Here is a 55,666-nt window from a genome sequence, read left to right as displayed (position 1 = left end):
GTGCACGACCCGATGAACCACGTCACCTGGCAGGCCGGCAAGAACCACCTGAACGGCGAGCGGGCGCTGCTGTTCGTCCGGCAGCGCTACAACCTGCCCAACGGCGACTTCGACCGGATCAAGCGGCAGCAGGCGTTCCTGCGGGCCATCACCCAGAAGGCCGCCACCGCCGGGACCGTCACCAACCCGCTCAAGCTGGACCGGTTCCTGTCGGCGGTGACCAAGTCGATCAGCGTGGACGAGGGCGTGTCGGCGGGGGACCTGCGGTCGCTGGCGCTGAGCATGCGCAGCGTGCGCGGCTCGGACATCACGTTCCTGACCGTGCCCAACAAGGGGCCCGCCCAGCGCGGCAACCAGAGCGTGGTGCTGCTGGACGACGCCAGGGCCCGCCTGCTGTACGACGCCGTGCGCACCGCCGAGGTCGCCGACTACGTGAAGCGGTACGGCGGCGCCAACAGCGTGGGCAAGGTCTCCTAGACGCCCCTTCGCCCCCTCGGAGGACCCCTCCTTAATCTGGGTCGTGGTGGGACAACGTGGTCCCGTCGTAGAAGGGGTTGCGCAGTGCTTCGTCAGGTTCTGTTGGCGGCGTCCCGCAGTGGCGGGGTCCGTCATGCGGTGGAGTCCGCCCCGTTCTCGCGGGGGATGGTGCGCCGGTTCATCGCGGGCGAGACGGTGGACGACGCCCTGCAGGTCACCCGCAGGCTCGTCGGCGAGGGCCTGAACGTCACGATCGACCACCTCGGGGAGGACACCACCGACGCCGCGCAGGCCGAGGCCGTGGTCGAGGGCTACCTGACGCTGCTGGACCGCCTCGCCGCCGCCGGGCACGGGCCGCGCGCCGAGGTGTCGGTGAAGCTGTCGGCGGTGGGCCAGGCGCTCGACGAGGACATGGCGGTGGACAACGCCCGCCGGATCTGCGCCGCCGCCAAGGCCGCCGGGACCACCGTGACGCTCGACATGGAGGACCACACCACGGTCGAGTCCACGCTGCGGATCCTGGCCGAGCTGCGCCGCGACCACCCCGAGACGGGCGCGGTCATCCAGTCGTACCTGCGCAGGGCCGAGGAGTACTGCGCCGGCCTGGCGTACGAGGGCTCCCGGGTGCGGCTGTGCAAGGGCGCGTACGCCGCCCCCGACGACGTGGCGTACACCTCCAAGGCGGAGATCGACAGATCGTACGTGCGGTGCATGAAGGTGCTGTTCGCCGGCGAGGGCTACCCGATGCTCGCCACCCACGACCCGCGCCTCATCGAGATCGCCGGAGCGCTGGCGGTCTTCCACGACCGGGCCCCGTCGAGCTTCGAGTACCAGATGCTGTACGGGATCCGGCCCGCCGAGCAGCGCCGCCTGACCGGGCTCGGCGCGCAGGTGCGGGTGTACGTCCCCTACGGCCGCGAGTGGTACGGGTACGCGATGCGGCGGATGGCCGAGCGGCCCGCCAACCTGGCGTTCGTGCTCCGCTCGCTCGCGACCAGGTCCTGAGGCGCACGCCTCGCCCGAGGGGTTCGGGGGGCTCTCGCTACGCTGGGGTCCGTGGGTGAACTCATCGCGATTCTCGGTGCCGGCAAGATGGGCGAGGCGCTGCTGTCCGGCGTGCTGCGGGCCGGGCGGCGCCCCTCCGAGCTGGTCGTGACGGCCCGCCGTGAGGAACGCGGCGCCCTGCTGCGCGAACGCTACGGCGTCGAGGTCGTCACCAACGCCGAGGCCGCCAGGACCGCCCGCACGCTGATCCTGGCCGTCAAGCCGCAGGACATGGGGGTGCTGCTGGACGAGCTGCGCCCGCACGTGACGCCGGACCGGCTGGTGATCTCGATGGCCGCCGGGATCACCTGCGCGTTCATCGAGGACCGGCTGCCGGACGGGGTGCCGGTGATCCGGGTGATGTCCAACACCCCGGTGCTGGTGGACGAGGCGATGAGCGTGGTGTCGGCGGGCTCGCACGCCGGCGAGGAGCACCTGAAGATCGCCGAGGAGCTGCTGTCCCCGGTCGGCAAGGTGCTGCGGATCCCCGAGGCCCTGCAGGACGGGGCCACCGCGCTGTCCGGCAGCGGCCCGGCGTACTTCTACTACCTGGTCGAGGCGATGGTGGACGCGGGCATCCTGCTGGGCATGCCGCGCGCCGCCGCGCTGGAGATGGTGATCCAGTCCGCGGTCGGGGCGGCGGTCATGCTGCGGGACTCCGGCGAGCACCCGGTGATGCTGCGCGAGGCGGTCACCTCCCCGGGCGGCACCACCATCGCGGCGATCCGCGAGCTGGAGCGGCACGGCGTCCGCGCCGCCGTCATCGAGGCCATCGAGGCCGCCCGCAACCGGGGCCGGGAGCTCGCCGAGGGCTGACCGCTCGAATCGGACGTTTTTCCACATCCTCGACCACCCATTGAGCCGATCATTGCTTTCTGCTCGTGTAGTGGGCATGGGGATTCTGCTTCGAGTGCTCGTGGTGGCGGGCCTGCTGGTCGACGCGGTCGTGCACTGGCGCTTCGCGCCGGACATGGCGTTCGTCGAGGGCGGCAGCATCGGGGGCGACACGCTGTTCCGCATCCAGGCCGTCGCGGCGGCCCTGGCGGCCGTCCTGGTCGCCGTGTGGCCGCGCCGCTGGAGCTACGCGATCGCCTTCGCGGTCGCCGCCAGCGCCGTGGGCGCCCTGCTGCTGTACCTGTGGGTCGACGTGGGAGCGCTCGGTCCGCTCCCGAACATGCACGACCCGGTCTGGTACGCCGAGAAGACCTGGAGCCTGGTCGGCGAGGGCGTCGCCGCCCTGGCCGCCCTGGCCGGCATGGTCCTTCCCGAACGCACCCCCGCCCCCGAACGAGCCGAACGCACCCCCGCCTAGACGGAATCGGAAATTCGGTCTTTTGGGGGAGTCGCCCGGTTGAGGGCGTTCCTACGATGGCCGCGTGGCTGTGCGACGGTACCTCCCGCTCGTCCTGCCGTGCGCACTGGTCGCGGTGCTGCTCGGCTCCTGTGACGGGGGCGGTGAGCAGCCGGACCGGGTGCGGGTCGGGACGGTCGCCCGGGGCGACGTGGCCGAGGTCGTGGAGGCGCCGGGCACGGTGACGCCGCGGGCCGCCGCGACGTTGCGGGCCCCCGCCGCGGGGACGATCGAGCGGCTGCACGTCACCGACGGCGACCGGGTGCGCGAGGGGCAGGTGCTCGCCGTCATCGACTCGCCGGCGGCGCGGGAGCGGCTTCGGCAGGCCCGGGAGGCCGACGCGGACGTCACGGCCGGTGCGCCGCCCGCCGGGGTTGACCTGGCCGGGTTCCAGCGCGACGCCGAGGAGATCGCGCGGCGGGGGTTCGGCACGGCGCGGCGGGCGGCCCGGCAGATCCCCGACCCCGAGGTCCGCGCCCGCGTCCTCGCCGACATCGCCGAGGCGGAGGCCCGGTACGCGACCGCGGCCGCCGCCGCCCGCGCCGCCGTGGCCAGGCTGAACGCGGGCCTGGGCTCGGTCTCCTCGGCGATGACCTCCATCACCGCCGCCCAGCGCGTCCAGACCGGGGCCGCCGTGCGGGCCGCCGAACGCACCGTGCGGGGACTCACCCTCAGGGCGCCGTTCGACGGCGTCGCCGGCCTGGGCGGGCCCGCCGCCGGGGCGGGCGACCTGGCCGACCGGCTTCCGCAGCAGCTCCAGGGGCAGGCCGGGCTGGGCGGCTTCGGGGGCGGCGGCCCGACCGACGCCGCCTCGGTCGCCGTGGGCGCGCCGATAGGGGCCGACGCCGCCGTCGTCACCGTCACCGACGTGTCCCGGCTGACGCTGACCGCCGAGGTCGACGAGACCGACATCCTCCAGATCAGGCCGGGCGTCACCGCCGAGGCCGAACTGGACGCGCTGCCCGGCGCCACCTACCCGGCCGAGGTCACCGGCGTCGGCGTCACGCCCCGGGAGTCGGCCTCCGGCGGCGTCACGTACAAGGTCACCCTGCGGCTCGACCGCGGCGCCGACACCGCCGGACGGCCCGCGCCCTGGCCCAAGCCCGGCATGAGCGCCGTCATAGACCTGAGGATCCGCGAGGTCGCCGACGCGGTCGCGGTGCCCTCCTCGGCCGTTCTCACCAGCGGACGCGACAGCACCGTGTGGGTGGTGACCGGCGGGAGGGCGCAGCGGCGGGTCGTACGGCTGGGCGCGCAGGGCGACGCGGTGGTCGAGGTGACCTCCGGGCTGCGGGTGGGGGAGCGGATCGTGGTGCGCGGCGCGGGATCCGTCCGGCAGGGCCAGGAGATCCCGGACCCATGACACCGGCGCTGGAGGCCGTCGACGTGACCCGCACGTACCGGTCGGACGGGGTCTCGGTCACCGCGCTGCACGGGGTCGGCCTGCGGATCGAGGAGGGCGAGTTCGCCGCGATCGTCGGCCCGTCCGGCTCGGGCAAGTCCACCCTGATGCACCTGCTGGGCTGCCTGGACCGGCCCACCGGCGGGACGCTGCGGGTGGCGGGCCGGGACGTGGCCGCCCTGTCGGACGCCGAGCTGGCCGACCTGCGCAACCGGCGGGTCGGGTTCGTGTTCCAGTCGTTCCAGCTGCTCCCCAGGACCAGCGCCCGCGACAACGTGGCGCTGCCGCTGGTCTACCGGGGCGTGCCGCGGGCCGAGCGCCGCCGCCGCGCCGTCGAGGCGCTGAGCATGGTCGGCCTGGGACACCGCCTGGACCACCGGCCGAGCCAGCTGTCGGGCGGCGAGCAGCAGCGGGTCGCCATCGCCCGCGCGCTCGTCGGAGAGCCCCGGGTCGTGCTGGCCGACGAGCCCACCGGCAACCTCGACACCAGGACCGGACACGAGGTGATGGACCTGCTGGAACACCTCAACGCCGAACACGGCGTCGCCGTCGTGCTGGTCACCCACGAGCCCGACATCGCCGGCCGCGCCCGCCGCCGCATCCACATCAGGGACGGCCGGATCGAACGGGACGAACGCGCGTGAGGGCCGCCGAGTCGTTCCGGGTCGCCTGGGAGGCGCTGCGGGTCAACCGGCTGCGCAGCGCGCTGACGATGTTCGGCGTGGTGGTCGGGGTGGCGGCGGTGGTGGTGCTGGTCGCCATCGGCAGCGGCGCCCGCGACCTGGTGGAGCGCGAGATCGAGGGGCTCGGCTCCAACCTGGTGTTCGTCGCCCCCGGCGACCTCGCCTCGGGCACGGCCTCGACCGTGAGCCGGCTGACCCTGGAGGACGTGGAGTACCTGCACCGCACCCTCGGCGAGCACACCGACATCGCCGTGTCGCTCAGCTCGGGGGAGACGGTGCGGGCCGGGCGCAACGAGGCGTTCGCGACCGTGGTGGGGACCAACGAGGCGCTGCCGCGGGTGTTCGACCGGCCGCTGCGGCCCGGCGGGCGCCACCTCACCGAGACCGACGTGCAGACCCGCCGCCGGGTGGTGGTGCTCGGCGCGCGGACCGCCGAGCAGATCTTCGGGGACGTCGACCCGGTCGGCCGGCAGGTGGCGATCGCGGGCGGCGCGCGGTTCCGGGTGGTGGGGGTGTTCGAGGAGCTCGGCGAGACGTTCGGGCAGACCCGCGACACCGAACTGCACATGCCGGTGACCACCGCGCAGCGGCTGCTGGGCGTGGACACGGTCGACTACCTGGCGTTGCGCGCCGCGTCCGCCGACGACATCCCCGCCCTGCAGCGGGAGGTGGTGGACGCGCTGGAACGCCGCCATCCGGGGGAGCGGTTCTCGGCGATCAGCCAGACCCAGCTGCTGGGCACCGTCGGGACCGTGCTGAACGCGCTCACCGGGGTGCTGGCCGCCATCGCCGCCATCTCGCTGCTGGTCGGCGGGGTCGGCGTCTCCAACATCATGCTGGTCTCGGTGCGCGAGCGGACCCGGGAGATCGGGCTGCGCAAGGCGCTGGGGGCGCGGCGGCGCGACGTGCTGGCGCAGTTCCTCACCGAGGCGGTGCTGCTGACCTCGATCGGCGGGATCTGCGGCATCGCCCTGGGGGTCGGCGGGGCGCTGGCCATCGCGTGGGCGTCCCCGGTCCCGGCGTCCGTCGCCTGGTGGTCCCCGGCGCTGGCGTTCGCGGTGTCGGCGGCCGTGGGGATCTTCTTCGGCGTGGTCCCGGCCCGCCGCGCCGCCCGCCTGGACCCGGTGACGGCCCTGCGCACCGAGTAGGGCGCCTCAGGCGACCGCGTCGCGGCGGGCGTCCAGCACGGAGGAGATGAACCGGGCGGTCTCCTCCATCGCCTGGCGGGCCTCCGGGAGCACCCGGTTGAAGATCTGGAAGTCGTGGATCTGGCCCGGCCAGATCTGCAGCACGCAGTCCGCGCCCGCCTCGGTCAGCGCCTCGGCCAGCCGTTCGGCCTCCGGGCGCAGCACCTCGTCCCCGCCGACCTGGATCAGCACCGGCGGAACGTCCTGCCAGTCGCACTCCAGCAGCGCCAGCCGGGGGTCCAGCTCGTCCCGGCCGGTCACCAGCCGGGCGATCCGGCGCGCCATCTGCGGGCTGATGTAGGCGTCCCGCACCTGCGGATCGCACTCGGCGGCCAGCTCGCAGGTCAGGTCCACCCACGGGGAGAACAGCACCATCCCCGCCGGGTCCGGCAGGTCGGAGTGGCAGATCTCGCCGGTCAGCGCCGCGGCCAGATGCCCGCCCGCCGAGTCGCCGGCGATCACGATCCGGTCCGCCGGATAGCCCTCCTCCAGCAGCCAGCAGTAGGCGTCCAGGGCGTCCTCCAGCGGCGCCGGGAACGGGTGCTCGGGGGCCAGCCGGTAGTGCGGCACGAACACCGGCAGCCCGCAGTCGGCCGACAGCCGCGAGGTGATCGGCCGGTGGGTGCGCGGCGAGCACACGATGTAGCCGCCGCCGTGCAGGTAGAGCACGGCCGCGTCGCGGACCGGGTCCTCCTCGGGCACCAGCAGTTCGCCGCCCAGCGGCCGGTCGCCCTCGCGGGGGATGGCCACGTGCTCCAACCGGGTCTGCGGATGCTGCCCGATCAGGATGGCGGCGGCGTCCACCGCCGTGCGGGCGGTCCGGATGCTCATCGGATGGCCCGGCAGCCGGTGCATGAAGGGCCGCAGGCCGTATCGGAGCGCGCGGGAGATCACCGCGCTCTGCACGCTCGGTTTGCGGTCCGCGAGGGCATCCGCCTCCACCCCTTGCTCGTCTGGGTGGGCGACCGCCCTGCGCGGACGGCCCGCCCGGATGAGCGGCTCCATCTGCACCCCCGTTGTTTCGTTCTCGTTACCTGATGCCCACGAATGCGGATAAATCACTCCTTCGTCACCTCCGGGCCGGATCTGCCCGGTTCACCGCGCCCGCGGGGCGATAGCGTGAACGGCATGAGTCACGCCGCGCCTTCGGCTCCGGGCGGCCCCGGTCCCTGTGACCTGCGGGTCCTGTGGGACGACAGACTGATCACCTACGACTTCGGCCCGACCCACCCGATGAACCCGGTGCGGGTGGAGCTGACGATGGCGCTCGCCCGCGAGTACGGGGTGCTGGACCATCCCAACGTCGAGGTGGCCTCCTTCGACCCCGCCGGCGACGTGCTGCTGGAGCTGATCCACGACCCGGCGTACATCGCCGCGGTCCGGCACGCCGGATCGACCGGGCTGCCGGCGCCCCGGCACGGCCTGGGCACCCCCGACAACCCGGTGTTCATCGGCATGCACGAGGCGTCCACGCTGGTCACCGGGGCGTCGGTGGCGGCGGCCGAGGCGGTGTGGACCGGCCGGGTGCCGCACGCGGCCAACATCTCCGGCGGGCTGCACCACGCGATGCGGTCGGCGGCCAGCGGCTTCTGCGTGTACGACGACCCGGCCATCGCCATCGCCTGGCTGCTGGAGAACGGCGCCGAGCGGATCGCGTACGTGGACGTGGACGTGCACCACGGGGACGGGGTGCAGGCGGCGTTCTACGACGACCCGCGGGTGCTGACGATCAGCCTGCACGAGACGCCCCGCACGCTGTTCCCGGGCACCGGATTCCCGCAGGAGACCGGCTCGGGCGACGCCCGGGGCATGGCGGTGAACGTGGCGCTGCCGCCCGGCACCGGGGACGCCGCCTGGCTGCGGGCGTTCCACTCCGTGGTGCCGCAGCTGCTGCACGCGTTCCGCCCGCAGATCCTGCTCACCCAGCACGGCTGCGACAGCCACCGGCTCGACCCGCTGGCCCACCTGATGCTGAGCGTGGACGGCCAGCGGGCCGCCTACGCCGCGCTGCACCGGCTGGCGCACGAGGTCGCCGGCGGGCGCTGGATCATCACCGGAGGCGGAGGCTACGAGCTGGTCCAGGTGGTGCCGCGGGCGTGGACCCATCTGCTGGCCGAGGCGGCGGGCCGGCCCATCGACCCGGCGACGGCGACGCCGGAGCCGTGGCGCGAGTTCGTCCGCAGGCGGACGATGGAGATCGCGCCCCGCCAGATGTCCGACCTGCCGCCGGAACGGGCCGGCGGCGACCCCCTGGAGGTGCATGCGTGGGCGAGCGGCTACGATCCGGCGAATCCCCTGGACCAGGCGATCCTGGCGACCCGCAAGGCGGTCTTCCCCGAGCACGGGCTGGATCCGCTGACCGAGGCCTGACCGGTTCGCTGGAGGCCCCCCGGCCCGTTCCCACCAGAGAAGAGCTGCGCGAGCACCTGGTCGCCGCGATGATCGCCGGTGAGGTGGCCACGCCCCGGCAGAACAACCTGCTGCACTACCGGCGGATGGCGCTCGGCTACCCGTACTACCAGTTCGGCCTGCGCTTCAAGCGGCGGTGGACCGAGCGGGACGTGCTGGCCACGATGGCCGAGCTGTGCGGGGTGATCCCCGATCCCGGGCACCTGTACGGCGACGACACCATCGACCCGGACAAGACCATCGACGCGCTGGAGGTCATGGCCGAGCGCATCGGCCAGGCCGCCCGGCGGCGCGAGCGGGTGCTGCTGGCCACCGGCCACCCGGAGATACTGACCCCGATCTACGTGGCGGTGGGCCGGGCCCTGCGCGAGCGGGGCTGCACGGTGCTGACCCCCGCCGAGGGCTGGTCGTACGTCCCCGAGGTCGGCGCGCCTCCCGAGCTCCGTCGGATCCGGTACGTCGAGGGCATGGTCGCGGTGCTGGAGGGCGACGACGACCGGCTGCACCACACCCACGACTCGGCGCCGATGGAGGCCATGCTGGCGGAGCTGGCGGCGAATTCCACCGCATCGGACGGGTCCTCCGCAGCGAAACGCGAATTCTGGCCGGATCTGGCCATCGCCGACCACGGCTGGGCCGGGGCCGCCGGACAGGCCGGGATCGACACCGTGGGGTTCGCCGACTGCAACGACCCCGCCCTGTTCGCGGGGCAGGTGGAGGGCAAGATCCTGATCACCGTGCCGCTGGACGACGGGGTCCGCCCCGACCGCTACGAGCCGCTGACCGCGTACCTGATGTCCCGTGCCGGGCTGATTGTCTGAACTCCCCTCTTGCGACTGCCGTTACACGATTTACGCTGGGGGAAGAACACGTACGTGATCAAAGTCACCTAGAGGGCCGGTGGCGCCGTACGTGGGAAGAGGACGTCCGATGGCTTCAGGCGAACAGCCTCTCAGCGAGGTCAGGTTCCTGACGGTGGCCGAGGTGGCGGCGGTGATGCGGGTGTCCAAGATGACCGTTTACCGTCTGGTCCACTCCGGCGAGCTTCCCGCCATCCGCGTGGGCCGCTCGTTCCGGGTCCCCGAACAGGCCGTGCACGACTACCTCCGCGACGCGTTCATCGAAGCGGGCTGACGCGGAGCACCGTTCGACGCCCGCTCGCCCGGCGAGCGGGCGGAGACGGCGTGGCCTCCATGCCGCCGTCCCGGGGGCGGAGGCGTGATATGCGGGCGCACAGGGGTACTCTTGGGCGTCGGACACGGCGCGCGCCCACGCCTTTCGCCGCGGGCGCGGCGGGTCCGTCTCCCTGTCGACACCCGGACGAGTGAGGTTACGTGGGCTCCGTCATCAAGAAGCGTCGTAAGCGGATGGCCAAGAAGAAGCACCGCAAGCTGCTGAAGAAGACCCGCATTCAGCGTCGCAACAAGAAGTAGGCGACCCGGCCACGTAGCCGTTAGGGGTGGGGTGCACTGTGTCGGCTATGCCCTCCGCCGCCGCCCGTGTCGTCCTGGTCACGGGGGTCTCCCGGTTCCTGGGCGCCCGGGTGGCGAGCGCACTGCAGGCCGAGCCGGGCGTCGAACGCGTCATCGGCGTGGACACGGTCCCCCCCACGGCGCCGCTCGGGCGCACCGAGTTCGTGCGCGTCGACATCCGCACGCCGAGCATCGCCAAGGTCATCTCCGCCGAACGGGTCGACACGGTGGTCCACTGCAACCTGGTGACCGCCCAGTACGGCCCCCGGGCGAAGGTGAAGGAGCTCAACGTCATCGGCACCATGCAGCTGCTGGCGGCCTGCCAGCGCTCGCCGGACATGCGCAGGCTGGTGGTGCGCTCGTCGGCGGGGGTGTACGGCTCCTCGCCGCGGGACCCGGCGGTCTTCACCGAGACCGACGAGCCCGTGGAGGCGCCCTCCTCCGGGTCCGCCAAGGACGCCACCGAGGTGGAGGGTTACGTCCGGGGGCTGATGCGGCGCCGGTCCGACCTGACGGTGACGGTGCTGCGGTTCGCCAACTTCCTGGGTCCCGACGTGGACACGCCGGTCACCCGGTACCTGCGGCTGCCGGTGGTGCCGACGGTGCTGGGCTTCGACCCGCGGCTGCAGTTCGTGCACGCCGACGACGGGACCGAGGTGCTGCGCCGGATGACGCTGGAGGACCACCCCGGATGCTTCAACGTGGCCGGGGACGGGGTGCTGCTGCTGTCGCAGGCGCTGCGCCGGGCCGGGCGGCCCTCGGTCCCGGTGCCCGAGGCGTCCATGCAGGTGTTCGGCGATCTGGGCCGCCGGTTCGCCGGGCTGTCGGGGTTCTCGCCCGAGCTGCTGCGCTGGCTGATGTACGGGCGGGTGATCGACTGCTCGAAGCTGGCGGCGGAGCTGGGCTGGCGGCCCAAGCACACCGCCGAGTCGGCGTTCGCCGACTTCGTCGCGACCATCGGCGACGGTCACACCCCCGCCCAGGAGGTGTTCGAACGGATCGCCACCGTGCTGGGAGGGATCGGACGATGATCGCGCACGGCCCCGGGGACGCGCCCGACGACCCTGACGTGGCCCCGGTCATCCCGCTGAACCCGCAGGACGGCGAGGACTCCGGCGCTTCCGGGGAGGACCGGCTGTCGGCCGTGCTGTCGTTCCTGCGCCGCCGGCTGAACGGCGAGTACGAGGTCGACGAGTTCGGCTTCGACCGCGAGCTGACCGACAAGGTCCTGCTGCCGCTCGTCCGCGCCCTGTACCAGTACTGGTTCCGGACGGAACTGCGCGGGCTGGAGAACGTCCCCGAGTCCGGCTGCGCCCTGCTGGTCGGCAACCACTCCGGGACGCTGCCGATCGACGGCCTCATGCTGCAGGTGGCCGTGCACGACCACGCCCACCGCGACCTGCGGCTGCTCGGCGCCGACCTGGTCTACCAGGTGCCCGTGCTGGGCCACCTGTCCCGCAAGGCCGGCCACACCCTGGCCCACCCCGCCGACGCCCACCGCCTGCTGGCCAAGGGCGAGCTGGTCGGGGTGTTCCCCGAGGGCTTCAAGGGCGTCGGCAAGCCGTTCCGCGAGCGCTACCGCCTGCAGCGGTTCGGCCGCGGCGGCTTCGTGGAGACCGCCCTGCGCGCCCGTGCCCCGATCATCCCCGTCGCCATCGTCGGCGCCGAGGAGATCTACCCCAAGATCGGCGACGTCCGCGCCCTGGCCCGCCTGCTGGGCCTGCCGTACTTTCCGATCACCCCGACGTTCCCGCTGCTGGGCGCGCTCGGCCTGGTCCCGCTGCCCTCCAAGTGGCTGATCCGCTTCGGCGAGCCCATGTTCCTGGAGGGCTACGGCCCCGAGGACGCCGACGACCCGATGACGGTCTTCGACCTCACCGACCACGTCCGCGAGACCATCCAGCAGATGCTCTACGACACCCTGCTGGAACGCGGGCCCGCGTTCTGATGGCCGCGGCGAAGCCGCGGCGGCGAGCGGGCGTGCTCATGGCGCTCGCTCCGCTCGCGGTGGCCTTCAGAACCTTCGGCTGCAAGGCCACAGGGCGTCCGGCGCAGGAGCGTAGGCGGTCGGGCGTTGGCTAGGCCGTGTCGTCACAGTGGCCGCACGGCGTCTACGAGGCGCGCATCGACATCCACGCGTGCCGGTCACCTGGTCGAACGCCGCCTGGCACACCGGGCGGCCGACCCGGCTCAGCCGACTGACACCACCAGGGCGCTTTGACGACAGGCCCTCAGGGGGGCCAACGCAGGGCCATGGACCGGTCGGGTGTGAGGGCGCGAAGCAGGTGGTGCGGGCCGGGGGCGATTGGGTGCGGGGGTGTGGCGTGGGTCGGTGTGAAGCCGTGGGTGTTCGTGCGTGGGGCGTGTGGGGTGAGCGGGTGCGGGGGCTTCAGGCGCGGTAGTGGCGGCGGAGGGCTATGCCGGCGGCCACGCCGCCGGCCAGGGCGCCGGCGCCGGCGGCGGCGGGGATGGCGACCATGGTGACCTTGCGGGCGGTGCGGAAGTCGTGGATGGGCCAGCCGTGGGTCTTGGCGTGCTCGCGGAGCCTGGGGTCGGGGTTGACGGCGTGGGGGTGGCCGACGGCGTTCAGCATCGGCAGGTCGTTGAGGGAGTCGCTGTAGGCGGAGCAGCGGGCCAGGTCCAGGCCCTCGCGCTGGGCCAGGGCGCGCACGGCCTCGGCCTTGGCGGGGCCGTGCAGCAGGTTGCCGACCAGGCGGCCGGTGTAGACGCCGTCGCGGGTCTCGGCGACGGTGCCGAGCGCGCCGGTCAGGCCCAGCCGGGCCGCGATGATCCGGGCCACCTCGACCGGCGTGGCGGTGACCAGCCAGACCTGCTGGCCGGCGTCCAGGTGCTGTAGCGCCAGCGCCCGGGTGCCGGACCAGATCCGGTCGGCCATCACCTCGTCGTAGATCTCCTCGCTGAGCCGGACCAGGTCCTCGACCTTCTGCCCGGCCACGAACGCCAGCGCGGCCTCCTTGGCGGTGCCGATGTGCTCGGCGTTCTCGGTGCCGCGCAGCCGGAACGCGGCCTGCCCCCAGGCGAACATGGCCAGGTCCCGCAGCGTGAACAGCTTGCGCGCGGCCAGCCCCCGGGCGAAGTAGTAGATCGACGCCCCGCGCATCATCGTGTTGTCCACGTCGAAGAACGCCGCGGCCGTCGGGTCCGGCTCGACCCGCGCCCCGTGCGGCTCGGCGGCGGCCGCCGCCACCTCGCCCGCGCTCACATGATCAGCTTCACTGCGCCGCCAGAATCGCCGCATGCCCGAAGCCTACTTATGATCGCGGCTCCGCCGCGACGGCGCGGGCTTATGGCCGCGCCTCCGGCGCGGCGGCTCGCGGGCGGGCTTATGGCCGCGCCTCCGGCGCGGCGGCGAGCGGGCCTGGGGACGCGTGGCCGTGCGGTCGTCGTTTTCAAGATCGCTCGTTCCTCGCGATCTTGAAAGCCTCCTCCCTTACGGCCACGCGGGCCCGCTCGCGGGTGGCCTTCAGTGACCTCGGGTGCAGGGCCGGAGCGATGCGGGGCGTGGAAGGCCGGATCGGTTGCGGGTGCCCATGGGGTCGATCGGCCGCGGGGTGGGCCGTGGACGTGGGAATCGGGCGTAACCGGGTTCGGGGTGGGTCGTTCTTGCAGGCAGGGAGGACTGGAGGGGAATTCATGATGCGCGGTTTCCGGGTGGGGCGGCGTGTCGCGGGGCAGTTGTCCCGCGTGCGGCCGGATACGGCCAGGCCGGATCCGGAGTTTCGGAAGGCTTTGCGGGAGCGGCTGATGGCGGACGCGGCCGGTGCGGCGCGGATTCCGGCGCGGCGCCGGCGTTCCGGCCGATGGCCCTGGTCGGGCTGACGGTGATGAGGGTCCCACATCCTCCGTCGCCAGGACCCTGCACCCGAGGGTCCTGGAGGCCACCGCGAGCGGGCCCGCGTGGCCGTAAGGGAGGAGGCTTCAAGATCGCGAGGAACGAGCGATCTTGAAGCCGACGACCGCACGGCCACGCGTCGCAAGGCCCGCTCGCCGTCGCGGCGGAGCCGCGACGATCAAGCACGCCCGCTCGCCGCCGCGCCGGAGGCGCGGCCATAAGCACGCGCGGCTAGAAGTCAGAGCTCTTTGGGGAGCATCCGGGCCAGGGAGCGGACGGCGCGGTACTGCAGGGCCTTGATGGCGCCGGTCTTCTTGCCCATGATCAGGGCGGTCTCGGCGACGGACAGGCCGTGCAGGAAGCGCAGGACGATGCACTCCTGCTGCTCGGAGTTGAGGCGGCGGACGGCCTCCAGGAGGGCGCGGTTGGTCATCGCCTCGACGACGCGGCGGGCGGGGTCCTCGGCCAGGCGGTCGGGGGCGGGGCGGTCGGGCTCGGTGAGTTCCGCGGTGCAGATCTCCAGGCGGAAGCGGCTGGACTTGAAGTGGTCGGCGACCAGGTTGCGGGCGATGGTGACCAGCCAGGCGCCGAAGTCCTTGCCCTGCCAGTGGAAGTCGCCGATGCCGCGCAGGGCGCGCAGGAACGTCTCGCTGGTCAGGTCCTCGGCCAGCGGATGCGACCCGACCCGGTAGTAGACGTACCGGTAGACCAGGTCGACGTAGTGGTCGTACAGGACGCCGAACGCGTCGGCCTCGCCCTCGCGGGCGCGCAGCACCAGGTGCCTGATCTCGTCGTCGGCGGCCCGGGGGGCGGCGGGGCGGCCGGTGCGGCGCCGGGGGACCGCGCCGATCAGCGGCGAAGGCCGGGAGATCGCGACGGTTCGGGCATCGAGGGTCAAGCTGCGCATGCAGTTCTCCTCGGGGCTGATGCGACCTCCGGGCAGGAATGGCCACTCTAGATTTCCGGGAGTACCGAGGCAATCATGTTGCGACGGCCGGTATGGGTCGCGAATCGGTGAAATGACCGGCTCCGCCCTCCGGCCCGCCGTTCAGGGCGATGCAGGAGCCGTTCGGGGCGCGTTCACGGCAGGTTCACCGCGGGGCCGTCTCCGGCCCGGGTACGCGCCACTCCCGATGATCAGGCACCATAGGGGGCGCGATGGTTCAGGGTATCCCGGCGCTGCTGGCGACCCTCGGTGCCTTGGCGGCCACCGGGTTGCTGATCATCCGCGCCAAAGACGAGCGGCTGCCGTATCTGATCGCATGGTGCCTGACCTTGGGCGGCATCGCGGTCGCGCTGATCGGCATGACCGCGGGCTTCCTGGCGGGCTTCAACGGCCTGCTGTTCCGGCTGATGGAGGTCGGCGGCGCGCTGCTGGGCCCGGTCTGGCTGGCGCTCGGCATGACGGTGCTGATCAGCGGGCTGGTGCAGGTGCGCTTCGCCAGCTGGCTGTTCGGCATCTCCTACACGGTCGTGGCCGTGGTGATCCTGCTGGCCGATCCGCTCAAGGGCGACTTCGACGGCTCGCTGCCGGATCCGGGACGCCACTACGACACGCTGCCGCTGCTGCTGATCGACGTCGCCCATGTGGTGGCGGTGTTCGCGCTGGTCGCCTGCACGGTGGTGATCGCGCTGCGGGCCGGCAAGCAGGACCGGGCGGCCTACCGGCTGCTGATGCCGGTGGCGCTGGTGGCGCTGGCCGGGGTGCTGGTGGTGAGCGGCACCCGCGGGTTCCTGCCCGGGCTGCTGGCGGTGCTGGCGCTGGCCGGCGCGGCGGGCCTGGTCTGGTACGGCGCGATGCGGACGCTGCCGCCCAAGGGCGGGGACGAGGGCCCGTACGAGGACGAGGAGTACGCCGAGGACGGCTACGACGAGGGCTACGACGGCGAGTACCCCGACCAGGGCTACCCGCAGGCCGAGCGGGACGAGCAACCGGTCTACGCCGCGCCGCCCGCCGAGCCCGCGCCCGCCGCCCCGCGGCACGCGGCGCCGCCGACCAAGGCCGACCCGGTGGTCCCGCCGGTGCCCGGACCGCGCCGCCCGGCCGCCGAACGGCCGCTGCCGATCGATCCGCCGGTCGCCGCGGGCGCGCCGCTGTGCGGGCAGATCACCGTCTACACGCTGATGGACGGGCGGGGCGAGGCGTTCGACCGGGTGGTCGGGGAGGCGATCCGGGCGTCCCGGGAGGGCGAGCCGGACATCCTGATCTTCACCTGCCACGAGGTCACCGGGGCGCCCTCGCAGCGCATCGTCTACCAGCTGTTCCGGGACCAGGCGGCGTTCGTCGAGCACCAGCGGCTGCCGCACGTGCAGCGGTTCGCGGCCGAGTCGCGGCCGTACGTGGCGGCCACCAACGTGATCGAGCTGAACCTGACCGCCGGCAAGGTGGTCCCGCTGCCGTCGCTGACCGCCCAGGACTACTGATGAGCGTGACGATCACCCTGCTCGGCAAGCCCGGCTGCCATCTGTGCGACGACGCCCGCGAGGTGATCGCCCGGGTGGCCGCGGACCTGGGCGTGGCCTGGGAGGAGCGGGACATCACCCGGTCCGAGGAGCTGACCCGCAGGTACTGGGAGCAGATCCCGGTGACGCTGGTGAACGGGGTGCAGCACGACTTCTGGCGGGTGGACGAGGAGCGCCTGCGGCGGGCGGTGGCCGCCGCCCGGAAGGGCTGAGCGCGCGATCCGCCGGAAGGCCCGGTGTTCTCTAGGTCACATTGCGGACCGCCCGAAAGTACCGAACGTCATTCGGTGTTTTCTTGTTCGATATGCGCTGAGCTGCGAAAACGTCCCGCGGAACGGTCACGGCCGCAGTCCGGTGCGGCCCGGGTGACTTTGTGCGCGTGTTCACAAACGTTTAACCTGGGGGACGGTCCACGGTGGCCCGCTCCGGCCCCGGCCGGTCCGACGCGACCGGATCGCGCCGCCCGGGCCGGGTCGGACCGCAAGCCATGGCGTCAAAAGCCCCGAAGAGCAGGCCGTGACACGTCGACACAACCGCACCCGCGCCGAGCGGGGGATCCCAGAAGCCACGGTGGCGCGGCTGCCGGTGTATCTGCGCGCGCTGCACAGCCTGCAGGAGCGGGGCATCGCCACCGTCTCCTCCGAGGAACTGGCCGCCGCCGCCGGGGTCAACTCCGCCAAGCTCCGCAAGGACCTGTCGCACCTGGGCTCGTACGGCACCCGGGGGGTCGGCTACGAGGTCGACTACCTCGTCTACCAGATCAGCCGTGAGCTGGGCCTCACCCAGGACTGGGTGGTCGCCATCATCGGCGTGGGTAACCTGGGCCGGGCGCTGGCCGGGTACGGCGGGTTCGCCTCCCGGGGCTTCCGGGTGGCCGCCCTGCTGGACGCCGACCCCGCGGTGGTGGGCGCCGAGATCGCCGGACTGACCGTGCGGCATATCGACGAGCTGGAACGCGTTATCGCCGAACACGGGGTCTCCATCGCGGTGATCGCGACCCCCGCGGCGGCGGCCCAGGCTTTGTGCGATCGTGTGGTCGCGGCGGGTGTGACGAGCGTCCTCAACTTCGCCCCGGTCGTCCTCGCGGTGCCCGAGGGGGTCGAGGTGCGTAAGGTCGATCTGTCCATCGAGTTGCAGATCCTGGCATTTCACGAGCAGCGCAAGGCGGGCGGGCCGGGAGATGGTGCAGCAGATGACTGGTCGGAGGAGCTGGACGAACATGGCGACGGAGCGAGGCGGGAACGACCACCCGGTACCAGCGAGTACATCGAGGCGGTTGAGGCATGACCACGAGTGAGGCGGCGGGCCGATGACTGTCCTGGTGGTCGGGCTCAGCCACCGCAGCGCCCCGGTGGCCATGCTGGAACGCGCCGCGGCGTCCGGTGACGACCTGGTCAAGCTGCTGCACGAGGTGCACGACTCGACGCACGTGGCCGAGACGCTGATCGTCTCGACCTGCAACCGCGTCGAGGTCTACGCCGTGGTGGACAAGTTCCACGGCGGCGTCTCCGACATCTCCGAACTGCTCGCCCGGCACGCCGGGGTGACCCTGGACGAGCTGTCCCGCCACCTGTACGTGCACTACGAGGACCGGGCCGTCCAGCACGCGTTCTCGGTGGCGTGCGGGCTGGAGTCGATGGTCGTCGGCGAGAGCCAGATCCTCGGCCAGATGCGGCAGGCGTTCCGGCTGGCCCAGGCCGAGGGCACGGTCGGCCGCGACCTGCACGAGCTGATCCAGCAGGCGCTGCGGGTCGGCAAGCGGGCGCACGCCGAGACCGGGGTGGACAAGGCCGGGGCGTCCCTGGTCAGCGTGGGCCTGACGATCGCCGAGGGCCATCTGGGCGAGCTGTCCGGCAGGCGCGCGCTGGTGGTCGGCGCCGGGGCGATGAGCGGCCTGGCGGTCGCCACCCTGGCCCGCGCCGGGATCGGCGAGATCATCGTCGCCAACCGCACGTTCGACCGGGCCAGGCGGCTGGCCGAGGGCGCCGAGGCGCCCGCCCGGGCGATCGAGCTGGCCGACCTGACGGCCGCGCTGGCCGAGGCCGACCTGGTGATCTCCTGCACCGGCGCCACCGGGCTGGTGATCGCCGCCGAGCAGGTCCCGCACGCGTCCCACCGGCGGTTCTTCCTGGACCTGGCGCTGCCGCACGACGTCGACCCGGCCGTCGGCGCCCTGCCCGGCGTGGCGCTGGCCGGCCTGGACGACCTGCGCACCGCCGAGGAGGCGGCGCAGGCGCTCGGCCCCCGCGCCGTCGAGGCGGTGCGCCGGATCGTCGCCGACGAGGTCGCCGCGTTCCTGTCCGCGGCCCGCGCGGCGGCGGTCGCGCCGACCGTGGTGGCGCTGCGCAGCAAGGCGGCCGAGGTGGTCGAGGCCGAGCTGGCCCGGCTCGCCGGCCGGCTGCCCGGCCTGGACGACCGGGACCGGGCCGAGATCGCCCAGACGGTGCGGCGGGTGGTGGACAAGCTGCTGCACGCGCCGACCGTCCGGGTCAAGGAACTGGCGTCGGCGCCCGGCGGCGACACCTACGCCGCCGCGTTGCGCGAGCTGTTCGACCTCGACCCCAAGGCGCCCGAGGCCGTGGCCCGCCCGGACATCGAAGGATCCGCATCATGACCACCCTGCGCCTGGGCACCCGCAAGAGCCTGATGGCCACCACCCAGTCCCGGCACGTCGCCGACGTGCTGGAAGAGCGCACCGGAGTCACCGTCGAGCTGGTCGGCGTGACCACCGAGGGCGACGTCTCCCGCGCCCACCTGGCCCAGATCGGCGGCACCGGCGTGTTCGTCAGCGCGCTGCGCGACAGGCTGCTGTCCGGCGAGGTCGACTTCGCCGTGCACTCCCTCAAGGACCTGCCCACCGGCCCCGCCGAGGGCATCGCCCTGGCCGCCGTCTACCGCCGCGACGACCCCCGCGACGCGCTGTGCGGGCCCGCCAAGCTGGCGGACCTGCCGCGGGGCGCCACGGTCGGCACCGGCTCCCCCCGCCGGGTCGCCCAGCTGCGGGCGCTGCGCGGGGACCTGAACGTCGTCCCGATCCGCGGCAACGCCGACACCCGGCTGCGCAAGGTCACCGACGGCGAGCTGGACGCGGTGGTGCTGGCCTACGCCGGGCTGGGCCGGATCGGCCGGCTCGACGCGGTCGCCGAGGTCCTGGACCCCGAGCAGATGCTGCCCGCCCCCGGGCAGGGCGCACTCGCGATCGAGTGCCGCTCCGACCGCGCCGACCTGGTGGAACTCCTGCGAACGGTCGACGACCCGGCCACCCGGGCCGCCGTCACCGCCGAGCGCACCGTGCTGGCGGCGCTGGAGGCGGGCTGCGCGGCCCCGGTCGGCGCGTACGCGACCGTCGAGGACACCGCAGATGTCGAATCGAGCCTGTACCTGACCGCGTGCGTCGCGAGCATCGACGGCGCCCGCCAGGTACGGCTGTCCGCAAGCGGCCACCCGGAACGGGCCGAGGAGGTCGGGCGGGAGCTCGCCGCCCGGCTGTTCGCCCAGGGGGCCGACCAGTTGATGGGGGAGCGCGACATTGAGCCCCGTTGAGACCGACCAGGGCGCCGTCTCGTTCGTCGGGATGGGCCCCGGCGACCCGGGACTGCTGACCGTCCGGGCCGTCGCCAAGCTCGGCGAGGCCGACACGGTGGTGGTGGACCGGGCCCGCTGTCCCGGCGAGATCCTGGCGCACTGCCGGCCGGACGCCGAGGTCCTGGACACCGCCGAGGGCGATCCGGTCACCCTGGTCGGCGCCGCCGCCGCGGCGGGCCGCAGCGTGGTCCGGCTGTTCCGCGGCGACCCGGGGGTGGCCTGCTCGCTGGCCGAGGAGGCCGCCGCCTGCGCCGCCGCCGGGATCCCGTTCGAGATCGTGCCCGGCGTGTCGGCGGTCACCGGCGTGCCCGGGTACGCGGGCATCCCGCTGACCGACTCCCGCACCCGCGAGATCCGCGTGGTCGACGCCTCGCGCGGCGGGGTGGACTGGCACCGTTACGCCGATCCCGACACCACGCTGGTGATCCTGGGCGCCGAGACCATGGTGGCGGAGGTGGCCAAGGGGCTGATGGCCGCCGGCCGGCCGGACTCCACCCCGGCCGCCATGACCAGCCTCGGCACCACCACCGAGCAGGAGACGGTCGTCTCCACACTGCACCGGCTGGTCCCCGACACCAAGGGCATGGAGTCGCCGGCACTGATCATCGTAGGCGATGTGGTCGGCTGGCGTGACCGGCTTTCGTGGTTCGAGACCAAGCCGCTGTTCGGCTGGCGGGTGCTGGTGCCGCGGACCAAGGAGCAGGCCGCCTCGCTGTCGGAGCGGCTGCGCTCCTACGGGGCGGTGCCCGAGGAGGTCCCGACCATCTCGGTGGAGCCGCCGCGCACCCCGCAGCAGATGGACCGCGCCGTCAAGGGCCTGGTCACCGGCCGGTACGAGTGGGTGGTGTTCACCTCCACCAACGCGGTGCGGGCGGTGAGGGAGAAGTTCGTCGACTACGGCCTGGACGCCCGGGCGTTCGCCGGGCTCAAGGTCGCCGCGGTCGGCGAGCAGACCGCCAGGGCGCTGATCGAGTTCGGGGTCCATCCCGACCTGGTGCCGACCGGCCAGCAGTCCGGGGAGGGCCTGCTGGAGGTCTGGCCGCCGTATGACAAGGACCTGGACCCGATCAACCGGGTGCTGCTGCCGCGCGCCGACATCGCCACCGACACCCTGATCGCCGGGCTCACCGAGCTGGGCTGGGAGTGCGACGACGTCACCGCCTACCGGACGGTGCGGGCCGCGCCGCCGCCGCAGCCGATCCGCGAGGCGATCAAGGGCGGCGGGTTCGACGCGGTGCTGTTCACCTCCTCCTCCACGGTGCGGAACCTGATCGGCATCGCCGGCAAGCCGCACAACGTGACGGTGATCGCGGTGATCGGCCCGCAGACCGCCAAGACCGCGCAGGAGTACGGGCTGCGCGTGGACGTGATGGCCGACAAACCCTCGGCCCTGGCGCTGGCCGAGGCCCTGGCGGAGTACGGTGCAAGGCGACGGGCCGCCCAGATCGAGGCGGGCGACCCGCTGCGCAAGCCCAGCCAGATGCGCCGCGGCGCCCGCAGGCGGCGCTGACGGCGCATCCGTCCGACGTCTCCTGAGAAGGTCCGCGCCATGACTGCTCGTTTCCCGGTCGCCCGGCTCCGCCGGCTGCGCCGCACCCCCGCGATGCGCCGGCTGGTCGCCGAGACCCGGCTGGACCCGGCCGCCCTGATCCTGCCGATGTTCGTCAAGGAGGGCATCGCCGAGCCGCACCCGATCCCGTCCATGCCCGGGGTCGTCCAGCACACCCTGGACACCCTCCGCAAGGCCGCCCAGGAGGCCGTGGAGGCCGGTGTGGGCGGGCTGATGCTGTTCGGCATCCCCGCCCACAAGGACGGCCGCGGCAGCGCCGCCGACGACCCCGACGGCATCGTCCAGCGGGCCCTGCGGGAACTGTCGGCCGACCTCGGCGACGCCACCGTGCTGATGGCCGACCTGTGCCTGGACGAGTACACCGACCACGGTCACTGCGGCGTGCTCACCCCGTCCGGCGAGGTGGACAACGACCAGACCCTGGAGCGGTACGCCGCCATCGCGATCGCGCAGGCCGAGGCGGGCGTCCACGTGGTCGGCCCCAGCGGCATGATGGACGGCCAGGTCGGCGCGATCCGCTCCGCCCTGGACGCGGCCGGTCACCAGCAGGTGGCGATCATGGCCTACTCCGCCAAGTACGCCTCCGCCTACTACGGCCCGTTCCGCGACGCCGCCGAGTGCGCCCCGCAGTTCGGCGACCGCTCGGCCTACCAGCAGGACCCCGCCAACGCCGCCGAGTCCCTGCGCGAGGTCATGCTCGACCTCGCCGAGGGCGCCGACATGGTGATGGTCAAGCCCGCCGGCCCGTACCTGGACATCGTCCGCCGGGTCCGCGACGCCGTCGACGTCCCGGTGGCCGCCTACCAGGTCAGCGGCGAGTACGCGATGATCGAGGCCGCCGCCGCCCAGGGCTGGCTCGACCGCGACCGGGTCGTTCTGGAGTCCCTCACCGGCATCCACCGCGCCGGAGCCGACCAGATCCTCACCTACTACGCGACCGAGGCCGCCTGCTCATTGCGCTCGCTCCGCTCGCGCGGCTAGCGCGTGCTTATGGCCGCGCCTCCGGCGCGGCGGCGAGCGGGCCTGGGGACGCGTGGCCGTGCGGTCGTCGTTTTCAAGATCGCTCGTTCCTCGCGATCTTGAAAGCCTCCTCCCTTACGGCCACGCGGGCCCGCTCGCGGGTGGCCTTCAGTGACCTCAGATGCAGGGTCCAGTGGCTTCGGGTGCAGGGTTCAGGGGCCCCGGGGATCATGGGGTCTAGTCCGTTGGGGCGGTTTTCGGGGGTTGGTGCGGTACGGCGGGACGGCGGCGGCCATTATCGGGTAAGCGGAGGACGCGGGCACCGGGGTGCGCGCGTGACTGGGGGAGAGTCGAATGATGCTGGCGGCGGTATCGGCGGCGCGGCGGCAGCGGGGGCGCAGCCGTCTGGGGGCGGCCGCCAAGGAGTACGCGGCGCTCGGGTGGCCGTGCGTGCCGGGGGCGCATCCGCTGGTGGGCGGGGACCGGGCGTGTTCGTGCGACCGGATCGGATGCCCGGATCCGGGGGGCCATCCGGTGACGGCGGCGTGGCAGATCCAGGCGACGACCGAGCCGGACCGGATCAAACGCTGGTGGGCGGACGATCCCCGGGCCAACGTGATCCTGCCGACCGGACGGGTGTTCGACGTGTTCGACGTGCCCGCGGCGGCCGGTGAGATGGCGCTGGCGCGGATCGCCGAGCGGTACGCCGGTCCCGGGCCGACCAGCCCGGTCGGGCCGGTCGCCGTGATCGGGGCGCGGCGGCACCTGTTCTTCGTGGCGACCCGGGGCGCCCCCGAGGACGAGGACGAGTGGTGGTCGTGCCACCTGGACTGCTCCCCGGAGACCATCGACGACAGCCCCGGCCTGCGCTGGCACTGCCGGGACAGCTACGTGGTCGCCCCGCCCTCCACGCTGCCCGCCGGGGACGTCTCCTGGGTGCGGCCCCCCGACCGCACCCCGCTGCCGGACCCGGTGCGGGTGCTGGAGATCCTGTCCGACTGCTGTGAGGCGGTCGGCTGAACGGGCCGGGCCTCAGCGGGGGGCGTCGATCGCGACCCGCCTGCCCCAGTCGCCGTAGGCGGTGGTCAGCACGGCCCGGGTGCGGCCGGTGCCGATGGTGACGGTGAGCCGGCTCGGCAGCCCGGCGGCGTCCAGCACCAGCGTGTAGGTCAGCCGGTCGGTCCTGGCCGCCCGCGCGATGGCGGCGTACGGGTGCGCGTCGCCGAGCCGCGCCACCGCCACCGTTCCCCGGTAGGTGCGTCCGCTGCGCCGCAGGTCGGTGCTCTCCCCGGCGAGCGCGACCACATGGTCGACCGACGTGCACTCGCGGACCCGAGCGGCCAGCGGCGCGTAGCCCTGCGCCTGGCCGGGCGAGGCGGGCACCTGGCGCCAGCGGTCGCCCTGCCGCACGTGGGCCGTCTCGCCGATCAGGATCACCCGGGCGGCCTTGCGGGTCTGCCGGGCCGGGCTCGACGCGGTCATCGTGTACGCCGGGACCTGCCCGGGCCGGACGGCGAACGTTCCCTTGGCGGTGGCGTTAGCGCCGCAGCAGCCCTTGCCCTGGTACGAGAACGACGCGCTCGGCCGCTGGGCCGCCGCCGTGGTGATCCGGGCGGCCAGGGCGTCGGCGGGGGACTGGGCCGGGGACGCCGCGGGGGTGGAGGCGGGCGGCGCGGCGACGGTGGGCGAGACGGTCTGCGCGGGGGACGGGCCGCCGCGGTCCATGCCGTACACCACGCTGGCCCCGGCGACGGCGGTGACGACGACGATCGCCGCGATGCTGCCCACCAGGCGGCCCCGGCCCGCGGGACGCGCCCGGTCCGGCGGGCCGCCGGCGGCCTTGGCGGGGGCGGGCGCGGGAGCCGGGGCGTTCTCGGCCGCGGCGGCCATCTCGGTCAGCCTGCCGCGTCCCTGCGCCTCCCAGGCCGGCCCGTACGCGGCGACGGCCGCCTCCTCCAGCGCGGCCAGGAAGTCCTCCGCCGAGGCGGGCCGGTCGGCGGGGTCCTTGGCCAGCCCCGAGGCGATCAGCCCGCGCAGCGGGCCGGGCACCGCGTCGGCAGGGACCGGCGCCTCCCGGTGCGCCCGGCCCAGCGCCGCGATCGCCCGGCCTCCGCTGCCGCCGCTCTCGTACGGGCGGCGCCCGGTCAGGCACTCGAAGAACACCACGGTCGCCGCGTACAGGTCGGAGGCGGGGGAGGCGGGCGCCCCGTTCCACAGTTCGGGGGCCAGGTAGGCGGGGGTGCCGGGGGGTTCGTCGCCGGACCTGGAGCGCCGCGGCGGGACCAGCCCGAAGTCGGTGACCACCACCTGCCCGGCCCGGTCGACCAGCATGTTCTCGGGCCGGACGTCCCGGTGCACCGCCTCGGCCCGGTGCGCCACCGCCAGCGCCGCCAGCGCGCCGCCGAACACGGTCAGCGCGGCCAGCGGCCCGGTCGGCCCCTGGGTGTCCAGGATCCGGCGCAGGGGGACGCCGTCGACCCGCTGCATCACCACCGCGGCGGCGCCGTCCGGGCCGTCCACCAGCTCGTACAGGTCGGCGATGCCCGGGTCCTCCAGCTGGGTCAGCCGGCGGGCCAGCGGCCGGTACGCCGCCATGAACGCGTCGTCGGCCGTCAGCCGGGGGTCCAGGTACCTGATCGCGACCTCGGTCCGGGTGACCTCGTCGACGGCCAGCATCACCCGGCCGGTGGATCCGTGTCCCAGTTCACGCACAGGGGTGAAACCCGGGACCGTCCAGCCGTCTGCCACTTCGTCATCCCTCCGGCTCGTGCGGCCCGTCTCAGCGGCCACAGGCCGGGACCTCGGCCGTCGTCGACGGCGAACCCCGCACCAGTACTTTGGGTGGATATCGGCCTGCCGCCGCCCGGGTCAAGTGTGTATACCGGATTGCGACTGAGAGACTGACGGGGTGACCGAGATCGATCGCTCCCAGCAACTGTTCGACCGCGCGGGCCAGGTGGTTCCGGGCGGTGTCAACTCGCCGGTGCGCGCCTTCCGGGCGGTGGGCGGCACCCCCAGGTTCATCGCCTCCGCCCACGGCCCCTACCTGGTCGACGTGGATGGCAACGAGTACGTCGACCTGATCTGCTCGTGGGGGCCGATGATCCTGGGGCACGCCCACCCGGCCGTGGTGGAGGCGGTGCGCCGGGCCGCCGGGCGGGGCACCTCGTACGGCGCGCCCACCCCGGGCGAGGTGGAGCTGGCCGAGGAGATCGTGGCGCGCACCCCGGTCGAGCAGGTCCGGCTGGTCAACTCCGGCACCGAGGCCACCATGTCGGCGATCCGGCTGGCCCGCGGGTTCACCGGGCGGAGCAAGGTGGTCAAGTTCGCCGGCTGCTACCACGGCCATGTGGACTCGCTGCTGGCCGCCGCCGGGTCCGGGGTGGCCACGCTGGCGCTGCCGGACACCCCCGGGGTCACCGGGGCGACCACCGCCGACACCATCGTGCTGCCGTACAACGACGTGCCCGCGGTGGAGCTGGCGTTCGGCGAGCACGGCCACGAGATCGCCTGCGTGATCACCGAGGCGTGCCCGTGCAACATGGGCGTGGTCCCGCCGGACCGCAACTTCAACCGGCTGCTGAAGTCGCTGTGCGAGCGGCACGGGGCGCTGCTGATCATCGACGAGGTGCTGACCGGCTTCCGGGTGACCCGCTCCGGCTGGTACGGCCTGGAGGGCGTGGCGGGCGACCTGATGACGTTCGGCAAGGTGATGGGCGGCGGGCTGCCGGCCGCCGCGTTCGGCGGGCGCGCCGACGTGATGGCGCAGCTCGCGCCGGCCGGGCCGGTCTACCAGGCGGGCACGCTGTCGGGGAACCCGCTGGCCACCGCCGCCGGGCTGGCCACGCTGCGGGAGGCCACCGACGAGGTGTACGACGCCATCACCCGGGCCGCCTCGGTGGTGTCGGGAGCGGCCACCGAGGCGCTGTCCAAGGAGGGCGTGCCGCACCGGCTGCAGGTGGCGGGGAACCTGTTCTCGATCTTCTTCACCGACGAGCCGGTGACCGACTTCGCCGCCGCCCAGCGGCAGAACGCCAAGGCGTACGCGGCGTTCTTCCACGCCGCCCTGGAGCAGGGCGTCTACCTGCCGCCGTCGGCGTACGAGGTGTGGTTCCTGAGCGCCGCGCACGACGACGCCGCGCTGGACCGGGTGGTGTCGGCGATGCCCGCCGCCGCCCGCGCCGCCGCCGCCGCGATGTCCTGATCCGACCCGGTTTGTTTAGAAGGTGCTGGCGCCGATCCGGGCTGGCGTTTAGATTTGCTTCATGCTCGATCTGGATCGGCTGCGCGCGCTGCACGCGGTGGCCACCCACGGCTCGGTCAGCGCGGCGGCCGAGGCGCTGCACGTGACGACGTCGGCGGTCTCCCAGCAGCTCGCCAAGCTGGAGCGGGAGACCGCCCACAAGCTGCTGGAGCGCAACGGCCGCGGGGTGAAGCTCACCGACGCCGCCAAGCTGCTGGTGATGCACGCCGACCGCATCCTGTCGCTGGTCGAACGGGCCGAGGCCGACCTGGAGGCGCACCGCGGGGTCGTGGTCGGCGAGCTGTCCCTGGGCGCCTTCCCCACCGCGATCCGCGGCCTGGTCCCCGCCGCGCTGCGCGACCTGCGCGCCCGCCACCCCGACCTGCGGGTGCTGGTCACCGAGCACGACCCGTTCGTCAGCGCCCCGCTGGTGGCGCGCGGCGACCTGGACCTGGCCATCGTGCAGGACTGGAACAACGAGCCGCTGTCCGTCCCCGAGGGCCTGGTCAAGGGCATGATCTGCGAGGACCTCGCCGACGTGGCGGTGCCGGCCGGCCATCCGCTGGCCGGACGGGACGAGATCGACCTCAAGGAGCTGGCGGGCGACTGCTGGATCAGCTCCCCTCCCGGCACCATCTGCTGCGACTGGCTGACCCACACGCTGCGCACGTTCGACAGCGAGCCGCGGCTGCACCACACGGCCTACGAGATCTCCAGTCAGCTCGCCCTGGTCGCCGCCGGGCTGGGCGACTGCATCCTGCCCCGGCTGGGCCGTGATCCGCTGCCCGAGGGCGTCGCGGTGATCCGCCTCCGGCGGCCGCTCAGCCGCCGCATCTACGCCGTCTGGCGCGAGGAGGCCGCCCGCCGTCCCGCCATCTGCGCCGCCCTGGACGCCCTGCGCGCGTCCGCCCGCTCCGTCCTGTCGGACGAGGAGTAGCCCGCGCGGATTTCTGCATGGACGCCCGCGCCCCCCGCGCCGAGGATGTCGGTCTCATGATCACCTGCATCCTGCCGGGCAGCCGGGCGGAGATCTGCATCGCCGCGCTGACCTACCGGTTCGTGGAGATCATGGGCCGGGCCGGCGCCTCCCAGCAGGTGCTGGACCGGGCGGCGCGGCAGATCCGCGCCTACGCGCCCGCCCGGCTGCGCTGACCCGCGGGCGGACCTCGAGGACGGGGTCCTGGCTGTTCGCGGGTAGTCTGACCACCGCCATGAGTGAGAAGACGATCGTTCATCTGTTGCGGCACGGCGAGGTCCACAATCCCGAGGGGATCCTCTACGGCCGGTTGCCCGGTTACCGTCTCAGCGAGAACGGCGTCCTCATGGCGCAGGCGGTGGCCAAATGGTTCGCCGACCGGGACGTGACCGCGCTGTTCTCCTCGCCGCTGGAGCGGGCGCTGGAGACGGCCGCGCCCATGTCGGAGGTCTTCGGGCTGGAGGTCGCCGTCGAGGAGCGGCTGATCGAGGCCGGCAACCACTTCGAGGGACTGACGTTCGGGGCGGGCCAGGGGTCGCTGAAGCACCCCCGGCACTGGCCGTTCCTGATCAACCCCATCCGGCCGTCCTGGGGCGAGCCGTACAGGAAGATCGCCATGCGGATGCGGGGCGCGGTGATCGCCGCCAAGAACGCCGCGCGCGGGCACGAGGCGGTGTGCGTCAGCCACCAGCTGCCGATCTGGACGCTGCGCCGGTACGCCGAGCGCCGCCGGATGTGGCACCACCCCAAGCGCCGGCAGTGCGAGCTGGCCAGCGTGACCAGCCTGGCGTTCGAGGGCGACCGGCTGGTCGAGGTCTCCTACCACGAGCCGGCCGCCGGGCTGGTCAAGCGACCCACCGTCCCGGGCGCCTGATTCCGGCACTACAGTGATGTACTACCACGTGTAGTAGGAGTTCCCGATGCCCGGAGTCAAAGCCGTCGCCGCACGCGCCGGCCTGCCGTTGGCCGCCTGTCTGCTGCTGGCCGGATGCGCCGGCGGCCAGGCGTCCCCGGGGGACGCCGACAACCGGTTCATCGGCGGCGACGGCACCGCCCAGACCATCGCGGCCGCCGACCGCAAGGCGGTCGGGCCGGTGGAGGGCACCACGCTGGACGGCGAGCCGCTGAAGCTCGCCGACTACCGGGGCAAGGTCGTGGTGGTGAACTTCTGGGCCTCCTGGTGCGCCCCCTGCCGCGGCGAGGCCCCCACCCTGCAGAAGCTGTCGGACGAGCACAAGCCCAGGGGCGTGGAGTTCGTCGGCGTCAACTTCAAGGACGCCAGGGACCAGGCGCTGGCCATGGAGCGCACCTTCGAGATCACCTACCCCAGCCTGTTCGACGCCGACGGGCGGCTGATGCTGTCGTTCCGGGAGGTCCCGCCGAACGCGGTGCCCAGCACGCTGATCTTCGACCGGCAGGGCCGGGTCGCCGCCCGGATCATCGGCGCCACCACCTACTCCACCCTCAACCCGCTGATCACCCGGATCGCCGCGGAACGATGAGCGCGGGCGAGACGAGGCCATGAACACCCTCGCGGAGACGGTCGCGGACGGATCGCTGCTGCTGGCGATGCCGCTGGCGGCGCTGGCCGGACTGGTGTCGTTCGCCTCGCCGTGCGTGCTGCCGCTGGTGCCGGGCTACCTGTCGTACGTCACCGGCATGTCCGGGGTGGACCTGGAGCGGCAGCGGCGCGGGCGGCTGGTGGCCGGGGCGGCGCTGTTCATCGCCGGGTTCACGGTGGTGTTCGTGACCGCCGGGGTCGCGGTCGGCGGGCTCGGCCGGTGGCTGCTGGAGTACGCCGACCCCATCACTCGGGTGCTCGGCGGCGTGACGATCGTGTTCGGGCTGGCGTTCATGGGGCTGATCCCCGGGCTGCAGCGCACCGTGAAGTCCGGCCGGCTGCCGACCGCAGGGCTGGCCGGGGCGCCGATGCTCGGGGTGCTGTTCGGGCTCGGCTGGACGCCCTGCATCGGGCCCACCCTGGCGGCCGTGCAGGCGCTGTCGTTCAACGAGGCCAGCGCGGGCCGGGGCGCGCTGCTGTCGCTGGCGTACTGCCTGGGGCTGGGACTGCCGTTCGTGGCGACCGCGCTGGCCTACCGGCGGGCGCTGGGCGCGTTCGGCGCGATCAGGAGCCGGTACCGGCTGGTCACCCGGATCGGCGGCGGGATGCTCGTCGCCATCGGGGCGCTGCTGGTGACCGGGCTGTGGGGCGACCTGACCCTCGAGCTGAAGTCGTGGATCGGCGGCTTCGAGACGGTGATCTGACATGACACAGGCACAGCAGGAGGGCGCCGAGGCCCCCGTCGCGCAGGCCCCCGACGGCCCGCAGCCGCGCCCCAGGGGGATGGGGCCGCTGGGCTGGCTGCGCTGGGGCTGGCGGCAGCTCACCTCGATGCGCACCGCCCTGATCCTGCTGTTCCTGGTGGCGCTGGGCTCGGTGCCCGGGTCGATCCTGCCGCAGCGCGGCCAGGCCCCCGAGGAGGTCGCCGAATACCTGGCCGAGCACCGGACGGTCGGGCCGTGGATGGACCGGCTGTCGCTGTTCGACGTGTTCGCCGCGCCCTGGTTCGCGGCCGTCTACATCCTGCTGTTCGTGTCGCTGGCGGGCTGCGTCATCCCCCGGTCCCGGCAGCACTGGCGGGCCATGCGGTCCGCGCCGCCGCCCGCCCCGCGCCACCTGTCCCGGCTGCCGCAGTCGGCGTCGTTCGAGACCGAGCGGGACGCCGAGGAGGTGCTGGCCGAGGCCCGCAGGCTGCTGCGCGGACGGCGGTTCCGGGTGGCGGACGGAACGGGCTCGGTCGCCGCCGAGAAGGGCTACCTGGGCGAGATCGGGAACCTGACGTTCCACCTGGCGCTGCTGGTGCTGCTGTTCGCGGTCGCGGCGGGGGCGCTGTTCGGCTACCGGGGCAACATCGTGCTCACCGAGGGCGGCGGGTTCGCCAACTCGCTGGCCTACTACGACCAGTTCACGCCGGGCCGGCAGTTCAGCCCGGACCGGCTGGCGCCGTTCTCGATGCGGCTGGAGGACTTCCGGGCGCAGTTCGTCACCGAGCCCGGGCCGCAGCAGGGACAGGCGCTGGACTTCACCGCCAAGGTCTTCTACCGGGAGGGGCCCGACTCCCCGGAGAAGCCGTACGACCTCAAGGTCAACCATCCGCTGGGCGTCGGCGGGGCCAAGGTCTACGTGCTGGGCCACGGGTACGCGCCGCGCTTCACCGTCCGCGACGGCCAGGGCAATGTCGCCTTCCGGGGGGCGGTGCCGTTCCTGCCGATCGAGCAGCGCAACTTCACCTCCGAGGGCGTCATCAAGGTGCCCGACGCGCGGCCCGAGCAGCTGGCGTTCCAGGCGGTGTTCTGGCCCACCGCCGTGGCCGACACGCGCAACCAGCAGATCGTGTCCCGGTTCCCCGCCCCGCTGAACCCGACGATCTCGCTGATGACGTTCAAGGGCGATCTGGGGCTGGACTCCGGCACCCCGCAGTCGGTGTACCGGATCGAGGGGATCGGCAGGACCCTGCAGCCGGTCCGCGGCGGCTCCAAGATCCTCAAGCCGGGCGAGACGTTCCAGATCCCCGGCGGGGCCGGGTCCATCACGTTCGACGGCACCCAGGAGTACATCAGCCTGGCGATCAACCACGACCCCGGCCGGGGGCCCGCGCTGGCCGCCGCCGTGGTCGCCATCGCCGGGATCGTCGCCTCGTTCATGGTGCGGCGGCGCCGGGTGTGGGTGCGCGCGACCCCCGGGGAGGGCGGGCGTACCGTGGTGGAGATCGGCGGGCTGACCCTGGGCAACCCGACCGCGGAGTTCGACGACCTGGTGGCGGCGCTGCGCCGCGACGTTCCCCCGGCGGGCGACGACGCCGCCGACCGGCCCGGCGCCGGTTCCGCCGACGAGACCGAGGAGTGACGAGGTGGCCGACAGCGACCTTGCGAATCTGAGCGACCAGCTCGCGCTGGGCACCGTGCTGCTGTACGTGGTGGCCATGGTCGGGTACGCGCTCGACCTGGGCTTCGGCCGCCGCCGGACGCGGGCCGAGGCCGAGCGGACCGAGCCGGCCAAGGTGCTGGTCGGCGCGGGCGGCGGGGAGACGGCCGCCGCCGACGCGCCCGCCGCCGGGGAGGAGCCGGAGGAACGCGCCGAACGGGACTGGGGCCGGTTCGCGGTCCTGATCAACCTGCTGGGCTGGGGCGCCCACCTCGGCACGCTGGTCACCCGCGGCCTGGCGGCCGAACGCTGGCCGTGGGGCAACATGTACGAGTTCCTGACGGCCATCGCGTTCGCGGCGGTCACCGCCTACCTGGTGGTGCTGGCCCGCTACAAGGCCCGGTTCCTGGGCGCGTTCGTGATGGTCGCCGCGGTGATCGCGCTCGGGGTCGCCACCATCTGGCTCTACACGCCGGTCGGGCCGCTGGTCCCGGCGCTCAAGTCGTACTGGATCGCCATCCACGTCACCGCCGCCATCGTCGCCACCGGCGCGTTCACCGTCGGCGGGGTGGCCACGATCCTGTACCTGGTGCAGTCCCGCCGTGAGGAGCGCGGGGCGTCCGGCGGGGCACTGGCCATGCTGCCGGGGTCCGAGGCCCTGGACCGGCTGGCCTACAAGGTGACCATGTTCTCGTTCCCGATCTGGACCTTCGCCATCATCGCGGGGGCGATCTGGGCGGACGAGGCGTGGGGCCGCTACTGGGGCTGGGACCCCAAGGAGGTCTGGTCGTTCGTGACCTGGGTGGCGTACGCCGGGTACCTGCACGCCCGCGCCACCGCCGGGTGGAGGGGCCGCCGGGCGGCGATCATCTCGCTGGTGGCGTTCGCCGCCCTGCTGTTCAACTTCTTCGGGGTGAACTACCTGTTCTCCGGCCTGCACTCCTACGCCGGCTGAGCCCTCCCGGCCGGGATCCGGCGGCGGGGCCCTCAGTCCTCGCCGCGGATCCTGCGGTCCAGGCTGCGCAGGAACTCCTCGTCGTCGTCCGGCCCGCGGGGCGGCTCCGGGCGCGGGCCGGACTGGACCCCCGGCGGCGTCCAGGCTGGCTCCTGCGGGCCGCGGCGGCGGCCGAGGGTCAGCCACAGCGCCGCGCCGATCGCGAAGCCGAGCAGCACGATCAGGAACCAGCCGAACTTCGGCAGGAGCCGTACGTCGGTCTCGTCGGTGGTGAGCACGTCGAACAGGCAGTACAGCCAGACGCCCACGATGATCAGGCCGAGCAGGACATACAGCATGGTTCGAGCGTATCCGGTGACTTGCCGCCCGGCCGCCTGTCGACGGGACGTCACCGACCGGCTTACCCTGCCATGGGCGAGTCTGGCACGGTGCGCCTTGGGCGTCCGGACGGTGCGGAGAGGCGGGGTGGATGCGGTACCGGGGTATTCGCCGTAAGTCCCGCGAGCGGCCCGAGGAGGGCTTCGCGTCGTCGCCTCCCGAGCAGCCCGGCCCCGAGCGCGGCCGGGGCTGGACGCAGACCCGCCCGCGCAGCAGCCAGCCGCGCGACCGGTGGGGCCGGTTCCGCAAGGGCGGCCGGGACGACGAGTTCGCGGCGGCCGGCGACGCCCCCGCCGACCGGGTCCGGCCGCAGCGGCCCGTCGGACGGCCGGGGGGCCCGAACTGGCGGGACTTCGAGCTCGACACCGACCTGCCGCGGACCGAGCCGCGCCCGCCGGGCGCCCCGTCGCTGGGCGACGGCCGGGTGCACTGCGGTCCGCTGGAGGACATCCTGCACCGCCAGTGGGACGCCGCGCAGGGGCCGCCGCCGCCGGACGTGGTGCGCGCGGTGGAGAGCCTGGCCGCGCTGCCCGAGCCGCTGAAGGAGAAGCTGGCCGCCGGGCTGGACGGCATCTACGTGGGGCCGGGCGGGGTCCCGCAGCTCGACGACATGGGGCACCTGGCCGGGCGCCCGCTGCCGTCGGGCCGGGCCACCTGGGACATCTGCGCCGGGGCGTACGGCGACCGCAAGATCGTGGTGGGCGACCGGCCGTCGCCGACCCCGGACGTGATGATGCACGAGGTCGGGCACGCCCTCGACGACATCGACGCCGAGCGCGGCCGGTGGCAGTCCGACGGCGCCGACTTCCGCGCGCTGTACGCCCGGTGCCTGCCGTACCTGGCCAGCGACTTCCACCGGCAGCCCGACGACCTGGGCAGACGCGAGTTCTTCGCGGACGCGTTCGCCGCGATCACGGCCAGTCAGCGGCCCGCCCTGGTGGATATGCTCGGCGGGAACATCCGGCTGGCGCTCGATGTGATGCTCTACTTCAACCGCAGGTACGGAATCTAGCCGAGGTGATCGACGGTGTACGTGATCCGGCTTCCCGACGGCACGCTGCGCGTCCCTCGGAGCGCCACCACGGACGACGGGCGGATCATCGGCCAGGGATACGTCGAGATCGGTCCGGACGACCCCGACTACGAGCGGCTGCTGGGCGAGTCGCTGACCGAGGAGGAACTGGCGGACCGGCGCCGGCAGTGGCGGGAAGGGGACGAGGCCCTGCTCCGGGAGTTCGAGGAGTACAAGGCCTCGCGCACGGAGGAGCACTGAACCCGCCGATGTCGCCGCCGTCGCGCCCCGTACGGTTGGACCGTTGCAAACGGCGGCGGGCGGAACCGCCGGCGCCCGGTGGCGACCTTTCGGGGGGTCTGGGGGTTCGTCCCCCCGAAGCGATCGGTCCGGGCGGGGCAGGTTCCGCGGATCAGCGGCCCGAGTGCTCGGCCAGCGGCTCTTCCCCGCGCAGCAGCGCGTGCACCTCGGACTCACGGAAGCGACGGTGGCCTCCGGGCGTGCGGATACTGCTGATCCGGCCCGCCGCGGCCCACCGGGTCACCGTCTTGGGGTCGACCCTGAAGAGCGCGGCCACCTCTCCGGGGGTCAGCAGGCGCTCGCTGGTACTTTCCACGTTGTTCTCTCCCCCTTTGTCCCGCTTGCGGTGCGGGTGGACAGATTCTTAGTGTGCCGGGCGGGGACCGTTTTCTCCCTTGTTTTCGGAAAACATCACCGACCGTAGCTAGTTGACCTGGGATGATCACGGCACGTATATGTGAGCTTCGGTCACATCCGTCCCGGGGCTCCGCCCCCGCCCCACGGCCCGTCGCGGAACGCGCGGTGCGCCCCGATCGGCGCCGCCCGCCGGGACCGCGCCGCCCGCCGGGGGCGACCGCATAGTCTCGACTCCATGTCCGGAGTGACCCGACACGACGAGGCGACGGCGGCGACCCCGCCCGCCCGGGGCCGCCACCGCGGTGCGCCCGGCCCCGAGCTGGTGACCCTGGCCGACATCGAGGACGCGGCGGCCCGGCTGGCCGGGGTGTGCGTCCGGACCCCGCTGGTGCCGCTCACCCCGAACGCCCCCGGCCTGCAGATCAAGGCCGAGTCGCTGCAGCCGATCGGGGCGTTCAAGCTGCGCGGCGCCTACAACGCCATCGCCCGGCTGCCGGAGGAGCGGCGCGCCCGCGGCGTGGTCACCCACTCCAGCGGCAACCACGCCCAGGCGGTCGCCTACACCGCCGGCCGGCTGGGGATCCCGGCGGTGCTGGTCGTCCCGCACACCGCCCCCGCGGTCAAGGTCGAGGCGTGCCGCCGGCTGGGCGCGGAGATCGTGTACGTCGAGCCCTCCATGGAGGCCCGCACCGAGACCGCCGAACGGCTCGCCGCCTCGCACGGCTTCACCCTGGTCCCGCCGTTCGACGACCCCGGGGTGATCGCCGGGCAGGGCACCGTCGGCCTGGAGATCGTCCGGCAGGCCCCCGACGTGGAGGCGGTGCTGGTCCCGGTCGGCGGCGGCGGGCTGATCTCCGGGGTGGCCGCCGCGGTCAAGCAGCTCCTCCCGCAGACCAGGGTGATCGGCGTGGAGCCCGAGCTGGCCGCCGACGTCCGCGACTCGCTGCGCGCCGGCAAGCGGGTCGGCTGGACCGCCGAGCAGACCGGCCGCACCATCGCCGACGCGCTGCGCGTCTCCCGCGTCGGCTCGCTGACGTTCGCGCACATCAAGGAGTACGTCGACGACATCGTGACGGTCGCCGAGGACGAGATCCGCGCCGCCATGCGGCACCTGGCCCTGCACGCCCGCCTGATCGCCGAACCCGCCGGCGCCGTCGCCACCGCCGCCTACCTGTTCCACCGCGACGAGCTGCCCGCCGCCGCCCGCCAGGTCGCGGTGCTGTCCGGCGGCAACGTCGACCCGGCGCTGTTGTCCCAGGTCCTGGCATAGACTCCGGAACGTCATGCGCTCCCTGCTCGCCTACACCGTGGCCCGCCTCGCCGTCTTCGCGGCCACCGCAGGCATCCTCTACCTGGTGCTCCCGCTGGACTACGGCGAGTCCGGCGCCCTGCTCATCCTGCTCGCCCTCGCCGTCCTGATCAGCGGCATCGTCAGCTACGTCCTGCTGGCCCGCCGCCGCGAGGAGTTCTCCGCCGCCGTCGTCGACGCCTTCCTCAACGCCCGCCACAAGTTCGAAAAGTCCCGCGGCAAAGAGGACTGACGCTCGGGAGCCCTGCACCGTCACCACACGGTGACCCTGCACGGCGGATCCTGAAGGCCACCGCGAGCGCGCCCGCGTGGCCGTAAGGGAGGAGGCTTTCAAGATCGCGAGGAACGAGCGATCTTGAAAACGACGACCGCACGGCCACGCGTCCCCCGGCGCGCGAGCCGTCGCGCCGGAGGCGCGACAATAGCAAGCATGACCCGGGCTTCACTTGACAAGCGGCCGGAAGACGTGGCCGCGATGTTCGACACCACCGCCGAGCGCTATGACCTGTTGAACTCCCTGATGACGGGGGGGATGGACCGTCGGTGGCGGCGGGCGGTGGTCGCGGCGGTCGGGGCGCGGCCCGGGGAGCGGATCCTGGATCTGGCGGCGGGGACGGGGACCTCGTCGCTGCCGTTCGCCGAGGCGGGTGCGCAGACCGTGGCGTGCGACTTCTCGCTGGGGATGCTGCGGGTGGGGACGCGGCGGATGGCCGGCGTGCCGGGGGAGCGCAAGCCCCGGTTCGTGGCCGGGGACGCGTTGCGCCTGCCGTTCGGGGACGGGGTGTTCGACGCCGTGACCATCTCGTTCGGATTGCGCAACGTCGCCGACACCGATCAGGCGTTGCGGGAACTGCGGCGGGTGACCAGGGTGGGCGGGCGGCTGCTGGTGTGCGAGGTCAGCCATCCGCCGAACGCGGTGCTGCGGTTCGGGCACCGGCTGCACCTGCGGTACGGGCTGCCGCTGCTGGCCCGGGTGTCGTCCAACCCCGACTCCTATCACTACCTGGCCGAATCCACGCTGGCCTGGCCCGACCAGGCGGCGCTGGCGCGGCGGCTGCAGGACGCCGGATGGGGCTCGGTGCGGTGGCGCGACCTGACGTTCGGCGTCGTCGCGATGCACCACGCGGTCAATCCGGGCTAGCGTTCCGGAGGGCCGGTCGGCCGGCGTTCGTCGGGACAACTGAACACAAGGTTCGTGGGACCGGTCCAAAAAGCCCTCGGGGTCAGGTACCAATCCACCCCGCCGAAGGCATAGACTCCCCAACGGATGTTTGTGAAGTACTTCACAAGCGAACGAGCTAAGGAACCCTCGTGACCGACTCCTCCGGACAGGCCGACGTCATCGTCGTCGGAGCGGGCCCCGCCGGTTCGGCGACCGCCTACTGGCTGGCACAGGCGGGCCTGGACGTGCTGCTGCTGGAGAAGGCCACCTTCCCGCGCGACAAGGTCTGCGGGGACGGGCTCACCCCGCGCGCGGTCCGCGCGCTGATCTCGATGGGCGTCGACCTGGCCGCCCCCGGCTGGACCCGGACCCGGGGCCTGCGGATCTACGGCGGCGGCGTCAAGATCGAGCTGGACTGGCCCGAGCTGGCGACGTTCCCCGACTTCGGGATGGTCCGGGCGCGCACCGACCTGGACCAGCTGCTGGCCGAGCACGCCGCCAAGGCGGGCGCCGGGCTCCGGCAGGGCTGCACCGTCACCGGCCCGATCGTCGACGAGCGCACCGGCCGGATCGTCGGGGTGACCGCCCGCCACGAGGGCGAGGAGGTGGAGTACCGGGCGCCGCTGGTGGTGGCCGCCGACGGGGTCTCCAGCCGGCTGTCGCTGGCGATGGGCATCCGCAAGCGCGAGGACCGCCCGATGGGCGTGGCCGTCCGGCGCTACTACCGCACGCCCCGGCACGACGACGAGTACCTGGAGTCCTGGCTGGAGCTGTGGGACGGACAGCGGCTGCTGCCCGGCTACGGCTGGGTGTTCCCGCTGGGCAACGGGCTGGCCAACGTCGGCCTCGGGCTGCTCAACACCAGTAAGGCGTTCCAGAACGTGGACTACCGCGCCATGATGCGCGGCTGGTGCGCCCAGATGCCCGAGGAGTGGCAGTTCGACGAGGAGCACGCCGAGGGCCCCATCCGCGGCGCCGCCCTGCCCATGGGCTTCAACCGGCAGCCGCACTACAGCCGGGGGATGCTGCTGGTCGGCGACGCCGGCGGCATGGTCAACCCGTTCAACGGCGAGGGCATCGACTACGGGCTGGAGTCCGGCCGGCTGGCCGCCGAGACCATCGTGCAGGCCCTGGCCCGTCCCACCGCCGGGCAGCGCGAGCGCACCCTGCACGAGTACCCCCGCGTCCTCAAGGAGGAGCACGGCGGCTACTTCACGCTCGGCCGCCTGTTCGTCAGGGCGATCGGGGACCCGCGGGTGATGAAGTTCCTGACCCGGCACGGCCTGCCGCATCCGACGCTCATGCGGTTCACCCTCAAGCTGCTCGCCAACCTGACCGATCCGCGGGGCGGCGACGCGATGGACCGGATCATCAACGCCATGTCGAAGGTGGCCCCGGCGGCATGACTTGGCAACCAGACACCACGAGCGGGGCCCCCGAGGGATGTTGCGATGACCACCCTGACTAAGGTGGCGACCCGTGACCGAGACCGGCATCACACCCGTGTCCTTGGTCACGCCGCCATCGCGCCCCCACCGCCGGCGTCCCTCGACGCCGACGGCGAGGCGGCGTGCACCCCGTACAACGCCGTACGAACCGAGGAGGGGGTGTAGAGACCGATGGATCTCTATGTTCCGATCGTGGTGCTGGGCCTGCTGGCGTTCGGGTTCGCCGTCTTTTCGGTCGGCATGGCCGCGGTCACCGGCCCCAAGCGGTGGAACAGGGCCAAGCTGGAGGCCTACGAGTGCGGGATCGAGCCGACTCCGCAGCCGGTCGGCGGCGGACGGTTCCCGATCAAGTACTACCTGACGGCGATGCTGTTCATCGTCTTCGACATCGAGATCATCTTCCTGTACCCGTGGGCGGTCGCCTTCAACAGCATGGGGATCTTCGCGCTGGTCGAGATGGTGCTGTTCATCGTCACCGTGCTGGTCGCGTACGCCTACGTGTGGCGACGCGGTGGTCTGGAGTGGGACTGACATGGGTCTTGAGGAGAAACTCCCCAGCGGATTCCTGCTGACCACGGTCGAGCAGGTGGCGGGCTGGGCCCGCAAGAGCTCGGTGTGGCCGGCCACCTTCGGGCTGGCCTGCTGCGCCATCGAGATGATGGCCACCGGCGACCCCCGGCACGACTTCTCCCGCTGGGGGATGGAACGCGCCTCGGCCACGCCCCGGCAGGCCGACCTGATGATCGTGGCCGGCCGGGTGAGCCAGAAGATGGCCCCGGTGCTCCGCCAGATCTACGACCAGATGACCGAGCCCAAGTGGGTCATCGCGATGGGCGTGTGCGCCTCCTCCGGCGGCATGTTCAACAACTACGCCATCGTGCAGGGCGTGGACCACATCGTCCCGGTCGACATCTACCTGCCCGGCTGCCCGCCGCGGCCGGAGATGCTGCTGGACGCGATCCTCAAGCTGCACGACAAGATCCAGAACACCAAGCTGGGCCCGCACCGCAGGAAGCAGATCGCCGAGCTGGAGGAGGCCAAGCGCCGTCAGCTTCCGCTGCTGGGCCAGCGTCAGGGGGCGATCTCATGAGCAGCCAGCACCCGGAACAGCAGGCCGAGCAGGCCGCCGACCGGCTGCCGGCGCACGAGCCGCAGGACCGGCTGCAGCAGCCGGTCGTGCGCCGGGGCATGTTCGGCGCCAAGGGCAGCGGCGACACCTCCGGATACGGCGGGCTGGTCGTCCGGCAGGCCCCGAAGGTCTCCAGCCCCCGGCCGTACGGCGGTCCGGAGGGCGCCGCCGAGCCCGGCGAGTTCGACGAGGTCGCCGACGCGCTGGAGCGGGCGTTCCCCGAGTTCGGCGACGCGGTCGAGCGGGTCGTGGTGGACCGCGGCGAGATCACGTTCTTCGTCAGGCGGCAGTACCTGCCGCAGGTGGCGCAGACCCTGCGCGACCAGATCGACCTGCGGTTCGAGCTGTGCACGGGGGTGTCGGGCGTGCACTACCCCGACGACGCGGGCGCCGAGCTGCACGCCGTCTACCACTTCCTGTCGATGACCCACAACCGGCGGATCCGGGTGGAGGTCACCTGCCCCGACTCCGACCCGCACATCCCGTCGATCGTGTCGATCTACCCGACCAACGACTGGCACGAGCGGGAGACCTACGACTTCTTCGGGATCGTCTTCGACGGGCATCCGGCGCTGACCCGCATCGAGATGCCCGACGACTGGGTGGGCCACCCGCAGCGCAAGGACTACCCCCTCGGCGGGATCCCGGTCGAGTACCGGGGCGCGGAGATCCCGCCCCCCGACCAGCGGAGGTCGTACGTATGAGGCGCGAACGCCGACTCGCCCGAGTGATGCGGCCCGTCGCCATGGGACCGGGGCGCGGAGACCTGTCCCTCGTGCCCCCCGACCAGCGGAGGTCGTACGTCTGATGAGCTCTGCCAAGTACACCGAGTACGACGCGTACGCCGCCGAGGAGGCCACCGAGGGCAAGGTCCTGGGCGTCGACGGCGGCGACTGGGACCAGGTGGTGGCCGCCGCCGAGGACGGCGGCGACGAGCGGCTGGTCGTCAACATGGGCCCGCAGCACCCGTCCACGCACGGGGTGCTGCGGCTGATCCTGACGCTGGACGGCGAGACCGTCACCGAGACCCGGGTGGGCATCGGCTACCTGCACACCGGGATCGAGAAGAACATGGAGTACCGAACGTGGACCCAGGGGACCACGTTCTGCACTCGCATGGACTACCTGTCGCCGATCTTCAACGAGACGGCGTACTGCCTGGGCGTGGAGAAGCTGCTGGGGATCACCGACCAGATCCCCGAGCGGGCGCAGATCATCCGGGTGATGATGATGGAGATCAACCGGATCTCCTCGCACCTGGTCGCGATCGCCACGTTCGGCCTGGAGCTGGGCGCCACCACGGTGATGCTGAACGGCTTCATCGAGCGCGAGTACGCCCTGGACGTGTTCGAGGAGATCACCGGCCTGCGGATGAACATGGCCTACGTCCGGCCGGGCGGCGTCGCCCAGGACATCGGGCACGGCGGGTTCACCAAGGTGCGCGAGTTCCTGGACCGGATGCCGGGGCGGATCAAGCAGCTCCGCAAGCTGATGGACGCCAACCCCGTCTACCTGGCCCGCACCAAGGACGTCGCCTACCTGGACCTGGAGGGCTGCATGGCCCTCGGGGTGACCGGGCCGGTGCTGCGCGCCACCGGGCTGCCCTGGGACCTGCGCAAGACCCAGCCGTACTGCGGTTACGAGACCTACGAGTTCGAGGTCGCCACCCAGGAGAGCTGCGACGTGTACGGCCGCTACCTGGTGCGGATGAAGGAGATGGAGGAGTCCCTCAAGATCATCGAGCAGTGCCTGGACCGGCTGTCGGTCACCAAGGGCCCGGTGATGATCGAGGACAAGAAGATCGGCTGGCCCGCCCAGCTGGCCATCGGCACCGACGGGATGGGCAACTCGCCCCGGCACATCGCGCACATCATGGGCACCTCGATGGAGGCCCTGATCCACCACTTCAAGCTGGTGACCGAGGGCTTCCGGGTGCCGGCCGGACAGGCGTACGCCGCGGTCGAGTCCCCGCGCGGCGAGCTGGGCGTGCACGTGGTCAGCGACGGCGGCACCCGCCCGTACCGCGTGCACTTCCGCGACCCGTCCTTCACCAACCTGCAGGCGACGCCCGCCATGTGCGAGGGCGGCATGGTGGCCGATGTCATCGCGGCCGTCGCCTCTATCGACCCAGTGATGGGAGGCGTGGACCGCTGATGGGGTACGCACCCGAGACGCTCGCCCGGCTGGAGCGGGACGCCAAGGAGATCATCGCGCGGTACCCGAAGCCGCGTTCGGCCCTGCTGCCGCTGCTGCACCTGGTGCAGTCGGTGGACGGGCACATCACCGACGACGGCATCGAGTTCTGCGCCGAGCAGCTGGGCATCACGCCCGCGCAGGTCACCGGGGTCGCCACCTTCTACACCATGTACAAGCGGCGGCCGGTCGGCGAGTACCACGTCGGCGTCTGCATCAACACGCTGTGCGCGGTGATGGGCGGCGACCAGATCTGGGAGGAGCTGTCCGAGTACGTCGGCGTCGGCCATGACGAGGCCACCGAGGACGGCAGGATCTCGCTGGAACGCCTGGAGTGCAACGCGGCCTGCGACTTCGCCCCGGTGATGATGGTCAACTGGGAGTTCTTCGACAACATGACTCCCGAGAAGGCCAGGAAGCTGGTCGACGACCTGCGCGCCGGCAGGCCGGTCGCCCCGACCCGCGGGCCGGGCAGCGTGTGCACCTGGAAGGAGGCCTCCCGGGTGCTGGCCGGGTTCCCCGACGGCCGCGCCGGCGAGGGCCCGCAGGCCGGGCCGGAGACGCTGGTGGGCCTGGAGCTGGCCAAGCGCAACGGCTGGACGGCGCCGCCCGCGGACGCCGGCCGGCCCGAGCCGGACGAGCCCGCCGCCGGTTCCAAGACCCAGGGGGACATCCACAAATGAGCACCACGCTGACCCCCGTGCTGTCCCGCAACTGGGACCAGCCCGACTCGTTCACCCTCGCCGCGTACCAGCGCGACGGCGGCTACCAGGCGCTGCGCAAGGCGCTGCGGATGCAGCCGGACGACATCGTGCAGGCGGTCAAGGACTCCGGGCTGCGCGGCCGCGGCGGCGCGGGCTTCCCCACCGGGATGAAGTGGGGCTTCCTGCCGCCCAAGAGCGACAAGCCGCGCTACCTGGTGGTGAACGCCGACGAGTCCGAGCCGGGCACGTGCAAGGACATCCCGCTGATGATGGCCAACCCGCACGTGCTGGTCGAGGGCATCGTCATCAGCTCGTACGCCATCCGCTCCAACCACGCGTTCATCTACGTGCGCGGTGAGGTGCTGCACGTGATCCGCCGGCTCCAGCAGGCGGTCGCCGAGGCGTACGAGGCCGGCTACCTCGGCAAGGACATCCTCGGCACCGGCTACGACCTGGAGCTGGTGGTGCACACCGGCGCGGGCGCCTACATCTGCGGCGAGGAGACGGCGCTGCTGGACTCGCTGGAGGGCTACCGCGGTCAACCCAGGCTCAAGCCTCCCTTCCCGGCGGTGGCCGGCCTGTACGGCGGCCCCACCGTGATCAACAACGTCGAGTCCATCGCCTCGGTTCCCTCGATCGTCGCCAACGGGGCCGACTGGTTCGCCTCGATGGGCACCGAGAAGTCCAAGGGCTTCGGGATCTTCTCGCTGTCGGGGCACGTCACCCGGCCCGGCCAGTACGAGGCCCCGCTCGGCATCACGCTGCGGGAGCTGCTGGACATGGCCGGCGGCGTGCGCGCCGGGCACCGGCTGAAGTTCTGGACCCCCGGCGGCTCCTCGACCCCGCTGTTCACCGACGAGCACCTCGACGTCCCGCTGGACTTCGAGAGCGTCGGGGCGGCCGGGTCGATGCTGGGCACCCGGGCGCTGCAGATCTTCGACGAGACCACCTGCGTGGTGCGGGCGGTGCTGCGCTGGTCGGAGTTCTACGCGCACGAGTCGTGCGGCAAGTGCACCCCCTGCCGCGAGGGCACCTACTGGTACAAGCAGATGCTCAGGCGGCTGGAGGCCGGCCAGGGCTCCGAGGAGGACCTGGAGACGCTGCTGGACCTGTCCGACAACATCCTCGGCAGGTCCTTCTGCGCGCTGGGCGACGGCGCGACCAGCCCGGTGACCTCGTCGATCAAGCTGTTCCGCGACGAGTACATCGAGCACTTCAAGCAGGGCGGGTGCCCGTTCGACCCCGCCAAGTCGACCGTGTGGGCAGGTGAGCAGTGACGGTCACCGACAACACCTCCGCGGAGGTGGAGCAGCAGCCGAAGATGGTCAAGCTGACCATCGACGGGTTCGAGATCGAGGTCCCCGAGGGCACCCTGATCATCCGGGCCGCCGAGCTGCTGGGCATCCAGATCCCCCGGTTCTGCGACCACCCGCTGCTCGACCCGGTCGGCGCGTGCCGGCAGTGCCTGGTGGAGATCCCCGACGCCGGCAACGGCCGGGGGATGCCCAAGCCGCAGGCGTCCTGCACCACCACGGTGATGCCGGGCATGGTGGTCAAGACGCAGCTCACCTCGCCGGTGGCCGACAAGGCCCAGCACGGCGTGATGGAGCTGCTGCTGATCAACCACCCGCTGGACTGCCCGATCTGCGACAAGGGCGGCGAGTGCCCGCTGCAGAACCAGGCGATGTCCAACGGCCGCGGCGAGTCCCGGTTCACCGAGACCAAGCGGACCTTCCCCAAGCCGATCCCGCTGTCCTCGCAGGTGCTGCTGGACCGGGAACGCTGCATCCAGTGCGCCCGGTGCACCCGGTTCTCCGACCAGATCGCCGGGGACGCGTTCATCGACCTGTTCGAACGCGGCGCCAAGGAGCAGGTGGGGGCGGCCGACGGCAAGCCGTTCCAGTCCTACTTCTCCGGCAACACGGTGCAGATCTGCCCGGTGGGCGCGCTCACCGGGGCGGCCTACCGGTTCCGGTCCCGGCCGTTCGACCTGGTGTCGGTGCCGAGCGCCTGCGAGCACTGCGCCTCGGGCTGCGCGCTGCGCACCGACCACCGGCGCGGGCGGATCACCCGCCGCCTGGCCGGTGACGACCCGCAGGTGAACGAGGAGTGGAACTGCGACAAGGGCCGGTGGGCGTTCACCTACACCACCCAGCCCGACCGCCTCACCCACCCGCTGGTGCGCAACGAGGACGGCGAGCTGGAGGTGGCCTCCTGGCCGGAGGCGCTGGCCGTCGCCGCCCGGGGCCTGGCCGCCGCGCGCGGCAGGACGGGCGTGCTGACCGGCGGGCGGCTCACCCTCGAGGACGCCTACGCCTACAGCAAGTTCGCCCGGATCGCGCTCGGCACCAACGACATCGACTTCCGGGCCCGGCCGCACTCGGCGGAGGAGGCCGACTTCCTGGCCGCCGCGGTGGCGGGCCACGACATCGAGGTCTCCTACGCCGACCTGGAGAAGGCCCCGGCGGTGCTGCTGGCCGGCTTCGAGCCGGAGGAGGAGTCCCCGATCGTCTTCCTGCGGCTGCGCAAGGCGTTCCGCAAGAAGGGCCTGAAGGTCTACTCGATCGCCCCGTTCGCCTCCCGCGGGCTGGCCAAGATGGGCGGCACGCTGCTGCGGTCGCTGCCCGGCGGCGAGGCCGAGGTGCTCGGCTCCCTGGTCACCGGTGACGAGCCGGTCGCCGAGGAGCTCAAGGCGGCGGGCGCGGTCATCCTGCTCGGCGAGCGGCTGGCCACCAGCCCCGGCGCGCTGTCCAGCGCGGTCCGGCTGGCGCAGGTCACCGGGGCCCGGCTGGCCTGGGTGCCGCGCCGGGCCGGGGAGCGCGGCGCGCTGGAGGCGGGGGCCCTGCCGGTCCTGCTGCCGATCGGCCGCCCGGTCACCGACCCGGCCGCCCGCGCCGAGGTCGCCCGCGTCTGGAACGTCGCCGAACTGCCCGCCGACCCGGGCCGCAGCACCGACCAGATCCTCACCGCCGCCGCGGCCGGGGAGCTGGGAGCGCTGCTCATCGGCGGCGTCGACCCCTACGACCTGCCCGACCCGGCCGGGGCGCTGGCCGCGATCGAGGCGACCCCGTTCGTGGTGAGCCTGGAGCAGCGGGCCAGCGCGGTCACCGACCGCGCCGACGTGGTGCTGCCGGTGGCGGCGGTCCCGGAGAAGGCCGGGACGTTCGTCGACTGGGAGGGCCGCGGCCGGTCGTTCGACGTGGCGCTGAAGGTCCCCGGCCGGCTGCCGGACCTGCGGGTGCTGGACGCGCTGGCCGACGAGATGGACGTGCACCTGGCCCTGCCGGGGCCGGAGGCGGCCCGCCGCGAGCTGGCCCAGCTCGGCTCCTACCACGGCGACCGGCCGGCCGCCCCGGCGGTCGCCGCCGGGATCCGGCCCGAGCCCGGACCGGGGCAGGCGCTGCTGGCCACCTGGCGGCAGCTGCTGGACCTGGGCCGGCTGCAGGACGGCGAGCCGTACCTGGCGGGCACCGCCAAGCCCGCGGTGGCCCGGCTGTCGCCCGCCACCGCCGCCGAGATCGGCGCGGGCGAGGCGGTCACCGTGGCGCACGGCGGCCGGGAGCTGACCCTGCCGCTGGAGATCACGCCGGACCTGCCCGACCGGGTGGTCTGGCTGCCGACCAACTCCCAGGGCTGCGCGCTGTACCGCGACCTGGGCGCCGACACCGGCGCGATCGTGCAGATCGCCGCCGCAGCAGGCAGCGGAGGTGCCGCATGAGCAGCGTCCCCCTGGCCGCCCCCGACCCCACCCTGTCGTCCTTCGGGCGCGACCCGTGGTGGCTGATCGGCGGCAAGGTGCTGGCGATCTTCGTCTTCCTGGTGCTCACCGTGCTGCTGTCGATGTGGGTGGAGCGCCGGGTCATCGGCCGGATGCAGTTGCGCGTCGGGCCCAACCGGGCCGGGCCGTTCGGGCTGCTGCAGGGCCTGGCCGACGGCATCAAGCTGGCGCTGAAGGAGGACATCGTCCCGCGCGGCGTGGACAAGGTCGTCTTCGTGCTGGCGCCGGTGATCTCGGCCACCCCGGCGTTCATCGCGTTCAGCATCATCCCGTTCGGGCCGACGGTGTCGATCTTCGGGCACCAGACCCCGCTGCAGGGCACCGACCTGCCGGTGGCGGTGCTGCTGGTGCTGGCGATGGCCTCGATCGGGGCGTACGGGATCGTGCTGGCGGGCTGGGCGTCGATGTCGCCCTACTCGCTGCTGGGCGGGCTGCGCTCGGCCGCGCAGATCATCTCCTACGAGATCGCGATGGGCCTGTCGTTCGTGGCGGTGTTCCTGTTCGCCGGCACGATGTCCACCACCGGGATCGTCAACGCCCAGGCCGACCGCTGGTTCGCGGTGATGCTGCTGCCCTCGTTCCTGATCTACGTGATCACGATGATGGGCGAGTCCAACCGGATCCCCTTCGACCTGCCCGAGGGCGAGGGCGAGCTGGTCGGCGGCTTCCACACCGAGTACTCGTCGCTGAAGTTCGCGATGTTCTTCCTCGCCGAGTACATCAACCTGGCCACCCTGTCGGCGCTGTGCACCACGCTGTTCCTGGGCGGCTGGCGGGCCCCGGCGCCGATCTCCACGGTCTGGCCGGGGGCCAACGAGGGCTGGTGGCCGGTGCTGTGGTTCCTGGCCAAGCTGTGGCTGTTCATCTTCTTCTTCATCTGGCTGCGCGGCTCGCTGCCTCGGGTGCGCTACGACCAGCTGATGAAGCTGGGCTGGAAGATCCTGATGCCGGTCTCGCTCGGCTGGATCATGCTGGTGGCCACCATCCGCGCGCTGCGCAACGAGGGTCACGACATGACCCAGGTGGCGATCTGGTCGGCCGCGGCGATCGGCGCGGTGCTGCTGCTGTCGATCGTCTGGGACGTGATGAGGCAGGACAAGGGCGGCGGCGAGACCGCCGCGGACTCCGGCCGCGGCGCGGTGCCGCGGCAGGCCGAGGGCTCCTTCCCGGTGCCGCCGCTGGACGCGCCGCACTACCACGGCGTTCGCCGGGGCGCCGACGTCACTGCGCACAAGGAGGTGGCCAGTGGGTCTCACTGACTTCCTGAACCCGGTCAAGGGCTTCGGTGTCGCTTTCCACCAGATGTTCCAAAAGAGCGAGACCGTCCAGTACCCGGAGGTGAAGAAGCCCACCGCGCCGCGCTTCCACGGCCGGCACCAGCTCAACCGCTGGCCGGACGGGCTGGAGAAGTGCGTCGGCTGCGAGCTGTGCGCGTGGGCCTGCCCGGCGGACGCGATCTACGTCGAGGGCGCCGACAACACCGACGAGGAACGCTACTCGCCGGGCGAGCGCTACGGCCGCGTCTACCAGATCAACTACCTGCGCTGCATCCTGTGCGGGCTGTGCATCGAGGCGTGCCCGACCCGGGCGCTGACCATGACCAACGAGTACGAGCTGGCCGACGACAGCCGCGAGTCCCTGATCTACACCAAGGACATGCTGCTGGCGCCGCTGCGCGAGGGCATGGAGGCGCCGCCGCACCCGATGCGGCTCGGCGAGACCGAGGAGGACTACTACCGCCTCGGGCTCAAGGACGCCGACGACGCACCGGTCAGCCCGCCCGCGGGCGGCGGCCGGCGCTCCGGCGTCGACGCGGCGGTACGTGCCGAGAGCGGTGAGACGAAGTGATCGAGACGCAGACCCCGGTGCTCGCGCAGACCGCGACGCAGGCGGGCGAGCCGGTGGTGTTCTGGCTGCTGGCGATCGTCAGCGTGGCCGCCGCGCTCGGCATGATCTTCATGCGCAAGGCGGTCTACTCGGCGCTGATGCTGGCGGTGGTGATGCTGTCGCTGGCGGTGCTGTACGCGGTGCAGGACGCCCCGTTCCTGGCGTTCGTGCAGGTGATCGTGTACACCGGCGCGGTGCTGATGCTGTTCCTGTTCGTGCTGATGCTGGTGGGCGTGTCCTCCACCGACTCGCTGGTGGAGACCATCCGCGGGCAGCGGCTGTGGGCGGCTGTCGCCGGCCTCGGCTTCGCGGTGCTGGTGGTGACCGGGCTCGGCAACGCGGCGCTGTCGGAGTCGATGGGCCTGGCCGCCGCCAACGGCGAGGGCGGCAACGTGGTCGGGCTGGCCCGGCTGCTGTTCACCAAGTACGTGTTCGCGTTCGAGGTGACCAGCGCACTGCTGATCACCGCGGCGCTGGGGGCGATGGTGCTGGCGCACCGCGAGCGGCACACCCCCAAGCCCACCCAGAAGGAACTGTCCAAGCGGCGTTTCCGGCCCGGCGGGCACCCGTCGCCGCTGCCCGGCCCCGGCACCTACGCCCGGCACAACGCGGTCGACATGCCCGCGCTGCTGCCGGACGGCAGCGTGTCGGAGCTGTCGGTCAGCCCGATCATCGCGCAGCGCAGCGGCACCGCGGGGATGCACGTCGACCTGCACGGCCAGACCGAGGAGCAGGCGGTGGAGCACGACGTGGCGGCGGTCAGGGCGGCCACCGAGGTCGCCCATGACGCCGACGCCGAGGTCCGGGAGACCAAGGCGGGCACCCCGGCCGCCGGTGGCACCGGCGCGAGTGAAGGGGAGGCGGGCAAGTGAGTCCCGGACACTACCTGGTCCTGTCGGCGCTGCTGTTCACCATCGGCGCGGTCGGCGTGCTGGTGCGCCGCAACGCCATCGTGGTGTTCATGTGCGTCGAGCTGATGCTCAACGCCACCAACCTGGCGTTCGTGTCGTTCGCCCGCATGCACGGCAACCTCGACGGCCAGATCATCGCCTTCTTCGTGATGGTGGTCGCCGCGGCCGAGGTCGTGGTGGGCCTCGCGATCATCATGACGATCTTCCGGACCCGCAGGTCGTCGTCGGTGGACGACGCCAACCTGCTGAAGTACTGAGAGGCGATCGATGAAGGCCGAAGGCATCCAGGCCGCCGCCTGGCTTCTCATCGCCCTCCCGCTGGCGGGCGCGGCGATCCTGCTGCTGGGCGGGCGCCGCACCGACAAGTGGGGGCACCTGCTCGGCACCGCCATGTCGCTGGGCGCGTTCGTCGTCGGGCTGGCGATGTTCGTCCAGATGCTCGGGTACGGCGAGGAGGAGCGGCGGCGCACCGTCCACCTGTACGAGTGGTTCACCGTCGGGGACTTCACCCTCGACATGGGCCTGCTGGTGGACCCGCTGTCCATCAGCTTCGTGCTGCTGATCACCGGCGTGGGCTCGCTGATCCACGTCTACTCCATCGGCTACATGGCCCACGACCCCGACCGGCGGTGGTTCTTCGCGTACCTGAACCTGTTCGTGGCGGCGATGCTGCTGCTGGTGCTGGCCGACAACTACGTCGGGCTGTTCGTCGGCTGGGAGGGCGTCGGCCTGGCCTCGTACCTGCTGATCGGGTTCTGGCAGTACAAGCCGTCGGCGGCGGTGGCGGCCAAGAAGGCGTTCGTGGTCAACCGGGTCGGCGACCTGGGCATGGTGATCGCGATCTCGCTGATGTTCGCCACGTTCGGGTCGGTGGCGTTCACCGACATCCTCGGCGAGGGCGCGCACCACGCGGGCGCCGTCCAGCAGGTCAGCGAGGGCACCGCCACCGCGCTCGGGCTGCTGCTCCTGCTCGGCGCGTGCGGCAAGTCCGCCCAGCTCCCGCTGCAGTCCTGGTTGCTGGACGCGATGGAGGGCCCGACCCCGGTGTCGGCGCTGATCCACGCGGCGACCATGGTGACCGCCGGCGTCTACCTGATCGTGCGGTCCGGGCCGATCTTCGAGCTGGCCCCGGACGCGCAGCTGGCGGTCACGATCGTCGGCGCGGCCACCCTGCTGGCCGGTGCGATCATCGGTACCGCCAAGGACGACATCAAGAAGGCGCTGGCCGGCTCGACGATGTCGCAGATCGGCTACATGGTGCTGGCGGCGGGGCTGGGCCCGGCCGGGTACGTGTTCGCCATCGCCCACCTGATCGCGCACGGCTTCTTCAAGGCCGGGCTGTTCCTGGGCGCCGGGTCGGTCATGCACGGCATGAACGACGACGTGAACATGCGGCACTACGGCGGGCTGTCCTCCGCGATGAAGATCACCTGGGCCACGTTCGGGCTGGGCTACCTGGCGATCATCGGGTTCCCGGGCCTGTCGGGCTTCTTCACCAAGGAGGGCATCATCGCCGCCGCGTTCGACTCCGGCGGCACCTCCGGGGCGATCCTGGGCGGCTGCGCGCTGCTGGGCGCGGCGATCACCGCCTACTACATGTCGCGGGTGATGTTCATGACCTTCCACGGCCAGCGCCGCTGGGAGGAGGACGTCCACCCGCACGAGTCGCCCAAGGTGATGACCGTTCCGCTGATGCTGCTGGCGGTCGGCTCGGTCGGCGCCGGCGCCTTCCTGGTGCTCGGCCCGTTCGCGCACTTCCTGGAGCCGGTGGTCGGCGAGGGCGGGCACCACGAGTTCCACTGGATCACCGTTCCCGGCGCGACGGCGTTCGCGCTGATGCTGGCAGGCGTGGCGATCGCCTGGCGGCAGTACGGCGCCCGCCCGGTGCCGCGCGAGGCCCCCAAGGGCTCGTTCGTCACCGTCGCGGCCCGCAAGGACCTGTACGGCGACGCCCTCAACGAGTCGCTGTTCATGCGGCCCGGCCAGTGGCTGACCCGCCTGGCGGTGTTCTTCGACAACAAGGGCGTGGACGGGCTCGTCAACGGCCTGGCCGCCACGGTCGGCGGCACCTCGGGCCGGGTCCGGCGGCTGCAGACCGGGTTCGTCCGGTCGTACGCGCTGTCCATGTTCTTCGGGGCCGCCGTCGTGGTGGCGGCACTGCTGGCGGTGAACGCCTGATGCGCCCTGTCCGTTCGAATCCGATCGCGGCGACCGTCGGCGCCGCGCTGGTGGTGAACCCATGAACGACTTTCCCTGGCTGAGCGTCCTGGTCGCGGTCCCCGCGGTGGGCGCGCTGCTGGTGGCGCTGCTGCCCAAGGGCAGGGACGCGCTCGCCAAGCAGGTGGCGCTGGGCCTGTCGGCGCTGGTCGCGGTGCTCGCCTTCGTGATGGCGGCGGGCTTCGAGACCGGTGGGCCCCGCCACCAGTTCACCGAGACCTACGACTGGATCCCCGCCTTCGGGGTGCACTGGGCGCTCGGCGTGGACGGCGTCGCGCTGACCCTGATCCTGATGTCGGTGGTGCTGGTCCCGCTGGTCATGCTGGCCTCGTGGAACGACGCCGACCGCTACGGCGGCGTCGTCGCCGAGGGGGAGAAGGCACCGGCCAAGTCGGTGAAGGGCTACTTCGCGCTGATCCTGGCCCTCGAGGCGATGATGGTCGGGGTCTTCGCGGCCACCGACGTCTTCCTGTTCTACGTGTTCTTCGAGGCCATGCTGGTCCCGGTGTACTTCCTCATCGGGGCCTACGGCGGCCCGCAGCGGTCGTACGCGGCGGTCAAGTTCCTGCTGTACTCGCTGTTCGGCGGGCTGCTGATGCTGGTCGCGGTGATCGCCCTGTACGTGTACGGGCCGAACACCTTCCTGATGTCGGAGCTGGCCGGCCTGAACCTGGACCCGACGGTGGCCAAGTGGCTGTTCCTCGGCTTCTTCGTCGCGTTCGCGATCAAGGCGCCGATGGTGCCGCTGCACACCTGGCTGCCGGACGCCGCCGGGCAGGCCCCGGCCGGCGCGCTGGTGCTGATCGTCGGCGTGTTGGACAAGGTCGGCACCTACGGCATGATGCGGTTCTGCCTGGAGCTGTTCCCGGGCGCGGCCAGGTGGGCCACCCCGGTGGTGGTCACGTTCGCGGTGATCAGCGTGATCTACGGCGCGATCCTGGCGATCGGCCAGATCGACCTCAAGCGGCTGGTCGCCTACACCTCGATCTCCCACTTCGGGTTCATCGTGCTGGGGATCTTCGCGATGACCTCGCAGGGGCAGGCCGGGGCCGCGCTCTACATGGTCAACCACGGGTTCGCCACCGGGGCGCTGTTCCTGGTGGTCGGATTCCTGATCGTGCGCCGCGGCTCGGCCCGGGTGGACGCGTTCGGCGGGGTGCAGAAGGTCGCGCCGCTGCTGGCCGGATCGTTCCTGGTCGCCGGGCTGGCCGGGCTGTCGCTGCCCGGGCTGGCGCCGTTCGTGTCGGAGTTCCTGGTGATCATCGGCACGTTCGCCCGGTACGAGGTGGCCGCGGTGGTCGCCGCGCTGGGCATCGTGCTGGCCGCCGTCTACATCCTGTGGATGTACCAGCGGACCATGAACGGGCCCACCGCCGAGGCGGTGGCCGGCTTCAAGGACCTGTCCCGGCGTGAGCTGGTGGCGATCGCGCCGATCCTGGCGGTCATCGTGGCGCTGGGCTTCTTCCCCAAGCCGGCCCTCGACGTGATCGACCCGTCGGTGCAGCAGACGCTCAGCCGGGTCCAGATGAGTGATCCCACGCCCACCGTCGCCGAGAAGGGGGCTCATCCGTGAGCGCCGGAGTGCAGGTCATTGCGGCACCGGGGGACATCCCCGCGCCGCACATCGAGTACGGCCAGCTCGCGCCGATGCTGATCGTGTTCGGCGTCGCCGTGGTCGGCGTGCTGGTCGAGGCGTTCGCCGGGCGGACCTGGCGGTACCGGATCCAGGTGCCGCTGGCGTTCGCCGGGCTGCTGGCGGCGTTCGTGTGGACGCTGGTGCTGGGCCTGTCGGAGCGGCCGTTCCACGTCGCCGCGATGGGCGCCATCGGGGTGGACGGGCCGACGCTGTTCCTGCAGGGCACCATCCTGGTGCTGGCGCTGGTCAGCCTGCTGCTGATCGCCGAGCGCAGCGCCGCCCACTTCACCGCGCAGGCCGCCGCGCTGCCCGGCTCGGAGGCCGAGCAGGCCAGCATGGCGGCCGGGGTCCGGCAGACCGAGATCTTCCCGCTGATGATGTTCGCGGTCGGCGGGATGCTGATGTTCCCGGCCTCCAACGACCTGCTCACCATGTTCGTGGCGCTGGAGGTGCTGTCGCTGCCGCTGTACCTGCTGTGCGGGCTGGCCCGCCGGCGGCGGCTGCTGTCGCAGGAGGCGGCGGTCAAGTACTTCCTGCTGGGCGCGTTCTCCTCGGCGTTCTTCCTGTACGGCGCGGCGCTGCTGTACGGGTTCGCCGGGTCGGTGCGGCTGTCGGACATCGCCGAGCAGGCCGGGCAGGGCGCCGGCGGCGAGCCGCTGCTGCTCGGCGGGATCGCGCTGCTGAGCGTGGGCCTGCTGTTCAAGCTGGGCGCGGTGCCGTTCCACATGTGGAAGCCGGACGTCTACCAGGGCGCCCCGACCCCGGTGACCGCGCTGATGGCCTCCTGCACGCTGGTGTCGGCGTTCGGGGCGATGCTGCGGGTCTACTACGTCGGGTTCGAGACGCTGCGCTGGGACTGGCGGCCCACGATGTGGGGTGTGGCGATCGTCACCATGGTGGTCGGCGCGGTCATCGCGGTGACCCAGACCGACATCAAGCGGCTGCTGGCCTACTCCTCGATCGCGCACGCGGGCTTCCTGCTCACCGGCCTGGTCGCCACCTCGCAGGCGGGCCTGTCGGGCTCGCTGTTCTACCTGGCCGCCTACGGGTTCACCACGCTGGGCGCGTTCGCCGTGGTGACCATGGTGCGCGACGCCGGGGGCGAGGCCGCCCACCTGAGCCGCTGGGCCGGGCTGGGCAAGCGCTCGCCGCTGGTCGCCGGGGCGTTCGCGTTCTTCCTGCTGGCCATGGCCGGGATCCCGCTGACCAGCGGGTTCACCGGCAAGTTCGCGGTGTTCTCGGCGGCGGTGGACGGCGGGGCGACCCCGCTGGTCATCGTGGGCGTGCTGGCCTCGGCGATCGCGGCGTTCTTCTACGTCCGGGTGATCGTGGTGATGTTCTTCAGCGACCCCGACGCCGACGGCCCGGCGGTGGTGGTCGGCCCGACGACCGCGGCTGCGGTGGCCCTCGGGCTGGCCGTTACTGTGGTACTCGGCGTGTTGCCCCAGCCCATGCTGGACCTGGCCGGGGAAGCCGCCGCGCAGATGTTCGTTCGTTGACGGGCGGCCCGAAGGCGCGCCCGTCCGGTAGGGGGTTGTTCCGGGTGAACAGTGGCGTGCCGTTCGGGCTGCCGGTCGACGACGCGCTCGCGGCGGACATGCGCGAGCGCCTGGCGGCGGTCGAGGAGCTGCTGTCGCAGTCGGTCACCAGCGACGACCCCCTGCTGGCCCAGGCGTCCAAGCATCTGGTGGACGCCGGCGGCAAGCGGTTCCGCCCGGCGCTGGTGCTGCTGGCCTCGCACTTCGGCGACCCGGCCGCCGCGGGGGTGGTCCCCGCGGCGGTCGTGGTCGAGCTGACCCATCTGGCCACGCTCTACCACGACGACGTGATGGACGAGGCCACCATGCGGCGCGGCGAGGAGTCCGCCAACACCCGGTGGACCAACACCGTCGCCATCCTCACCGGCGACTACCTGTTCGCCCAGGCCTCGGACCTGCTGGCCGGGCTGGGGCCGGAGGCGGTCCGGATCCAGGCCCGCGCGTTCGCCCGGCTGGTGCGCGGGCAGATCGCCGAGACCTCCGGGCCGCCCGCGGGCGCCGACCCGCTCAAGCACTACCTGCAGGTGGTGGCGGACAAGACCGCCTCGCTGATCGCGGTGTCCGGGCATCTGGGGGCGCTGCTGGCCGGCGCCGACCCGCAGACGGTGAAGACCATCACCGACGCCTGCGAGAAGATCGGGGTGGCCTTCCAGCTCTCCGACGACATCCTGGACATCGCCTCGGAGTCGGCCCAGTCCGGCAAGACCCCCGGCACGGACCTGCGCGAGGGCATCCGCACGCTGCCGATCCTGCACGTGCTGGCCTCGACCGACCCGGCCGACGCCCGGCTGCGGGAACTGCTGGGGCGCGACCTGACCGACGACGCCCTGCACGCCGAGGCGCTGTCGCTGCTGCGCGCCCACCCGGCGATGGAACGCGCCCGCGCCGACCTGCGGCAGTGGGCCGAGGACGCCCGGTCGGACCTGCTCACCCTGCCCGACATCCCGGCCCGCGCGGCCCTCACCGGCCTGTGCGACTACGTGGTCTCCCGCACGGGCTGACCCGTTCGTCGTCCGCCGCGCGGGAACGCAGCCGCATCGCGCCCGCGACGGCCCGCGCGAGGCGGGCTAGGCGGCCTCGGCGGCGGGGCGGGGGCCGGGGACGGGGGACCTCCTGGTACGGCGGGCCGCGCCCAGGCCGTCGGCGGTGAGG

At 72.7% G+C, this 55,666-nt stretch carries 58 protein-coding genes (2 of these 58 cut by a window edge); 51 read left to right on the top strand and 7 right to left on the bottom strand.

The genetic code is table 11. From position 1 onward, the window contains the following. The 7 genes from HNR21_RS01695 to HNR21_RS01665 all read left to right on the top strand — a co-directional run. On the top strand, window positions 1–477 hold the final stretch of the coding sequence (locus tag HNR21_RS01695; RefSeq protein ID WP_182703747.1) for an LCP family protein. Its footprint begins 639 nt before the window's first position; the window shows 477 of its 1,116 coding nt (coding positions 640–1,116); its start codon lies beyond the left edge, outside the window; it ends in the stop codon at window positions 475–477. Window positions 478–561: 84 nt separating this feature from the next. Beyond that, complete coding sequence (locus tag HNR21_RS01690; RefSeq protein WP_182703746.1) at window positions 562–1,482, top strand: proline dehydrogenase family protein; 921 nt, start codon at window positions 562–564, stop codon at window positions 1,480–1,482. A gap of 51 nt (window positions 1,483–1,533) precedes the next feature. After that, a complete protein-coding gene (gene proC / locus HNR21_RS01685; RefSeq protein ID WP_182703745.1) occupies window positions 1,534–2,337 on the top strand; it encodes a pyrroline-5-carboxylate reductase in 804 nt (267 codons plus the stop codon). 76 nt (window positions 2,338–2,413) lie between these two features. After that, window positions 2,414–2,833 (top strand): hypothetical protein, encoded by a 420-nt coding sequence (locus tag HNR21_RS01680; RefSeq protein ID WP_182703744.1) that lies wholly within the window; start codon window positions 2,414–2,416, stop codon window positions 2,831–2,833. Between the two features lie 64 nt (window positions 2,834–2,897). Next, complete coding sequence (locus HNR21_RS01675; protein WP_182703743.1) at window positions 2,898–4,235, top strand: efflux RND transporter periplasmic adaptor subunit; 1,338 nt, start codon at window positions 2,898–2,900, stop codon at window positions 4,233–4,235. Next, window positions 4,232–4,918, top strand: a complete 687-nt coding sequence (locus HNR21_RS01670; protein WP_182703742.1) for an ABC transporter ATP-binding protein — start codon at window positions 4,232–4,234, stop codon at window positions 4,916–4,918. Before HNR21_RS01675 ends, HNR21_RS01670 begins: the two co-directional genes overlap by 4 nt. Further along, window positions 4,915–6,105 carry an ABC transporter permease gene (locus HNR21_RS01665; protein WP_182703741.1) on the top strand — a complete coding sequence of 397 codons (1,191 nt, stop codon included), beginning with the start codon at window positions 4,915–4,917 and terminating at the stop codon, window positions 6,103–6,105. The genes HNR21_RS01670 and HNR21_RS01665 overlap by 4 nt, the downstream gene beginning before the upstream one ends. Before the next feature lie 6 nt (window positions 6,106–6,111). Here the strand turns inward: HNR21_RS01665 and HNR21_RS01660 are convergent, their stop codons facing one another. Next, window positions 6,112–7,149 (bottom strand): alpha/beta hydrolase, encoded by a 1,038-nt coding sequence (locus HNR21_RS01660; RefSeq protein ID WP_220500001.1) that lies wholly within the window; start codon window positions 7,147–7,149, stop codon window positions 6,112–6,114. A gap of 123 nt (window positions 7,150–7,272) precedes the next feature. On the opposite strand from HNR21_RS01660, the gene HNR21_RS01655 reads away from it, so the two are divergent. From HNR21_RS01655 to HNR21_RS01630, 6 genes are all read left to right on the top strand, one after another. Next, entirely contained in the window at window positions 7,273–8,514 is a 1,242-nt protein-coding gene (locus HNR21_RS01655) for an acetoin utilization protein AcuC (RefSeq protein WP_182703740.1), read from the top strand. Continuing rightward, window positions 8,511–9,374, top strand: a complete 864-nt coding sequence (locus tag HNR21_RS01650; protein WP_376766615.1) for a phosphatase — start codon at window positions 8,511–8,513, stop codon at window positions 9,372–9,374. Before HNR21_RS01655 ends, HNR21_RS01650 begins: the two co-directional genes overlap by 4 nt. A 109-nt stretch (window positions 9,375–9,483) precedes the next feature. After that, a complete protein-coding gene (locus HNR21_RS01645) occupies window positions 9,484–9,687 on the top strand; it encodes a helix-turn-helix domain-containing protein (RefSeq protein ID WP_119728247.1) in 204 nt (67 codons plus the stop codon). Between the two features lie 200 nt (window positions 9,688–9,887). Next, entirely contained in the window at window positions 9,888–9,986 is a 99-nt protein-coding gene (locus tag HNR21_RS01640) for a 30S ribosomal protein bS22 (protein WP_018654693.1), read from the top strand. A 47-nt stretch (window positions 9,987–10,033) separates the two neighbouring features. Next, entirely contained in the window at window positions 10,034–11,056 is a 1,023-nt protein-coding gene (locus HNR21_RS01635) for an NAD-dependent epimerase/dehydratase family protein (protein WP_182703738.1), read from the top strand. Further along, complete coding sequence (locus tag HNR21_RS01630) at window positions 11,053–11,973, top strand: lysophospholipid acyltransferase family protein (protein WP_182703737.1); 921 nt, start codon at window positions 11,053–11,055, stop codon at window positions 11,971–11,973. Before HNR21_RS01635 ends, HNR21_RS01630 begins: the two co-directional genes overlap by 4 nt. Before the next feature lie 441 nt (window positions 11,974–12,414). On the opposite strand, the gene HNR21_RS01625 is transcribed toward HNR21_RS01630, so the two are convergent. Together HNR21_RS01625 and HNR21_RS01620 are read right to left on the bottom strand one after the other, a co-directional pair. Continuing rightward, a complete protein-coding gene (locus HNR21_RS01625; protein WP_119728250.1) occupies window positions 12,415–13,284 on the bottom strand; it encodes an HAD family hydrolase in 870 nt (289 codons plus the stop codon). Window positions 13,285–14,116: 832 nt separating this feature from the next. Beyond that, the gene (locus HNR21_RS01620; RefSeq protein WP_182703736.1) at window positions 14,117–14,785 is read right to left on the bottom strand and encodes a sigma-70 family RNA polymerase sigma factor; all 669 of its coding nucleotides are present in this window, start codon (window positions 14,783–14,785) and stop codon (window positions 14,117–14,119) included. Between the two features lie 251 nt (window positions 14,786–15,036). On the opposite strand from HNR21_RS01620, the gene HNR21_RS01615 reads away from it, so the two are divergent. The 8 genes from HNR21_RS01615 to HNR21_RS01580 all read left to right on the top strand — a co-directional run bounded on the left by HNR21_RS01615 (window position 15,037) and on the right by HNR21_RS01580 (window position 23,476). Continuing rightward, window positions 15,037–16,302, top strand: coding sequence for a putative quinol monooxygenase (locus HNR21_RS01615; RefSeq protein ID WP_182703735.1), 1,266 nt, complete (start codon window positions 15,037–15,039; stop codon window positions 16,300–16,302). Then, complete coding sequence (locus HNR21_RS01610) at window positions 16,302–16,553, top strand: glutaredoxin family protein (RefSeq protein ID WP_182703734.1); 252 nt, start codon at window positions 16,302–16,304, stop codon at window positions 16,551–16,553. The genes HNR21_RS01615 and HNR21_RS01610 overlap by 1 nt, the downstream gene beginning before the upstream one ends. 304 nt (window positions 16,554–16,857) lie before the next feature. Next, window positions 16,858–17,628: a redox-sensing transcriptional repressor Rex gene (locus HNR21_RS01605; RefSeq protein WP_119728254.1), complete on the top strand. Its 771-nt coding sequence runs from the start codon at window positions 16,858–16,860 to the stop codon at window positions 17,626–17,628. Between the two features lie 22 nt (window positions 17,629–17,650). Further along, window positions 17,651–18,955 (top strand): glutamyl-tRNA reductase, encoded by a 1,305-nt coding sequence (locus HNR21_RS01600; protein WP_182703733.1) that lies wholly within the window; start codon window positions 17,651–17,653, stop codon window positions 18,953–18,955. Beyond that, window positions 18,952–19,884, top strand: a complete 933-nt coding sequence (hemC, locus tag HNR21_RS01595; protein ID WP_182703732.1) for a hydroxymethylbilane synthase — start codon at window positions 18,952–18,954, stop codon at window positions 19,882–19,884. Before HNR21_RS01600 ends, hemC begins: the two co-directional genes overlap by 4 nt. Next, window positions 19,871–21,436 carry a bifunctional uroporphyrinogen-III C-methyltransferase/uroporphyrinogen-III synthase gene (locus HNR21_RS01590; protein WP_267898991.1) on the top strand — a complete coding sequence of 522 codons (1,566 nt, stop codon included), beginning with the start codon at window positions 19,871–19,873 and terminating at the stop codon, window positions 21,434–21,436. Before hemC ends, HNR21_RS01590 begins: the two co-directional genes overlap by 14 nt. Window positions 21,437–21,475: 39 nt before the next feature. Further along, complete coding sequence (gene hemB, locus HNR21_RS01585) at window positions 21,476–22,477, top strand: porphobilinogen synthase (RefSeq protein WP_182703731.1); 1,002 nt, start codon at window positions 21,476–21,478, stop codon at window positions 22,475–22,477. Between the two features lie 336 nt (window positions 22,478–22,813). Further along, window positions 22,814–23,476 (top strand): bifunctional DNA primase/polymerase, encoded by a 663-nt coding sequence (locus tag HNR21_RS01580; protein WP_182703730.1) that lies wholly within the window; start codon window positions 22,814–22,816, stop codon window positions 23,474–23,476. A gap of 12 nt (window positions 23,477–23,488) precedes the next feature. On the opposite strand, the gene HNR21_RS01575 is transcribed toward HNR21_RS01580, so the two are convergent. Next, window positions 23,489–25,168 carry a serine/threonine-protein kinase gene (locus HNR21_RS01575; RefSeq protein WP_182703729.1) on the bottom strand — a complete coding sequence of 560 codons (1,680 nt, stop codon included), beginning with the start codon at window positions 25,166–25,168 and terminating at the stop codon, window positions 23,489–23,491. Between the two features lie 196 nt (window positions 25,169–25,364). On the opposite strand from HNR21_RS01575, the gene hemL reads away from it, so the two are divergent. The 8 genes from hemL to ccsB all read left to right on the top strand — a co-directional run bounded on the left by hemL (window position 25,365) and on the right by ccsB (window position 32,555). Then, complete coding sequence (gene hemL / locus HNR21_RS01570; RefSeq protein ID WP_182703728.1) at window positions 25,365–26,660, top strand: glutamate-1-semialdehyde 2,1-aminomutase; 1,296 nt, start codon at window positions 25,365–25,367, stop codon at window positions 26,658–26,660. A gap of 61 nt (window positions 26,661–26,721) precedes the next feature. Continuing rightward, window positions 26,722–27,636 (top strand): LysR family transcriptional regulator, encoded by a 915-nt coding sequence (locus HNR21_RS01565; RefSeq protein ID WP_182703727.1) that lies wholly within the window; start codon window positions 26,722–26,724, stop codon window positions 27,634–27,636. Between the two features lie 56 nt (window positions 27,637–27,692). Next, window positions 27,693–27,851 carry a hypothetical protein gene (locus HNR21_RS01560; RefSeq protein WP_182703726.1) on the top strand — a complete coding sequence of 53 codons (159 nt, stop codon included), beginning with the start codon at window positions 27,693–27,695 and terminating at the stop codon, window positions 27,849–27,851. A gap of 59 nt (window positions 27,852–27,910) precedes the next feature. Next, window positions 27,911–28,549 (top strand): histidine phosphatase family protein, encoded by a 639-nt coding sequence (locus tag HNR21_RS01555; RefSeq protein ID WP_182703725.1) that lies wholly within the window; start codon window positions 27,911–27,913, stop codon window positions 28,547–28,549. 46 nt (window positions 28,550–28,595) lie between these two features. Further along, window positions 28,596–29,177: a TlpA family protein disulfide reductase gene (locus HNR21_RS01550; protein ID WP_182703724.1), complete on the top strand. Its 582-nt coding sequence runs from the start codon at window positions 28,596–28,598 to the stop codon at window positions 29,175–29,177. A gap of 19 nt (window positions 29,178–29,196) precedes the next feature. Beyond that, the gene (locus tag HNR21_RS01545; RefSeq protein WP_182703723.1) at window positions 29,197–29,940 is read left to right on the top strand and encodes a cytochrome c biogenesis CcdA family protein; all 744 of its coding nucleotides are present in this window, start codon (window positions 29,197–29,199) and stop codon (window positions 29,938–29,940) included. Window position 29,941: 1 nt separating this feature from the next. After that, window positions 29,942–31,582 (top strand): cytochrome c biogenesis protein ResB, encoded by a 1,641-nt coding sequence (gene resB, locus HNR21_RS01540; RefSeq protein ID WP_182703722.1) that lies wholly within the window; start codon window positions 29,942–29,944, stop codon window positions 31,580–31,582. Window positions 31,583–31,586: 4 nt separating this feature from the next. Then, window positions 31,587–32,555, top strand: a complete 969-nt coding sequence (ccsB, locus tag HNR21_RS01535) for a c-type cytochrome biogenesis protein CcsB (protein ID WP_182703721.1) — start codon at window positions 31,587–31,589, stop codon at window positions 32,553–32,555. A gap of 32 nt (window positions 32,556–32,587) precedes the next feature. On the opposite strand, the gene HNR21_RS01530 is transcribed toward ccsB, so the two are convergent. Continuing rightward, entirely contained in the window at window positions 32,588–32,893 is a 306-nt protein-coding gene (locus tag HNR21_RS01530) for a PLDc N-terminal domain-containing protein (protein WP_182703720.1), read from the bottom strand. A gap of 131 nt (window positions 32,894–33,024) precedes the next feature. Between HNR21_RS01530 and HNR21_RS01525 the strand changes: the two genes are divergently transcribed. Both HNR21_RS01525 and HNR21_RS01520 read left to right on the top strand, forming a co-directional pair. After that, window positions 33,025–33,945 carry a hypothetical protein gene (locus HNR21_RS01525; protein ID WP_182703719.1) on the top strand — a complete coding sequence of 307 codons (921 nt, stop codon included), beginning with the start codon at window positions 33,025–33,027 and terminating at the stop codon, window positions 33,943–33,945. A gap of 15 nt (window positions 33,946–33,960) precedes the next feature. Beyond that, window positions 33,961–34,206: a hypothetical protein gene (locus HNR21_RS01520; protein WP_119728269.1), complete on the top strand. Its 246-nt coding sequence runs from the start codon at window positions 33,961–33,963 to the stop codon at window positions 34,204–34,206. Between the two features lie 151 nt (window positions 34,207–34,357). On the opposite strand, the gene HNR21_RS01515 is transcribed toward HNR21_RS01520, so the two are convergent. Next, window positions 34,358–34,561 (bottom strand): BldC family transcriptional regulator, encoded by a 204-nt coding sequence (locus tag HNR21_RS01515; protein WP_103937724.1) that lies wholly within the window; start codon window positions 34,559–34,561, stop codon window positions 34,358–34,360. A gap of 276 nt (window positions 34,562–34,837) precedes the next feature. Here HNR21_RS01515 and HNR21_RS01510 point away from each other — a divergent pair, with 276 nt between their 5' ends. From HNR21_RS01510 to HNR21_RS01415, 20 genes are all read left to right on the top strand, one after another. Beyond that, the gene (locus tag HNR21_RS01510; protein ID WP_182703718.1) at window positions 34,838–35,872 is read left to right on the top strand and encodes a threonine ammonia-lyase; all 1,035 of its coding nucleotides are present in this window, start codon (window positions 34,838–34,840) and stop codon (window positions 35,870–35,872) included. Window positions 35,873–35,885: 13 nt separating this feature from the next. After that, entirely contained in the window at window positions 35,886–36,143 is a 258-nt protein-coding gene (locus HNR21_RS01505) for a DUF4229 domain-containing protein (RefSeq protein ID WP_182703717.1), read from the top strand. A gap of 198 nt (window positions 36,144–36,341) precedes the next feature. Continuing rightward, window positions 36,342–37,052, top strand: coding sequence for a demethylmenaquinone methyltransferase (locus HNR21_RS01500; RefSeq protein ID WP_182703716.1), 711 nt, complete (start codon window positions 36,342–36,344; stop codon window positions 37,050–37,052). Window positions 37,053–37,222: 170 nt separating this feature from the next. Further along, entirely contained in the window at window positions 37,223–38,479 is a 1,257-nt protein-coding gene (locus tag HNR21_RS01495; protein WP_182703715.1) for a geranylgeranyl reductase family protein, read from the top strand. 45 nt (window positions 38,480–38,524) lie between these two features. Further along, on the top strand, window positions 38,525–38,686 hold the full coding sequence (locus tag HNR21_RS01490; protein WP_182703714.1) for a hypothetical protein: 162 nt from the start codon (window positions 38,525–38,527) through the stop codon (window positions 38,684–38,686). Window positions 38,687–38,692: 6 nt separating this feature from the next. Next, the gene (locus HNR21_RS01485; protein WP_119728273.1) at window positions 38,693–39,052 is read left to right on the top strand and encodes an NADH-quinone oxidoreductase subunit A; all 360 of its coding nucleotides are present in this window, start codon (window positions 38,693–38,695) and stop codon (window positions 39,050–39,052) included. Between the two features lies 1 nt (window position 39,053). Then, on the top strand, window positions 39,054–39,611 hold the full coding sequence (locus HNR21_RS01480; RefSeq protein ID WP_119728274.1) for a NuoB/complex I 20 kDa subunit family protein: 558 nt from the start codon (window positions 39,054–39,056) through the stop codon (window positions 39,609–39,611). Then, on the top strand, window positions 39,608–40,354 hold the full coding sequence (locus tag HNR21_RS01475; RefSeq protein WP_182703713.1) for an NADH-quinone oxidoreductase subunit C: 747 nt from the start codon (window positions 39,608–39,610) through the stop codon (window positions 40,352–40,354). The genes HNR21_RS01480 and HNR21_RS01475 overlap by 4 nt, the downstream gene beginning before the upstream one ends. A gap of 103 nt (window positions 40,355–40,457) precedes the next feature. Next, window positions 40,458–41,804, top strand: coding sequence for an NADH-quinone oxidoreductase subunit D (locus tag HNR21_RS01470; RefSeq protein ID WP_119728276.1), 1,347 nt, complete (start codon window positions 40,458–40,460; stop codon window positions 41,802–41,804). Next, window positions 41,804–42,526 carry an NADH-quinone oxidoreductase subunit NuoE gene (gene nuoE, locus HNR21_RS01465; protein ID WP_182703712.1) on the top strand — a complete coding sequence of 241 codons (723 nt, stop codon included), beginning with the start codon at window positions 41,804–41,806 and terminating at the stop codon, window positions 42,524–42,526. Before HNR21_RS01470 ends, nuoE begins: the two co-directional genes overlap by 1 nt. Continuing rightward, window positions 42,523–43,824, top strand: a complete 1,302-nt coding sequence (gene nuoF, locus HNR21_RS01460) for an NADH-quinone oxidoreductase subunit NuoF (protein WP_119728278.1) — start codon at window positions 42,523–42,525, stop codon at window positions 43,822–43,824. Before nuoE ends, nuoF begins: the two co-directional genes overlap by 4 nt. Next, window positions 43,821–46,265 (top strand): NADH-quinone oxidoreductase subunit G, encoded by a 2,445-nt coding sequence (locus tag HNR21_RS01455; protein ID WP_182703711.1) that lies wholly within the window; start codon window positions 43,821–43,823, stop codon window positions 46,263–46,265. Before nuoF ends, HNR21_RS01455 begins: the two co-directional genes overlap by 4 nt. Next, on the top strand, window positions 46,262–47,584 hold the full coding sequence (gene nuoH, locus HNR21_RS01450; protein ID WP_182703710.1) for an NADH-quinone oxidoreductase subunit NuoH: 1,323 nt from the start codon (window positions 46,262–46,264) through the stop codon (window positions 47,582–47,584). The genes HNR21_RS01455 and nuoH overlap by 4 nt, the downstream gene beginning before the upstream one ends. Further along, on the top strand, window positions 47,571–48,173 hold the full coding sequence (nuoI, locus tag HNR21_RS01445; RefSeq protein ID WP_119728281.1) for an NADH-quinone oxidoreductase subunit NuoI: 603 nt from the start codon (window positions 47,571–47,573) through the stop codon (window positions 48,171–48,173). The genes nuoH and nuoI overlap by 14 nt, the downstream gene beginning before the upstream one ends. Then, on the top strand, window positions 48,170–49,084 hold the full coding sequence (locus tag HNR21_RS01440) for an NADH-quinone oxidoreductase subunit J (RefSeq protein ID WP_376766569.1): 915 nt from the start codon (window positions 48,170–48,172) through the stop codon (window positions 49,082–49,084). Before nuoI ends, HNR21_RS01440 begins: the two co-directional genes overlap by 4 nt. Continuing rightward, window positions 49,081–49,380: an NADH-quinone oxidoreductase subunit NuoK gene (nuoK, locus tag HNR21_RS01435; RefSeq protein ID WP_119728282.1), complete on the top strand. Its 300-nt coding sequence runs from the start codon at window positions 49,081–49,083 to the stop codon at window positions 49,378–49,380. The genes HNR21_RS01440 and nuoK overlap by 4 nt, the downstream gene beginning before the upstream one ends. 10 nt (window positions 49,381–49,390) lie before the next feature. After that, window positions 49,391–51,301, top strand: coding sequence for an NADH-quinone oxidoreductase subunit L (gene nuoL, locus HNR21_RS01430; protein ID WP_182703709.1), 1,911 nt, complete (start codon window positions 49,391–49,393; stop codon window positions 51,299–51,301). Window positions 51,302–51,362: 61 nt separating this feature from the next. After that, the gene (locus HNR21_RS01425) at window positions 51,363–52,913 is read left to right on the top strand and encodes an NADH-quinone oxidoreductase subunit M (RefSeq protein ID WP_182703708.1); all 1,551 of its coding nucleotides are present in this window, start codon (window positions 51,363–51,365) and stop codon (window positions 52,911–52,913) included. Continuing rightward, complete coding sequence (gene nuoN, locus HNR21_RS01420) at window positions 52,910–54,475, top strand: NADH-quinone oxidoreductase subunit NuoN (protein WP_182703707.1); 1,566 nt, start codon at window positions 52,910–52,912, stop codon at window positions 54,473–54,475. Before HNR21_RS01425 ends, nuoN begins: the two co-directional genes overlap by 4 nt. A 98-nt stretch (window positions 54,476–54,573) precedes the next feature. After that, the gene (locus HNR21_RS01415) at window positions 54,574–55,515 is read left to right on the top strand and encodes a polyprenyl synthetase family protein (protein WP_119731786.1); all 942 of its coding nucleotides are present in this window, start codon (window positions 54,574–54,576) and stop codon (window positions 55,513–55,515) included. Window positions 55,516–55,581: 66 nt separating this feature from the next. On the opposite strand, the gene rarD is transcribed toward HNR21_RS01415, so the two are convergent. Next, window positions 55,582–55,666: the 3' end of an EamA family transporter RarD gene (gene rarD, locus HNR21_RS01410; protein WP_182708424.1), read on the bottom strand. It continues 812 nt past the right edge of the window; only the last 85 of its 897 coding nucleotides appear in the window; its start codon lies beyond the right edge, outside the window; it ends in the stop codon at window positions 55,582–55,584.

Source organism: Thermomonospora cellulosilytica (assembly GCF_014138835.1).
GTDB lineage: Bacteria > Actinomycetota > Actinomycetes > Streptosporangiales > Streptosporangiaceae > Thermomonospora > Thermomonospora amylolytica.
Note: the sequence above shows the minus strand (reverse complement) of the source record. Positions and strands in the feature narration are given on the sequence as shown.

Coding starts and splice junctions, on each gene's coding strand:
- HNR21_RS01680 (WP_182703744.1), top strand. CDS start 2,414: ATGGGGATTCTGCTTCGAGTGCTCGTGGTGGCGGGCCTGCTGGTCGAC.
- HNR21_RS01670 (WP_182703742.1), top strand. CDS start 4,232: ATGACACCGGCGCTGGAGGCCGTCGACGTGACCCGCACGTACCGGTCG.
- HNR21_RS01660 (WP_220500001.1), bottom strand. CDS start 7,149: ATGGAGCCGCTCATCCGGGCGGGCCGTCCGCGCAGGGCGGTCGCCCAC.
- HNR21_RS01655 (WP_182703740.1), top strand. CDS start 7,273: ATGAGTCACGCCGCGCCTTCGGCTCCGGGCGGCCCCGGTCCCTGTGAC.
- HNR21_RS01645 (WP_119728247.1), top strand. CDS start 9,484: ATGGCTTCAGGCGAACAGCCTCTCAGCGAGGTCAGGTTCCTGACGGTG.
- HNR21_RS01635 (WP_182703738.1), top strand. CDS start 10,034: ATGCCCTCCGCCGCCGCCCGTGTCGTCCTGGTCACGGGGGTCTCCCGG.
- HNR21_RS01630 (WP_182703737.1), top strand. CDS start 11,053: ATGATCGCGCACGGCCCCGGGGACGCGCCCGACGACCCTGACGTGGCC.
- HNR21_RS01625 (WP_119728250.1), bottom strand. CDS start 13,284: ATGCGGCGATTCTGGCGGCGCAGTGAAGCTGATCATGTGAGCGCGGGC.
- HNR21_RS01620 (WP_182703736.1), bottom strand. CDS start 14,785: ATGCGCAGCTTGACCCTCGATGCCCGAACCGTCGCGATCTCCCGGCCT.
- HNR21_RS01615 (WP_182703735.1), top strand. CDS start 15,037: ATGGTTCAGGGTATCCCGGCGCTGCTGGCGACCCTCGGTGCCTTGGCG.
- HNR21_RS01610 (WP_182703734.1), top strand. CDS start 16,302: ATGAGCGTGACGATCACCCTGCTCGGCAAGCCCGGCTGCCATCTGTGC.
- HNR21_RS01600 (WP_182703733.1), top strand. CDS start 17,651: ATGACTGTCCTGGTGGTCGGGCTCAGCCACCGCAGCGCCCCGGTGGCC.
- hemC (WP_182703732.1), top strand. CDS start 18,952: ATGACCACCCTGCGCCTGGGCACCCGCAAGAGCCTGATGGCCACCACC.
- hemB (WP_182703731.1), top strand. CDS start 21,476: ATGACTGCTCGTTTCCCGGTCGCCCGGCTCCGCCGGCTGCGCCGCACC.
- HNR21_RS01580 (WP_182703730.1), top strand. CDS start 22,814: ATGCTGGCGGCGGTATCGGCGGCGCGGCGGCAGCGGGGGCGCAGCCGT.
- HNR21_RS01565 (WP_182703727.1), top strand. CDS start 26,722: ATGCTCGATCTGGATCGGCTGCGCGCGCTGCACGCGGTGGCCACCCAC.
- HNR21_RS01560 (WP_182703726.1), top strand. CDS start 27,693: ATGATCACCTGCATCCTGCCGGGCAGCCGGGCGGAGATCTGCATCGCC.
- HNR21_RS01555 (WP_182703725.1), top strand. CDS start 27,911: ATGAGTGAGAAGACGATCGTTCATCTGTTGCGGCACGGCGAGGTCCAC.
- HNR21_RS01550 (WP_182703724.1), top strand. CDS start 28,596: ATGCCCGGAGTCAAAGCCGTCGCCGCACGCGCCGGCCTGCCGTTGGCC.
- HNR21_RS01545 (WP_182703723.1), top strand. CDS start 29,197: ATGAACACCCTCGCGGAGACGGTCGCGGACGGATCGCTGCTGCTGGCG.
- resB (WP_182703722.1), top strand. CDS start 29,942: ATGACACAGGCACAGCAGGAGGGCGCCGAGGCCCCCGTCGCGCAGGCC.
- HNR21_RS01530 (WP_182703720.1), bottom strand. CDS start 32,893: ATGCTGTATGTCCTGCTCGGCCTGATCATCGTGGGCGTCTGGCTGTAC.
- HNR21_RS01525 (WP_182703719.1), top strand. CDS start 33,025: ATGCGGTACCGGGGTATTCGCCGTAAGTCCCGCGAGCGGCCCGAGGAG.
- HNR21_RS01510 (WP_182703718.1), top strand. CDS start 34,838: ATGTCCGGAGTGACCCGACACGACGAGGCGACGGCGGCGACCCCGCCC.
- HNR21_RS01505 (WP_182703717.1), top strand. CDS start 35,886: ATGCGCTCCCTGCTCGCCTACACCGTGGCCCGCCTCGCCGTCTTCGCG.
- HNR21_RS01500 (WP_182703716.1), top strand. CDS start 36,342: ATGACCCGGGCTTCACTTGACAAGCGGCCGGAAGACGTGGCCGCGATG.
- HNR21_RS01490 (WP_182703714.1), top strand. CDS start 38,525: ATGACCACCCTGACTAAGGTGGCGACCCGTGACCGAGACCGGCATCAC.
- HNR21_RS01485 (WP_119728273.1), top strand. CDS start 38,693: ATGGATCTCTATGTTCCGATCGTGGTGCTGGGCCTGCTGGCGTTCGGG.
- HNR21_RS01480 (WP_119728274.1), top strand. CDS start 39,054: ATGGGTCTTGAGGAGAAACTCCCCAGCGGATTCCTGCTGACCACGGTC.
- HNR21_RS01475 (WP_182703713.1), top strand. CDS start 39,608: ATGAGCAGCCAGCACCCGGAACAGCAGGCCGAGCAGGCCGCCGACCGG.
- HNR21_RS01470 (WP_119728276.1), top strand. CDS start 40,458: ATGAGCTCTGCCAAGTACACCGAGTACGACGCGTACGCCGCCGAGGAG.
- nuoE (WP_182703712.1), top strand. CDS start 41,804: ATGGGGTACGCACCCGAGACGCTCGCCCGGCTGGAGCGGGACGCCAAG.
- nuoF (WP_119728278.1), top strand. CDS start 42,523: ATGAGCACCACGCTGACCCCCGTGCTGTCCCGCAACTGGGACCAGCCC.
- nuoH (WP_182703710.1), top strand. CDS start 46,262: ATGAGCAGCGTCCCCCTGGCCGCCCCCGACCCCACCCTGTCGTCCTTC.
- nuoL (WP_182703709.1), top strand. CDS start 49,391: ATGAAGGCCGAAGGCATCCAGGCCGCCGCCTGGCTTCTCATCGCCCTC.
- HNR21_RS01425 (WP_182703708.1), top strand. CDS start 51,363: ATGAACGACTTTCCCTGGCTGAGCGTCCTGGTCGCGGTCCCCGCGGTG.
- HNR21_RS01415 (WP_119731786.1), top strand. CDS start 54,574: ATGCGCGAGCGCCTGGCGGCGGTCGAGGAGCTGCTGTCGCAGTCGGTC.